47 protein-coding genes and 1 tRNA gene (2 of these 48 only partly in view) are annotated in these 57,671 nt (G+C 71.3%); 25 read left to right on the top strand and 23 right to left on the bottom strand.

The features are described 5' to 3' along the window. Positions 1–685, top strand: partial view of a DUF2079 domain-containing protein gene (locus ABZ953_RS21730; protein WP_361726334.1) — the final stretch only. Its footprint begins 809 nt before the window's first position; 685 of the gene's 1,494 nt are visible here — the last part of the coding sequence; its start codon lies off the left edge, out of view; the stop codon is at positions 683–685. Positions 686–839: 154 nt separating this feature from the next. Here the strand turns inward: ABZ953_RS21730 and ABZ953_RS21725 are convergent, their stop codons facing one another. Beyond that, the gene (locus tag ABZ953_RS21725; RefSeq protein ID WP_361726331.1) at positions 840–3,422 is read right to left on the bottom strand and encodes an FtsX-like permease family protein; all 2,583 of its coding nucleotides are present in this window, start codon (positions 3,420–3,422) and stop codon (positions 840–842) included. Further along, entirely contained in the window at positions 3,419–4,237 is an 819-nt protein-coding gene (locus ABZ953_RS21720) for an ABC transporter ATP-binding protein (RefSeq protein ID WP_361726328.1), read from the bottom strand. The genes ABZ953_RS21725 and ABZ953_RS21720 overlap by 4 nt, the downstream gene beginning before the upstream one ends. 428 nt (positions 4,238–4,665) lie before the next feature. On the opposite strand from ABZ953_RS21720, the gene ABZ953_RS21715 reads away from it, so the two are divergent. The 5 genes from ABZ953_RS21715 to ABZ953_RS21695 all read left to right on the top strand — a co-directional run bounded on the left by ABZ953_RS21715 (position 4,666) and on the right by ABZ953_RS21695 (position 10,929). Next, positions 4,666–6,189: an MFS transporter gene (locus tag ABZ953_RS21715; RefSeq protein WP_361726325.1), complete on the top strand. Its 1,524-nt coding sequence runs from the start codon at positions 4,666–4,668 to the stop codon at positions 6,187–6,189. Between the two features lie 113 nt (positions 6,190–6,302). Further along, positions 6,303–6,854, top strand: coding sequence for a DUF485 domain-containing protein (locus ABZ953_RS21710; protein ID WP_361726322.1), 552 nt, complete (start codon positions 6,303–6,305; stop codon positions 6,852–6,854). Positions 6,855–6,871: 17 nt separating this feature from the next. After that, a complete protein-coding gene (locus ABZ953_RS21705; RefSeq protein WP_361726512.1) occupies positions 6,872–8,452 on the top strand; it encodes a cation acetate symporter in 1,581 nt (526 codons plus the stop codon). A gap of 133 nt (positions 8,453–8,585) precedes the next feature. Next, a complete protein-coding gene (locus tag ABZ953_RS21700; protein WP_361726319.1) occupies positions 8,586–10,532 on the top strand; it encodes a pre-toxin TG domain-containing protein in 1,947 nt (648 codons plus the stop codon). 46 nt (positions 10,533–10,578) lie between these two features. Then, entirely contained in the window at positions 10,579–10,929 is a 351-nt protein-coding gene (locus ABZ953_RS21695; RefSeq protein WP_361726316.1) for a hypothetical protein, read from the top strand. 28 nt (positions 10,930–10,957) lie between these two features. On the opposite strand, the gene ABZ953_RS21690 is transcribed toward ABZ953_RS21695, so the two are convergent. From ABZ953_RS21690 to ABZ953_RS21680, 3 genes are all read right to left on the bottom strand, one after another. Continuing rightward, positions 10,958–11,860, bottom strand: a complete 903-nt coding sequence (locus tag ABZ953_RS21690; protein ID WP_361726313.1) for a cellulose-binding protein — start codon at positions 11,858–11,860, stop codon at positions 10,958–10,960. A gap of 295 nt (positions 11,861–12,155) precedes the next feature. Then, the gene (locus ABZ953_RS21685) at positions 12,156–14,990 is read right to left on the bottom strand and encodes an SUKH-4 family immunity protein (RefSeq protein WP_361726510.1); all 2,835 of its coding nucleotides are present in this window, start codon (positions 14,988–14,990) and stop codon (positions 12,156–12,158) included. Positions 14,991–14,997: 7 nt separating this feature from the next. Further along, entirely contained in the window at positions 14,998–15,984 is a 987-nt protein-coding gene (locus ABZ953_RS21680) for an SMI1/KNR4 family protein (protein ID WP_361726310.1), read from the bottom strand. 481 nt (positions 15,985–16,465) lie between these two features. Here ABZ953_RS21680 and ABZ953_RS21675 point away from each other — a divergent pair, with 481 nt between their 5' ends. Continuing rightward, positions 16,466–17,014, top strand: coding sequence for a YwqJ-related putative deaminase (locus tag ABZ953_RS21675; RefSeq protein ID WP_361726508.1), 549 nt, complete (start codon positions 16,466–16,468; stop codon positions 17,012–17,014). A gap of 122 nt (positions 17,015–17,136) precedes the next feature. Beyond that, complete coding sequence (locus ABZ953_RS21670; RefSeq protein ID WP_361726307.1) at positions 17,137–17,667, top strand: SUKH-3 domain-containing protein; 531 nt, start codon at positions 17,137–17,139, stop codon at positions 17,665–17,667. Positions 17,668–17,697: 30 nt separating this feature from the next. Here the strand turns inward: ABZ953_RS21670 and ABZ953_RS21665 are convergent, their stop codons facing one another. Continuing rightward, a complete protein-coding gene (locus tag ABZ953_RS21665) occupies positions 17,698–19,023 on the bottom strand; it encodes a sensor histidine kinase (RefSeq protein ID WP_361726304.1) in 1,326 nt (441 codons plus the stop codon). A 167-nt stretch (positions 19,024–19,190) separates the two neighbouring features. Here ABZ953_RS21665 and ABZ953_RS21660 point away from each other — a divergent pair, with 167 nt between their 5' ends. The 6 genes from ABZ953_RS21660 (at position 19,191) to pth (ending at position 24,369) form a co-directional block, all read left to right on the top strand. Continuing rightward, positions 19,191–20,066, top strand: a complete 876-nt coding sequence (locus ABZ953_RS21660; RefSeq protein WP_361726301.1) for a hypothetical protein — start codon at positions 19,191–19,193, stop codon at positions 20,064–20,066. A 26-nt stretch (positions 20,067–20,092) separates the two neighbouring features. Continuing rightward, a tRNA-Gln gene (locus ABZ953_RS21655) sits at positions 20,093–20,164 on the top strand. Between the two features lie 176 nt (positions 20,165–20,340). Continuing rightward, the gene (gene glmU, locus ABZ953_RS21650; protein WP_361726506.1) at positions 20,341–21,780 is read left to right on the top strand and encodes a bifunctional UDP-N-acetylglucosamine diphosphorylase/glucosamine-1-phosphate N-acetyltransferase GlmU; all 1,440 of its coding nucleotides are present in this window, start codon (positions 20,341–20,343) and stop codon (positions 21,778–21,780) included. 113 nt (positions 21,781–21,893) lie between these two features. Then, the gene (locus tag ABZ953_RS21645) at positions 21,894–22,868 is read left to right on the top strand and encodes a ribose-phosphate diphosphokinase (RefSeq protein ID WP_358776299.1); all 975 of its coding nucleotides are present in this window, start codon (positions 21,894–21,896) and stop codon (positions 22,866–22,868) included. A 208-nt stretch (positions 22,869–23,076) separates the two neighbouring features. Then, complete coding sequence (locus tag ABZ953_RS21640; RefSeq protein ID WP_361726298.1) at positions 23,077–23,670, top strand: 50S ribosomal protein L25/general stress protein Ctc; 594 nt, start codon at positions 23,077–23,079, stop codon at positions 23,668–23,670. 96 nt (positions 23,671–23,766) lie between these two features. Beyond that, positions 23,767–24,369 (top strand): aminoacyl-tRNA hydrolase, encoded by a 603-nt coding sequence (pth, locus tag ABZ953_RS21635; RefSeq protein ID WP_361726295.1) that lies wholly within the window; start codon positions 23,767–23,769, stop codon positions 24,367–24,369. 282 nt (positions 24,370–24,651) lie between these two features. On the opposite strand, the gene ppc is transcribed toward pth, so the two are convergent. Further along, positions 24,652–27,396, bottom strand: a complete 2,745-nt coding sequence (ppc, locus tag ABZ953_RS21630) for a phosphoenolpyruvate carboxylase (protein ID WP_361726292.1) — start codon at positions 27,394–27,396, stop codon at positions 24,652–24,654. Positions 27,397–27,685: 289 nt separating this feature from the next. Here ppc and ABZ953_RS21625 point away from each other — a divergent pair, with 289 nt between their 5' ends. Then, positions 27,686–28,723: a fatty acid desaturase gene (locus ABZ953_RS21625; RefSeq protein ID WP_361726289.1), complete on the top strand. Its 1,038-nt coding sequence runs from the start codon at positions 27,686–27,688 to the stop codon at positions 28,721–28,723. Next, a complete protein-coding gene (locus ABZ953_RS21620; protein ID WP_361726286.1) occupies positions 28,720–29,406 on the top strand; it encodes a TetR/AcrR family transcriptional regulator in 687 nt (228 codons plus the stop codon). Before ABZ953_RS21625 ends, ABZ953_RS21620 begins: the two co-directional genes overlap by 4 nt. 16 nt (positions 29,407–29,422) lie before the next feature. Here the strand turns inward: ABZ953_RS21620 and ABZ953_RS21615 are convergent, their stop codons facing one another. Then, positions 29,423–30,244: a trans-aconitate 2-methyltransferase gene (locus ABZ953_RS21615; RefSeq protein ID WP_361726283.1), complete on the bottom strand. Its 822-nt coding sequence runs from the start codon at positions 30,242–30,244 to the stop codon at positions 29,423–29,425. A 110-nt stretch (positions 30,245–30,354) separates the two neighbouring features. Between ABZ953_RS21615 and tamR the strand changes: the two genes are divergently transcribed. Next, entirely contained in the window at positions 30,355–30,852 is a 498-nt protein-coding gene (gene tamR, locus ABZ953_RS21610) for a MarR family transcriptional regulator TamR (protein WP_062781554.1), read from the top strand. Here the strand turns inward: tamR and ABZ953_RS21605 are convergent. Then, on the bottom strand, positions 30,811–31,587 hold the full coding sequence (locus ABZ953_RS21605) for a response regulator transcription factor (protein ID WP_361726279.1): 777 nt from the start codon (positions 31,585–31,587) through the stop codon (positions 30,811–30,813). The genes tamR and ABZ953_RS21605 overlap by 42 nt on opposite strands. A gap of 264 nt (positions 31,588–31,851) precedes the next feature. Between ABZ953_RS21605 and ABZ953_RS21600 the strand changes: the two genes are divergently transcribed. Continuing rightward, on the top strand, positions 31,852–32,307 hold the full coding sequence (locus ABZ953_RS21600) for a GNAT family N-acetyltransferase (RefSeq protein WP_361726276.1): 456 nt from the start codon (positions 31,852–31,854) through the stop codon (positions 32,305–32,307). A gap of 22 nt (positions 32,308–32,329) precedes the next feature. Here ABZ953_RS21600 and galK read toward each other — a convergent pair whose 3' ends face one another. The 3 genes from galK to galT are packed head-to-tail and all read right to left on the bottom strand — an operon-like array spanning position 32,330 to position 35,560. Then, positions 32,330–33,484 carry a galactokinase gene (gene galK, locus ABZ953_RS21595; RefSeq protein ID WP_361726273.1) on the bottom strand — a complete coding sequence of 385 codons (1,155 nt, stop codon included), beginning with the start codon at positions 33,482–33,484 and terminating at the stop codon, positions 32,330–32,332. Between the two features lie 10 nt (positions 33,485–33,494). Continuing rightward, a complete protein-coding gene (gene galE / locus ABZ953_RS21590) occupies positions 33,495–34,499 on the bottom strand; it encodes a UDP-glucose 4-epimerase GalE (protein WP_361726270.1) in 1,005 nt (334 codons plus the stop codon). Then, positions 34,496–35,560, bottom strand: coding sequence for a galactose-1-phosphate uridylyltransferase (gene galT / locus ABZ953_RS21585; RefSeq protein ID WP_361726267.1), 1,065 nt, complete (start codon positions 35,558–35,560; stop codon positions 34,496–34,498). Before galT ends, galE begins: the two co-directional genes overlap by 4 nt. Positions 35,561–35,776: 216 nt before the next feature. Here galT and ABZ953_RS21580 point away from each other — a divergent pair, with 216 nt between their 5' ends. After that, on the top strand, positions 35,777–37,462 hold the full coding sequence (locus ABZ953_RS21580) for a sodium:solute symporter family protein (protein ID WP_361726264.1): 1,686 nt from the start codon (positions 35,777–35,779) through the stop codon (positions 37,460–37,462). Between the two features lie 23 nt (positions 37,463–37,485). Beyond that, a complete protein-coding gene (locus ABZ953_RS21575; protein ID WP_361726261.1) occupies positions 37,486–37,767 on the top strand; it encodes a hypothetical protein in 282 nt (93 codons plus the stop codon). Between the two features lie 45 nt (positions 37,768–37,812). On the opposite strand, the gene ABZ953_RS21570 is transcribed toward ABZ953_RS21575, so the two are convergent. The 10 genes from ABZ953_RS21570 to rsmI all read right to left on the bottom strand — a co-directional run bounded on the left by ABZ953_RS21570 (position 37,813) and on the right by rsmI (position 50,554). Beyond that, complete coding sequence (locus ABZ953_RS21570) at positions 37,813–38,553, bottom strand: LuxR C-terminal-related transcriptional regulator (protein ID WP_361726258.1); 741 nt, start codon at positions 38,551–38,553, stop codon at positions 37,813–37,815. Positions 38,554–38,783: 230 nt separating this feature from the next. Beyond that, positions 38,784–40,709 (bottom strand): PQQ-binding-like beta-propeller repeat protein, encoded by a 1,926-nt coding sequence (locus tag ABZ953_RS21565; RefSeq protein ID WP_361726256.1) that lies wholly within the window; start codon positions 40,707–40,709, stop codon positions 38,784–38,786. Positions 40,710–40,782: 73 nt separating this feature from the next. Further along, positions 40,783–42,555, bottom strand: a complete 1,773-nt coding sequence (locus ABZ953_RS21560; protein WP_361726253.1) for a PQQ-binding-like beta-propeller repeat protein — start codon at positions 42,553–42,555, stop codon at positions 40,783–40,785. Between the two features lie 156 nt (positions 42,556–42,711). Beyond that, positions 42,712–44,568, bottom strand: coding sequence for an ABC-F family ATP-binding cassette domain-containing protein (locus ABZ953_RS21555; protein ID WP_361726250.1), 1,857 nt, complete (start codon positions 44,566–44,568; stop codon positions 42,712–42,714). Between the two features lie 119 nt (positions 44,569–44,687). Then, entirely contained in the window at positions 44,688–45,575 is an 888-nt protein-coding gene (locus ABZ953_RS21550) for a 4-(cytidine 5'-diphospho)-2-C-methyl-D-erythritol kinase (protein ID WP_361726247.1), read from the bottom strand. Next, entirely contained in the window at positions 45,572–46,438 is an 867-nt protein-coding gene (gene rsmA / locus ABZ953_RS21545) for a 16S rRNA (adenine(1518)-N(6)/adenine(1519)-N(6))-dimethyltransferase RsmA (RefSeq protein ID WP_361726244.1), read from the bottom strand. The genes ABZ953_RS21550 and rsmA overlap by 4 nt, the downstream gene beginning before the upstream one ends. Positions 46,439–46,473: 35 nt before the next feature. Beyond that, positions 46,474–48,000, bottom strand: a complete 1,527-nt coding sequence (locus ABZ953_RS21540) for a ubiquitin-like domain-containing protein (RefSeq protein WP_361726241.1) — start codon at positions 47,998–48,000, stop codon at positions 46,474–46,476. A 133-nt stretch (positions 48,001–48,133) separates the two neighbouring features. Then, on the bottom strand, positions 48,134–49,009 hold the full coding sequence (locus ABZ953_RS21535; protein ID WP_361726238.1) for a TatD family hydrolase: 876 nt from the start codon (positions 49,007–49,009) through the stop codon (positions 48,134–48,136). 36 nt (positions 49,010–49,045) lie between these two features. Then, positions 49,046–49,492, bottom strand: a complete 447-nt coding sequence (locus ABZ953_RS21530) for a hypothetical protein (protein ID WP_361726235.1) — start codon at positions 49,490–49,492, stop codon at positions 49,046–49,048. 198 nt (positions 49,493–49,690) lie between these two features. Next, positions 49,691–50,554 (bottom strand): 16S rRNA (cytidine(1402)-2'-O)-methyltransferase, encoded by an 864-nt coding sequence (gene rsmI / locus ABZ953_RS21525; RefSeq protein ID WP_361726232.1) that lies wholly within the window; start codon positions 50,552–50,554, stop codon positions 49,691–49,693. 95 nt (positions 50,555–50,649) lie between these two features. On the opposite strand from rsmI, the gene ABZ953_RS21520 reads away from it, so the two are divergent. The 5 genes from ABZ953_RS21520 to ABZ953_RS21500 all read left to right on the top strand — a co-directional run bounded on the left by ABZ953_RS21520 (position 50,650) and on the right by ABZ953_RS21500 (position 57,498). Continuing rightward, complete coding sequence (locus tag ABZ953_RS21520) at positions 50,650–52,389, top strand: phospholipid carrier-dependent glycosyltransferase (RefSeq protein ID WP_361726229.1); 1,740 nt, start codon at positions 50,650–50,652, stop codon at positions 52,387–52,389. A 121-nt stretch (positions 52,390–52,510) separates the two neighbouring features. Then, entirely contained in the window at positions 52,511–54,142 is a 1,632-nt protein-coding gene (locus tag ABZ953_RS21515) for a penicillin-binding transpeptidase domain-containing protein (protein WP_361726226.1), read from the top strand. 121 nt (positions 54,143–54,263) lie between these two features. After that, positions 54,264–56,012, top strand: coding sequence for a penicillin-binding transpeptidase domain-containing protein (locus ABZ953_RS21510; RefSeq protein WP_361726223.1), 1,749 nt, complete (start codon positions 54,264–54,266; stop codon positions 56,010–56,012). 131 nt (positions 56,013–56,143) lie between these two features. Next, on the top strand, positions 56,144–56,650 hold the full coding sequence (locus ABZ953_RS21505; RefSeq protein WP_361726220.1) for a YbaK/EbsC family protein: 507 nt from the start codon (positions 56,144–56,146) through the stop codon (positions 56,648–56,650). After that, positions 56,647–57,498: a DMT family transporter gene (locus tag ABZ953_RS21500; protein WP_361726217.1), complete on the top strand. Its 852-nt coding sequence runs from the start codon at positions 56,647–56,649 to the stop codon at positions 57,496–57,498. The genes ABZ953_RS21505 and ABZ953_RS21500 overlap by 4 nt, the downstream gene beginning before the upstream one ends. A gap of 83 nt (positions 57,499–57,581) precedes the next feature. Here ABZ953_RS21500 and ABZ953_RS21495 read toward each other — a convergent pair whose 3' ends face one another. Then, positions 57,582–57,671 carry the 3' end of an ATP-binding protein gene (locus tag ABZ953_RS21495; protein ID WP_361726213.1) on the bottom strand. It continues 327 nt past the right edge of the window, so only the last 90 of its 417 coding nucleotides appear in the window; its start codon lies beyond the right edge, outside the window — the gene reads right to left on this strand; its stop codon occupies positions 57,582–57,584.

Genomic DNA, 57,671 nt, shown 5'->3' with positions numbered 1-57,671 from the left:
CAACTCGGTCGGCGGGTACGACTACTGGAACAAGGTCGGGGACGCGGGCGGCGCCGCCGGGGTGTTCGACGGCTTCGGCATCAAGCTGCGCACGCTGCTCTGGCTGCTCCTGCCCACCACGGGACTGCTCGCCCTGCGCTCGCCGCTGCTCCTGATCGCGCTCCCCACCCTCGGCTGGCGCTTCGTCTCCGCCGACGACCACTACTGGGGCACGGACTGGCACTACAGCGCCGTCCTGATGCCGGTCATCCTGCTCGCCCTGGCCGATGCCGCCGCCTCCGCGCGCCGCAGCGGCAGGCCGTGGCTGCGCCGGTACGCGGAGCGGCTCCCGGCCCTCGCCGCCGTCGCCGCGCTCGCCCTCACCACGTCCCTGCCGCTCGCGGCCCTCACCGAGTCGGCGACGTACGAGAAGAGCAAGCAGGTCACCGCCGTGGAGCGGATGCTGGAGCGCGTCCCTGACGGCGCCACGGTGGAGGCGAACATCGGGCCGCTCAGCAGGCTGACCTCCCGGGCCCGGGTCTTCTGGACGGGCTCGGCCCGCCCGGTCGTCCCCGCGTACGTCGCCCTCGATGTCCGGGACGGCTGGACGAAGGACCCGGTCGGGTACGCGAACAACCTGCATCCGGGCGCCCGTTACGTCCTTGAGGACGTCGCCTACGGGTACGTGCTGCTGCGCAGGGACTGAGAGCCTGCCTTCGACGGTGTGGGGCCCGGACAGCAATCGGCCCCGGCGAGCGCTGCTCCGCGCGCTCCCCGGGGCCGGTTCCCCCGCTCCCCCGTGGCGGTGGCTCTTCGGTGGTGACGGCTATTCGGTCGTGACGGCCACTCGGTCGTGACGGCTATTCGGTGGCGATGGCGTTGAGGACGTTCATCCGGCCGGCCCGGAAGGCCGGGACCAGCGCCGCGAACAGGCCCACGAACGCCGACCCGACGAAGACCGCGATGATCGTCGGCCACGGGATCTCCAGGACCTTCAGGCCCTCCAGGGCGAGGAGCTTCTGGGCGGTCGCTCCCCAGCCCATCCCGAGGCCGAGGCCGAGCAGCGCGCCGAAGAGGGCGATGACCACCGACTCCATGCGGATCATGCGGCGCAGCTGGCGGCGCGAGAGGCCGATGGCCCGCATCAGTCCGATCTCCCGGGTGCGCTCCACCACCGAGAGGGCCAGGGTGTTCACCACTCCGAGGACCGCGACGATGATGGCGAGCCCGAGCAGGCCGTAGACCATGTTCAGGAGCTGTCCGACCTGGTCCTTCAGCGTCTGCTTGAAGTCGGTCTGGTCCATCACCTTGTACTGCGGGTACTTCTCCAGGGAGTGCTTCAGGGACGCGTACGCGGCGTCCTCCTGGCCCTTGGCGGCCGTCGCGAACATCATGTCGTTCTGCGGGAGCCGGTCGGCGGGCACGTACTTCTGCAGGGTCGTGATGTTCGTGTACATCGCGCCGTTGTCGAGGGTGCCGTCGTCCTTGGTGACGGCGGCCAGCCTCAGCCGGGCCGTCCTGCCGTGCTCGAAGGCGACCTTCAGCTCGTCGCCGACCTTGAGGCCGTGCTTCTTCGCGAACTTGTCGCCGACCGACATGGCGTTCTTCCCGTACGCGGCGGACAGTTCACCGGCGACCGTCTCGCGGCGCAGGTCCTTGGCGTAGGTCGGGTCGGCGGCGCTCAGGCCGATGCCGTCCACCTTCTTGCCGCCGGGCGTGGTCAGGTCCGCGTCGATCTGCTTCAGGCGGGTGACGTGGCCGATGTGCTGGGCGCGTCCCAGGGACTTCTCGGCCTTGGCGGTGATCGAGATGCCGGGCTGGGTGGGCTGGACGATGAAGTCCGCGCCGACCGACTTGTCGAGCTCGTCGGTGGCCGACGCGATCATCGAGGAGCCGACGACGGAGAGGCAGGCGACCAGGGCGAGGCCGATCATCAGGGCCGCGCCGGTGGCGCCGGTGCGGCGCGGGTTGCGCAGGGCGTTGCGCTCGGCCATCCGGCCGACCGGGCCGAACGCCCGCAGCAGCACCGCGCTGATGACGCGGACGACGCCGGAGGCGAGCACCGGGCCGATGACGACAAAGCCGATGAGGGTGAGGACGACGCCGCCGCCCAGGAAGAGGGAGCCCTGCGAGGCCTTGTCGGCCTGCGAAGCGGCGTAGAGGGCGGCGCCGCCCGCGCCGGTGAGGACCAGGCCGAGGACGGCGCGCAGCGCGCTCGCCCGGCCGTCGGCCGGGGTGCCCGCGTCGCGCAGTGCGGCCATCGGCGAGACCTTGCCCGCCCGTCGTGCGGGGAGGTAGGCGGCGAGGACGGTGACGACGATGCCGAGGACCATGCCGACCACGGGCGTCGTCCAGCTGACGGTGAGGTCGCCGGTGGAGAGCTCCATGCCCATGCCGGACATCAGCTTCATCAGGCCCACGGCGAGGCCGATGCCCGCGCCGACGCCGAGGATCGAGCCGAACACGCCGAGCAGCAGGGCTTCGACGAGCACGGAGCGGTTGACCTGCTTGCGGCTGGAGCCGATGGCGCGCATCAGGCCGATCTCGCGGGTGCGCTGGGCGACCAGCATCGAGAAGGTGTTGATGATGAGGAAGATGCCGACGAGGAAGGCGATCCCGGCGAAGCCGAGCATCGCGTACTTCATGATGTCGAGGAAGCTGCCGACGGAGTCGCGGTTGTCGTCCGTGGTCTCCTTCTGCGTCTTGACGTCGTACGCGGCCTTGCCCAGGGCCGTCGTGACGTCGGCCTTCAGCCGGGTGTCGCTGACGCCCGCGTCGGCGGTGAGGTTGACGTGCGTGAACCGGCCCGTGGTGCCGAGCAGTTCGCGCTGCGCGGTCGCGGTGTCGAAGTAGAAGATCGCGGCGCCGGGGTTGGTCACCTTGAAGGTGGCGATGCCGGAGATCTTCGCGGTGTGGTCGCCGCTGGCGGCGATGGTGCGGAGCTCGTCACCGATCCCCAGGTGGTGCTTGTCCGCGGTGTCGGCGTCGACCATCACGTCGGTGGGGCCGCGCGGGGCGTGGCCGGAGGTGATGTCCATCGAACGCAGGTCGTTGTGCGTCCAGTTGCCCGCGATCGTCGGGCCGCCGCTGGTGGGGCCCACGTTCTTGTTCCTGGCGTTGACGACGGTGACGCTCTGGCTGCTGACGGAGCCCTCGGCCGTCTTGACGCCCTTGGTCTTCCTCGCCTGCTCCACGACGGAGGCGGGCAGCGACTCGGGCTTGCCGCTGCGCGGCGTGTCGCCCGCGTCCTCGGCGGACTTGGGGCTGACCGTCACATCGGCGGAGGTGGCGGCGAAGAGCTTGTCGAAGGTGGTGCTCATGGTGTCGGAGAAGACGAGCGTGCCGCAGACAAACGCCACCGACAGGACGACGGCCACCGCGGAGAGCGCCATGCGCCCCTTGTGCGCGAAGAAGTTGCGCATCGAGGTCTTGAGGACGGTCATGACGTACGGCCCCGGGCGTCGAAGGAGGGGGCCTGGGGGCGTCCCCCGGAAAAGCGCAGCATGCGGTCGAGGACCTGGTCGGCGGTCGGGTGGTGCATCTCGTCGACGATCCGGCCGTCGGCGAGGTACAGGACGCGGTCCGCGTACGAGGCGGCGACCGGGTCGTGCGTGACCATCACGATGGTCTGACCGAGCTCGGTCACCGAGCGGCGCAGGAAGCCCAACACCTCGGCGCCCGCCCGGGAGTCGAGGTTTCCGGTCGGCTCGTCGCCGAAGATGATCTCGGGGCGGGAGGCGAGCGCGCGGGCCACGGCGACGCGCTGCTGCTGGCCGCCGGAGAGCTCGGTCGGGCGGTGCTTGAGGCGCCCGGCCAGGCCCACGGTCTCCACGACCTGGTCGAGCCAGGCCCGGTCGGGCTTGCGGCCCGCTATGTCCATCGGGAGCGTGATGTTCTCGATGGCGTTCAGGGTCGGCAGCAGGTTGAACGCCTGGAAGATGAAGCCGATCCGGTCCCGGCGCAGCTTCGTGAGCTTCTTGTCCTTGAGGCCGGTGATCTCGGTCTCGTCCAGGTGGATCTGCCCGCCGCTGACGGTGTCGAGGCCCGCGAGGCAGTGCATCAGGGTGGACTTGCCGGAGCCGGAGGGCCCCATGATCGCGGTGAACTGGCCGCGGGCGATGTCCACGTCGATGTGGTCGAGCGCGACGACGCGGGTCTCCCCGGAGCCGTACGCCTTCACGACCTGGCGCGCTCGCGCCGCCACGGCCGTGCGCCCTCCAGTGCCCCCGTGCCTGGGTGTTGCCACAGCCGTTGTCACGGTAATTCTCCTATGTCGGTCATCCGGCGAGCCGAGTCGGTACGCGGCGCGCTCTCGCGCTTCAGTCTGGTGTGCTGCCGGGCCCCGGCGCGCTGGTGCTCAGCGCAGTCTTTTCGGGGGGAAAACCCCACCATCGCCGGTGTGGTTCTCCGCTCCGCCGGTGTGGTTCTCCGCTCCGGCGGGGCGGGTCGTCCGAGCCGGCCCCGTGCCCGGCTCGTAAAGCAAATCTAAGGACCGTCGCGGCCCGCCTCATCCTCCGGCGGGACGAACGGTCCCCAGTCCGTTGTACGGAGATACCCCTAGGGGATCTCCACCCGCCGGTGGAGCCCGGCTCAGGGTCGCCTCCACCCCTCCGTCCACCCTGCCCTTGGGCTCGCCCGGGTGAGAAGGTGACCCGCAGCAACCAGTTGCAGGGGGAAGGAAGTTCCGTGGGCACCCAGGACGCGATACGCGGCAGGGGCGCGGTCGTCGCCGCGCTCATGCTCGCCATGGCGCTGGCCGCCGTCGACGCCACGATCGTGTCGACCGCGGTCCCGCAGATCGTGGGCGCGCTCGGCGGCTTCTCGATCTTCTCCTGGCTCTTCTCCGGCTACCTCCTCGCGGCCACCGTCACCCTGCCCCTCTACGGCAAGCTCTCCGACACCTTCGGCCGCAAGCCCGTCCTCATCGCGGGCTGCGTCCTGTTCCTGCTCGGCTCCACGCTCTGCGCGCTCGCCTGGAACATGGAGTCGCTCATCGCCTTCCGCGTCGTCCAGGGCCTTGGCGGCGGCGCCGTCCAGGGCACCGTGCAGACCCTCGCCGCCGACCTGTACCCCCTCAAGGAACGCCCCAAGATCCAGGCCAAGTTGTCCACGGTGTGGGCCACGTCGTCCGTCGCGGGCCCCGCGCTCGGCGGCTTCATCGCCTCGTACGCGGACTGGCGCTGGATCTTCCTGATCAATCTGCCCATCGGGGCGGTGGCGCTCTGGCTCATCGTGCGCCACCTGCACGAACCCGCGCGGGAGACCGTGCCGCGCGGCCCGGTCGACTGGCCGGGCGCGCTCGCCGTCTTCGCCTGCGGCGGCACGCTCCTGACCGCCCTCGTCCAGGGCGGCGTCGCCTGGGACTGGCTGTCGGCGCCCTCCCTCGGCCTGTTCGCCGCCGGGCTCGCGCTGATCGCCCTCGTGGTCCTCGTCGAACGCCGGGCCGCCGAACCGATCATCCCCGGCTGGGTCTGGCGCAGGCCCACCATCGCCGCGGTCAACCTCGCCCTCGGCGCGCTCGGCCTTCTGATGGTCGCGCCCACCGTCTTCCTTCCCACGTACGCCCAGTCCGTCCTCGGACTCGCCCCGGTCGCCGCCGGGTTCGTGCTCTCCGTGATGACGCTGAGCTGGCCGGTCTCCGCGGCGCTCAGCCAGCACGTGTACCGAAGGATCGGCTTCCGCAACACCGCCGTCACCGGCATCTCCGCCGCCGCGCTCCTCCTCTTCGCCTTCCCGCTGCTGCCCTACCCCGGCACCGCCTGGCAGCCCGCCCTGCTCATGCTGCTGCTCGGCGCGGCCCTCGGCCTCTTCCAACTGCCGCTGATCGTCGGCGTCCAGTCCACCGTCGGCTGGGCCGAGCGCGGCACGGCCACCGCCTCCGTCCTGTTCTGCCGCCAGATCGGCCAGACGCTGGGCGCCGCCCTGTTCGGCGCGGTGGCCAACGGCGTGCTGAGCGCGCGGCTCGGCGGGTCGGGATCCCTCGACTCGGTGGCGCGCGTCCTGGACGATCCCGGGTCGGTGGCCGACCCGGAGCGGCTGCGGCGGGCCGTGGACTCGGCGGTCGACTCCGTGTACCTGGGGGCGGGGTGCGCCGCGCTGGTGGCCCTGGGCGTGCTGCTCCTCCTGGCACCGCGGCGCTTCCCGGTGCTCACGGAGCAGCAACTCGGCTCTCAGCAGGATCAGTTGTCACCCACGCAACCGTCCGACTGAGCGGTTTGCCGAAAACTCCACACGTCGGCGCTACTTGCGAGTAACGTCTCGGCTCCTCTCGCTCCCTGCGGTCCGCACGACGACGGACCGGAAGCCGCGCAAGGAGAACCGGGATGACCCACCCTCCGTACGACCCACCTGCCCCGCCGCCATCACACGAGCCGCATGAGCCGTACGAGTCGCATGAGCTGTACGAGTCGCATGAGCCGTACGAGCTGTTCGAGTCGCATGAGCCGTACGTGCCGTACAGCCCGCATGAGCCGTGCGAGCCGCGCCTCACCTACCCCTGGCAGCCACCGCCCCCGCCCCCACCTGCCCCCGCGCCCCGCCTCCCCCGCCACCCGGCGCCCGGCCGCCACAGCGACCTGCGCAAGCTGCGCGGCGCCTACCGCCGCCAGCGCCGGGTCGCCACCCTCACCGCGCTCGGCTACTTCACGCTCTTCCTCGTCCTGTCCGCCCTCGCGCCGTCCTTCATGACCGGCACGTTCTCCGGCGGCCTCTCCACCGGCCTGCTGCTCGGCCTCTGCCAGCTGCCCGTCACCTGCCTCGCCCTCGTCCTGTACGAGTGCACGGCCCGCCGCCGCCTCGACCCGCTGTCCGAACGGCTGCGCCGCCAGTACGGGCCCGCCGCCGACCGGGCCGATACGGAAGGGGGCCGGCCGTGAGCGAGGAGGCGCAGACCATGTCCGTGGTGGCCTTCACCGCCGTGGCCACGCTCACGCTGCTGCTCTGCGTGATGACGGGGCCCGACCGGGAGGACCTCGACGAGTTCTACACCGGCTTCGGCGCCCTCTCGCCGATGCGCAACGGCCTCGCCATCGCGGGCGACTACATCTCGGCGGCCACCGTCCTCGGCACCGGCGGCGTGATCGCCCTCCTCGGATACGACGGCGTGGTCCTCGCCCTGAGCACGGCGCTCTCCCTGACGCTCCTGATGTTCCTGCTGGCCGAACCCCTGCGCAACGCGGGCCGGTTCACCATGGGCGACGTCATGGCGCGCCGCATGCCGGGCCGCGCCGTCCGGATCGCCGCGTGCACGGCCACCATCGCCGCCCTGCTCCCGCTGATGCTGGTCCAACTGGCGGGCGCGGGCGACCTCCTCGCCTTCATCCTCGGCTTCACCGACGACGGCCTGAAGACCGGCTGCATCGTCGCGCTCGGCGCCCTGATGATCAGCTACGCGGCGATCGGCGGCATGAAGGGCACCGCGCTCATCCAGATCCTGAAGATCGTGATGCTGCTCGGCTCCGGCGCGGTGATCGCCGTACTGATCCTGCGCCGCTTCGACTGGGACCCGGGCGCGCTCCTGGCGGCCGCGCGGGACGGCAGCGGGGCGGGACCGGCCTTCCTCCGCTCCGGACTGCAGTTCGCTGACAGCCCCATGCCCCGGCTCGACATGATCAGTTCGGAGCTGACGGTGGTCCTCGGCGGCGCGGCGCTCCCCCACGTCACCATGCGGATGTACACCGCGCGCGACGCCCGCGAGATACGCCGCTCGATGTCCTGGGCCGTCTCCTCGGTGTCCCTCTTCGTCCTGGTCATCACCGTCGTGGGGTTCGGCGCGACCGCGCTGGTGGGCCGGGCCGCGATCACGGAGGACGACCCGCAGGGCAACACCGCCTATCTGCTCGGCTCCCGCGCGGCGTTCGGCGCCCGCACCTCGACCGCCGAGACGCTGCTCTTCACGACGGTCACCACGGCCCTGTTCCTGACCCTGCTCGCCTCGGTGGCGGGCATGATCCTCGCCTGCGCCAACTCCCTGGCCCACGACGTCTTCGCGCACGGCCGCCGTACGCCGTCGCCCCGGTGCGAGATGACGCTGGCCCGCGTCTCCGCACTGGCCATAGGAGTTCCGGCGATCCTCCTCGCGGTCCTGGTCAAGGACCACAACCTCCAGCCCCTCGCCACCCTCTCGTTCTGCCTTGGCGCATCGGCCCTGGCCCCCGCCCTGGTCTACAGCCTCTTCTGGCGCCGCTACACGCGGACGGGCCTGCTCTGCACGCTGCTCGGCGGCACGCTCGGCTCCGCGGTCCTGATGACGGGCACGAACCTGGTCTCCGGCAGCCCCGGCGCCGCCTTCCCCCACCACGACTTCACCTGGTTCCCCTTCACCACCACGGGCCTCGCCTCGATCCCGCTCGGTTTCCTCCTCGGCTGGCTCGGCACGCGCCTTTCGGACCGTGGCGAGGCGCAGGAGCAACGCAGGCAGTACGAGACGGTGGAGGGCTGGATCCTGGCGGGGGCCGCGCGCCGGGGGAAGTAAGCATTTGATGATGGAAAGTCAGACATCCCACAATGTCGCAGGATGTCGCGGTGTTACCGTACTTGTCGGTAACTCTGACGGGTACTCGTCAGAAATGACTCGGGGGTCGCATCGTCATGGGCGTCGTGCCCCCATGACCAAGGAACACATGCACCACAGAACCACCACCAGACTCCTCACGACGGCGACCGCGCTGTCGCTCTCGTTCACGGCCGCCGTCGCGGCGGGCGCCCCGGCGCTCGCCGCCGAGAAGCAGCCGCCGAGCCTCATCGAGATCGCCGGGCGGATCTCCCACTACGCGCACTGCGACGACCTGGGACTCGTCGAGAAGGCGGACTGCCTGCGGGAGTTCACCCGCAAGGCGCTCATCGCCGGTGCGGGCACCGTCCTGTTCCTCTACGGAACGCAATCGGCGATGAAGGACCACGGCGCCCGCTTCAAGACGCTCGACACGGAGCTGGCCGCGCTGGGGAAGCTGAAGCTCGCCGAGCTCAAGGACCCCTCGTCGACGGCCGACCCGAAGGAGCAGGAGAAGATCCTGACCCAGGCGGTCAAGACCGCCGAGGCCGCCAAGCCGCACCTGGTCAAGCTCGCCTCGAACGTCGCCGATGCCGACAAGATGATGGGCACGACGAGCGACTCGCTCTACGCCCTCAGCATCCTCACCGTCGTCGTCGGCGACTACGGCTACCCGCCGTCCAGGGACGTCAAGCCCGTCAAGGACACCACCGACTGGGGCAAGGAGCTCAAGGAGCTCAACGCGGCGTTCGACCAGATGAACAAGGGCTTCGCCCAGATGGACCGCGGCCTCAAGACGATGAACGAGGGCGTCGACGAGGTCAACAAGGGCCTGGCCAAGGCGAACAAGGGCATCGCCAAGGCCAACCAGGGCATGAAGGAGATGAACAGCGGCATCGCCAAGGCCAACAAGGGCATGGCGGCCGCGAACAAGAACGTCCCGGGGATCAAGAAGGGCGCCCAGCGGCTCAGCGAACTCCCCGACATCGGCTTCGACTTCTCCCACGTCGGCGACTCCTGGGGGTCGGGCTCCTCCGGCCTGGACGAGGCCGCCCAGCAGCGCCGGATGTCCCTCTTCCTCGACCTGATGCCGGGCATCGGCGACGGCAAGGGCATCGTGGAAGCCCTGACCGGCAAGGACCTGGCCACCGGCGAGAAGCTCAGCGGGACGGAGCGGGCGGCCGGTTCCCTCGCCGTCCTGCGCTGGCTCAAGACCGGCGCCAAGGTCGGCGCCAAGGCCCTGACCGCGGACGACGTGCGCAAGGCCCGCAAGGGCGGCACAGCCGCCGCCACCTGCGCGGGCAACAGCTTCGTGCCCGGCACGCCCGTGCTCATGGCCGACGGTTCCGCCGTCCCCATCGAGCAGGTGCACGAGGGCGACCAGGTCCTGGCCACCGACCCGGGCACCGGCACGACCCAGGGGCAGCAGGTCACCGACCTCATCGTCGGCGACGGCGAGAAGAACCTCGTCAAGGTCGGCGTGGACGTCGACGGCGACAGCGGCGACCGCACCGCCTCGGTCACCGCGACCGACCTGCACCCGTTCTGGACCGGCGACCTCGACCAGTGGACCAACGCGGCCGACCTGACGCCCGGGATGACGCTGCGGACCGACTCGGGCGCACCCGCCCGTATCGACGCGGTCACCTCATGGACCGCACCGGCCCAGGAGGTCCGCAACCTCACCGTGGCCGGGACGCACACGTACTACGTGCTGGCGGGCGACACCCCGGTCCTGGTGCACAACGCGGCCCCGTGCAAGCTCATCACGTCGGCCGTCGGCAAGGACTCGCAGCTGTCCAAGGCCGCGCAGCAGGCGGGCAAGAACCAGGCGGTCCAGCGCGACCTCGACGGCCTCTTCGAGCAGCTGTCCCGTGGAAACATGAACCCGGGGCTCGGCAGCAAGGCGCTGGCGGGCACCGACATCACGTACGCCCGCGGCCGGAACGGCGGACGCCTCTTCTTCCGGAACGTGGACGGCGGCATCGAGATCGTCGGCAAGGCCGACAAGGGCAACGAGCCCAAGGTGATCGCGAGGCTGAAGCAGCTCTATGGAAAGTGACCAGCTCTGTGGAAAGTGACCAGCTCAATGGAGAGTGACCAGCTCTATGGAAAGTGACCTCCACCACGTCGTCACGGACGACCGGTTCACCGCCCTCTTCATGCTGGGAGCGGACGACCGCGCCGAGGACGTCGAGAACGTCGACGCCGAACTCCGGCTGCCCGACGGCACGAGGTGGAGCGCCACCTTCATGACGCTCCGCGAGATCGCCGCCGTCATGGACCGCTGGCAGCAGACGGGCGAATGCGCGGGCGGCGCCTTCTTCCAGTGCGCGGACCTCGTCGTCGTCCCGGTCGGCGGCGTCGACGCGATGACCGCCGCCTTCCGCGGAATCCTCGACGACGGCGGCCCCGAGGGCGTCCTGCCGGAACTATCCGGACCATCCGAACTGGACTGACCCGGCCGGGGTGTCGGCGGTGGAGCCGTCAAGGCGTCTCCTCCGCCGGCGCCCGGCCCGTCAGCGTGGCCAGGCTGCTGCGTACGTGGTCCATGTGCGCCCGCACCTCGTCCCACTGCTCGCCGTGCTCACGCAGCACCCGCTCCGTCTCGCGCGCCACCCGCTCCTCGTGCACCCCGGCCTCCGCGACCAGCTCCGCGCCCCGTGCCTCCGCGTCCTCCTGCCGGTGCCGCGCGGACTCCTCCGCCTCGGCGAAGGCCCGCTTGGCCTCGGAGAGCCTGGCCTCGGCGGCGGCCACCCGCTCCGCGTCCCGCGCGTCCGACTCGGCCTCGCGCTCGGCCGCCTCACGCTCGGCGGCCTCCCACCGCTCGCCCTGCTCCTTCTCCTGGTCGGCGAGCATGTCCTCGCACCGCTGGCGCATCTCGCGCAGCGCGGCCAGCGCCTCGCCGCGCCACGCCTTGACGTCGCGCCGGGCGGAGACACGGGCCTCGTCGGCCGTCGCCCGGTCCGCGAGGAGACGCTGCCGCGCCCGCTCCTCCGCGTCCGCGCCGACCTCGTCGGCGTACGCACGCGCGGCCTCCCGCACCGCCCGCACCCCGGCCTCGGTCTCCTCGGTCAGCCGCTGCACGTCCGCCTGTGCGGCCTCCCGCACGGTGGCGGACTCGGCCTCGGCGAGCGCCAGGATCTGCCGGGCCCGCTCGCTGAGCGTCTCGTACGTCTGGGGGGCGAGCCGCGACACGACGTCCCGCAGCCGCTCGGCCTCCGCCTCCATGTCCTTGGCCAGGACGGTGAGCCGGGCGGCACGTTCCCACGCCCCGTCCCGCTCTTCGGACAGACCGGCCGCGTACGCCTCGACCTGTGCGGGACGGTAGCCGCGCCCCCGCCCGGTGAAGAAGCCGTGCGGCGACGGCGGTGCACCGCTGCTGCTCATCCTTGGATCCCCTCTCCGACGTACCACGCGCGTACTGCACGATTGGCGCACATCTTGATGGATCAAGCGGAAGCGCTCATAACGCGACACTCCGCCCACTCCACCCGGTCAAGGATGCGTCAATTGGCGGCGGAAGTCGGAATCGGGGCGACATTCGCCCCGTCCCACGCCCCGTATGGGCCAGCGCGCAGGAGGCACCCGACCCGTATCCCCGGGTCGGGCGCCTCGTTCCACACCTACGGTCGCGTACTGCGGTTGTCGCATACTGCGGTTACGGTCGCGTGCTGCGGTCGGGCTACAGGAGCCCGTCCCACATCTGCTCCAGAAGCACCGACCACCAGCTCTCCGGCGACGCGAGCGCCGCCGGGTCGAGCGCGGCCAGCTGGTTCTGGAAGTCCACCGTCCAGCGGCCCGCCTGCTCCTGGTTGAGCCCGAAGCGCAGCCGCCACATCCGGCCGAGCAGCGCCATGCAGCGCGCGAACTCCGGCAGCCCCGTGTTCACGAACTGCGGCGGCACGGGCGCACCACCGGGGCCCGCCTCCACCGGCACGGCCACGATGTTCGCCGTGCCGTACTGGACACAGAGCGCGCGGCCGAAGTCGCTGCCCATCACCAGGTACGAGCCCGCGTCGGAGGCGGGCTGCACACCCCGCTCCTGGGCGAGCTCCGCCAGCGTCGGCACCGGACGCCCCGGCTGGGCCTGCGCCCAGAAGAACGGCCCGAAATCGACGGGCAGACCCGCCACCACGAGGGTGTGCGCCACGATGTCCGGCACGCCCTGGCGCGACACCGCCCGCTGGTCGAACCGGAAGAGACCGGGACCGAAGGCGGCGGCGAGCTCCTGCGCGACGCCCTCCGGGGGGATCGGCGGGGCGGGCGGCATCTGCTGCAGCGGCGCACGCACCGGCGCGGGCCGGGCAGGACCGTCCGCGACCTGGTGCAACTCACCCTGGTGCGCGATGAGCTGCTGCATGCCCTGCTGGCGCGACGCGTGGTCCCTGCCGTACGGGGCGATGGACGTGATCCGCGCCTGCGGCCAGGTCTCGCGGATCATGCGGGCGCAGTACGCGCCCGGCAGCTCGCAGGACTCCAGCTCCGTATGGAGTTCGAGCACCTGCTGCGGCGGCACGTTCATGCCGCGCAGCTCGTGCAGGATCTGCCACTCCGGGTGCGGGGTGCCGGGTGCCGAGCGGCGGATGAGCTGCTGCTCGGAGCCGTCGGCCGCGCGGAAGCGGAGCACCGCCTGGTAGCCGGGGCCGACGGTGGGCTGACCGGTCGGCTGCTGCGGATAGCCGTACGGCTGACCGCCGGGCATGCCGGGGCCGGGCATGCCGGGGCCGGGCTGTCCCGGTGCGGGCGGCGGCGGCATGCCGGGCGCGCCAGGACCACCGCCAGGACCGCCGACGGGACCGCCGACCGGAGGCCCGGCCAGCATCGTCGCGGCGTGGTGGACGCCGCCGCCGGGGGGCGGCGGGGTGCCGGGGGGCTGCGGAGCGCCGGGGGCACCGGGCGCACCAGAGGCACCGGGGGCACCGGGCGGGCCGGGCGGCTGGGGCGCGGCAGGTGGACCCGGCGGCTTCAGGCCACCGGTACCGCCCAGACTCGGGTCGGCCAGCATCGTCGCCGCGTGGTGCACACCGCCGGGAGGCGTACCTGGGGCACCGGGGGCGCCGGGCGGGCCAGGAGGCTGCGGCGCACCAGGCACACCGGGCGGGCCGGGCGGCTGGGGCGCGGCGGGCGCACCCGGCGGCTTCAGACCACCGGCACCGCCCAGACTCGGGTCGGCCAGCATCGTCGCCGCGTGGTGCACACCACCCGGAGGCGTACCGGGGGCCGGGGGCGGCTGGGGTCCGGGCGGCTGCGGTCCTTCAGGGCCGAGCGAGGAGACGAGCTGCGTGGGGACGTATCCACCGGCGGGGGTGCCGGGAGCACCGGGCCCGGACGGCGGCGGCGTCGCCCCGGCGGGAGCCCCGGGCGCACCGGGCGCACCGGGCGGGCCCGGCGGCGGGGGCGTACCGGCCCCGGTGCCGCGGGGGCCGTGGGGTCCGTAGGGCGGTCCTTCCGCCTTGCTGGTGGCCGCGTCTGCGATGTCACCGGCTCCGGATCCGGATCCGGCTCCGGCTCCGGGGGCGGCGGCCGCGGGAGCCTGCGGGTACCCGTACGCGTCGGAGGACGCGGCGGGCTGCGGAGACGGAGGCGTGGGCGTCGGCGTCGGCGTCGGCGTGGGCGAAACCGCGGGCGGCAGCGGCGCGTTCGGCGGCGGACCCGCGGGCGCGGCGGGAGCCGCGGGCGCGCCCGGCGCCGGGGTGTCCAGGGCCGGGGCGATCGACGTCCGCGGCAACTGGCTGCCCCCGTGCATCAGCGCCGTCTTGGCCTCGGGCGAGGCACCCGGCGGCGGGGTGTCGCCGTCGTCAAGACCGGTCAGCGGCGGCGCGAACACCGTGGCGGGCAGCGGCACCGAATGGTCGTCGCCCGCATCGGCGTTGGTGTCCGTACCGGCCCACGGAGTCGCCCCCGCGGGCTCGCTCGGCGAGGCCTCGGGCAGGCTGTCCGCGCCGTCGGACATGCCGTCGTCGGCGGACGCGGCGGCAGGCCACGGCGTACCGCCACCTGGCGCGACAGGCGCCGCGGGGGCCTCCGGGGGCTTTGGAGCCTCGGGGGGCTTTGGAGCCTCGGGCGTCTCCGCGGCTGGAGAAACAGACGCGGCACCGGACGAAGAAGCCGCAGCCGCCCCCTCCGACCGCCGGTCCGGAATGCCCAGCTTGTCCGCCGCTTCCTGGAGCCACTCCGGAGGAGTCAGCAGGAACGACGTCTGATTCAGGTCAACCCGCTCCGGGGGCGCCGGAGGCGTGTCTTCCGGCACCGCGTCCGGCAGGCCGTACTCCTCCTCGTACCGGCGGATCACCTCACCCACGGGCAGCCCCGGCCAGAGCGTGGCCTCGCCGCTGTCCCGCGCGATGACCAGCCGCTGCGCGCCGCCGTCGGAGACCGGACCGTTCTCCCTGTCCTCGGCCCAGACGACGAAGCCCAAGTCGAACTCCCGGACCCGCACCTCCTGGTGCTGATAGCCCGGCACGTCGCCGTTGATCCACTCCTCGGCGCGATCCTGCGCCTGCGCGAAAGTCACCATCGCCACGTCACTCCCCACCCGAGGACACGGGGACGGCCTGCGCGAAGCCGCCGTCCACCATCAGGTTCGCCACGGTCTCCAGCTCCGGCGGATTGCCCGCCAGGCGGCACAGGAACTCATCGAAGTCGTCACCGCACGGCAGCAGCAGCCGCTGCACGCGCTCCGCCGGCGGCCACGCGTCCTGGTCGCGCACGTCGTCGTACGCGCAGAACCACACCGAACCGATCCGGTCACCCTTGACCTTCACGGCCAGCAGACCGCCCTGGACGAAACCGACGCCCAGATAGTCCTTGGTGAGGTGGTCGCGCAGACACTTGTTGACGTACACCAGGTCGTTGACCGCGGCCTCGTCCCGCACCGTGAAGAACGGCTGGTCCACGAGGAGCCCCAACTCGGCGTCGAGCGCGGCACCGACCGGCGCGCAGCCGCCCGCGGCCTTCAGGAAGGAACGGTAGGCACCCGGCAGGCGGTAGCCCAGGTCCTCCTCCACGCCCTGCACCTGCTGCTCCGTCACCGCGACCGCCGCCTTCGGCAGACCGAAGTGCGCGGGCCGCGTCTCCTGCAGCGGACGCGTGCCCCGCTTGTCCTGGTCCACCACCGTCGTCGCGATCCCGCCGTGATGGCGCAGCAACGCCTTCACCTCGACCGGGACCAGCTCAAGACGGCGGCTGCCGCGCACGTGGTGCCACGTCCAGCCGTGCGGGGTCGCCACCGCGGGAATCGTGTCCCACAGGTCGTGACCCGCCGCCGCGAGCACCGCGTTCGCCGACACGTAGTCCGTCAGGCGCAGTTCGTCGACGCCGAACCCCTCCGGCGGCTCGGCGATCTCGGCGGCGGCGCGCGCGTAGGCCGAGAAGTCCGGATAGCCGTGTCCGTCCACCCGCACCCCTCTGGGGTGGCGCGCGGCGCGGACCGGGTCCGGGAAGTGCACGACCTGCCCCGCGTAAGCCGCGTTCGGCGGCGCGGACTGCTGCCCCAGCCGACCTGTCGTCATGGCGGTTGCCCCCTGCGGCGCTGTGGAAGGTTCTGATTCTTTCGTGTGAACCGAGCCGCGGAACCGGCCCGCGTTCGTGCGTCCGGTTCCACATCTCGTTCCGCGATGCCGACACAGCCTATGCGTAAGGACGACACCGGTCACCGGGCCTCCGGTTCCATGACCACCAGCCACCGGACGGTCACCGTGCGGCGAAACCCGACGGAAAGCCAGGCGTGTCGCAGTGCCCCAGCTTCCGCACCACCCGCCCCATTTGGCAGGCTGTCCCCGCGACGCGGGGGCGTGGCACACGCGGTGACGGCCGCGAGCAGGGGGAGGGAAGAGCGCAATGCAGACGGCACAGAGCGGCATGCCCGGCCACACGCTGTCCACGACGGCGGCCACCATGGGCGACGACGGCACCGCCCGTACGCACGACCACGGCACCGCCCATACGCACGATCACGGCACCGCCCGTCCACACGACCACGGTCCGGCCACCATCCCGACCGCCGGGGATCCGCGCGCGAGCGGCGACCCACGCACGGGCGACCCGCGCTCAGGGGACCCACGCTCCGGTGACCCACGCGTCGGCTGGAGCGCCACCGCCGCCCACGCGCCCATCCTCCGCCAGCGCCGCGACGGCATCCTGCCGACCGTCGCCGCGGCCCTCTCCGTACGCGGCCAGACCACGCTCACCTGTACCGCGGGGCGCGGCGAGGAACCCCCCGCGCTCCACCCGCTCGTCCAGGACTTCCTCGACGCCCTCACCAGCGGCCAGCGCGAACGCTTCACCGGCCGCTGCGCCGAGGTCATCCTCATCTCCCGCCACCTCACGGCGGCCGACAGGGGCCGCTCCAAGCGCGCCGCCCGCAAACCCATGACCAACGGCGAGGCCCGCAAGGCCCTCAAGCACGCCAAACTCACCACTCGCCGCATCCGCGAGGACGGCGACCCCCTGCACGGCGGCTTCGCCCAGCCCTGCCGGTCCTGCACCGCCCTCACGGCCCACTTCGGCGTACGGATCGTCGACCCGGCGACCGACGCCTGAGAGCCCGTGCTCATCACCCGGCCACCCGCCGGACCGGCGCCCCACCGTCCATCCCGCCGTCCAACCCACCCTCCATCCGACCGTCCCCACGACCGCCCGAACGACCGAACGAGGGCCACCCGATGCACCCCGAACACCCCGCCCCCACCGCCGCACCGGCCACCGGCGGCAGCACCCGCTTCCCCGTCCCCGTCGACGCCGCCCTGCGCGCCGCGGGCTGGCGCCCCGGCCACTGGGACATAAAGCAGGCAGAGATCTGGGCCGACGCCCTGCGCCGCCACACCTCCCCCGCCGGGCACCGGCACACCGTCTTCCCCGCGGCCGTCGAAGCGTGGGCCGAGTTCGGCGGCCTGCACATCACCCCGCAGGGGCCCGGCCGCCAGATAGCGCCCGCCACACTGCACCTCGACCCCATGTACGGCCTGCACCTCGCCCGCACCCTCAGCGACCTGGGCCGCGCGCTCGGCACCGAGGTCTGCCCCATCGGCGAGGAGCCCGACAACCAGGCCCTGCTCGCCATCGACACCGAGGGCCGCGTCTACAGCCTCGACCACAGCGGCGACTGGTTCCTCGGCGCCCACATCGACCAGGCCCTCGCCACCCTCGTCACGGGCGCCCAGCCGACCCGCCTCTCGGCGAGCACGGCAACGTAACTCCTACGAGGACCTGCTACCTGCTACCTGCTACCCCATCGCGACGGCCGCCGCCGGAAGCACCGCCGACACCCGGAAACCCCCGCCGTCCGTCGGCCCCGACACGAAGACCCCGCCGAGGGCCATGACCCGCTCCTTCATCCCCACGAGGCCGTTGCCGCCGCTGGGCAGGCGCGCGTCCGCCGTACCGCCGCCCGCTTCCGGCGGCGGCTCGTTCTCCACCTGCATGGCGATCTCCGCCCCGCGGTACGCGAGCCGCACATACGTCTTCGCGCCCGCCGCGTGCTTGTGCACGTTCGTCAGCGCCTCCTGCACCACGCGGTAGGCGGTCTGCTCCACCTCCGCCGAACAGTCACGCGGCTCCCCCTGCACCGACAGGTCCACCGCCATGCCCGCCGTACGGGACTGCCCCACCAACTCGTCGAGCTCCGCCAGGCACGGACCGTCCTCGTCCACCGCACGCGACGCCGCGGCGGCCGCCGCGAACCCCACGGCGGCCAGCGGCAACGGTTCGGCGGGCTTCTCCTTCTTCGCCCCGTCGCCCGCCCGCAGCACCCCGAGCATCTCCCGCAGCTCGGTGAGCGCCTGGCGGCCCATGTCCCCCACCAGCGCGGCGTTCCTGACCGCCTTCTCCGGGTCCTTCCGCGCCACCGCCTGCAGCGCCGCCGCGTGCACCACCATCAGGCTCACCCGGTGCGCCACCACGTCGTGCATCTCGCGGGCGATCCGCGTGCGCTCCTCGTTCCGCGCCCACTCCGCCCGCTCCTCGGCGCGCTCGGCAAGCAGCTGAAGCTCTCGCTCCAGGCTGTCCGCACGCTCCCGCATCCCCTCCACGAGGCGGCGCCGCGCCCCCACGTACAACCCGAGGAGCACGGGCGGCGCGGTCACGCCGACCGCGGCGGTGACCGCGAAGAACGGGATGAACTCGCTGCCGATCGACGGGCTGCCCTCCGCCACGTCCTGGTTGGCCCGCACCAGCGCGACGATCAGCGTGCCCGCCATCGACATCCCGGCAAGCGCCCCGGTGATGCGGCGCGGCAGCTCGGAGGCGGCCAGGGAGTACAGGCCCACGACCGTGAGCAGCACGCCCATCTGCGCGGGTGTGATCGCGATCGATATCAGGACGACGGCGACCGGCCAGCGCCGCCGGATCAGCAGTGCGGCGCCCGCGAACACGCCGAAGCCGACGCCCACCGGGGTGGGCAGCCCGGAGTCGCGCGCGAAGGCCACGCCCTCCGCCCCGCACTCCGCCGCGGACAGCGCGGCGAGCCCCACATCCAGCACGGCACCGCGCCACCGTTCCCACCACCACGGCCCGGTCATGGCCGTGGTGCGGTCGTCCCCCGTCGTGGTCATGCCTTCCAGCGTACGGGCGCACCGCCCCGCTTTTCCGGCGAGTTTCCGGCTCGGCGACCGCCCCCACGCCCTGTTCGACCGGAAGCGAAACCCGCCGGTATCCCTCGAACTGTTGAACCACGTGGAATTCCGCCCCGGAACCCCGTATTCCGGACGAGGGTCGCCCCATGACGGAGATCACGCCCGAGCGGGGCGTCGTGGGCAAGTACGGGGACTTCGAAGGGCTGCGGGAGAGGGCGGTCGCTCTACGACGGGAGGGGCTGAGCCTGCGGCAGATCGCCGATGAACTCGGCGTGCGCAACAAGGAGACCCTGAGCCGGCTGGTCCAGGGTGAGCCTCCGGCCGTATGGACCCGACGCCCCCGGGCCAAGGACGACCTACGGGACCGGGCTCGCGAGTTGCGCAGCAAGGGCCGGACGTACAACGAGATCCAGGCCGAGCTGGGCTGCTCGAAGAGCTCCATCTCCCTGTGGGTGCGAGATCTGCCGTCGCCTGCACCACGCCGCACCCCTGCGGAACAGCGGATACGGATGAACGCCGGGCTCGCGCGACTCCGGGCCGCTCAGGACCGCGAACGTCAGGCGACCAAGCGATCGGCGGCCGTCGCGGTCGGCAAGCTCTCCGATCGCGAGCTGTTCCTGGTCGGAGTCGGTCTCTACTGGTCCGAAGGCACCAAGGACAAGCCCTACCGCCGCACTGAGGTGCTTCAGTTCATCAACAGCGACGCGACCATGATCCAGCTCTACCTGCGCTGGCTGGCGCTGCTCGGGGTCGGGGCCGACCGACTGACCTTGCGCGTCAGCATCCATGAGTCCGCGGATGTGGCAGCCGCAGAGCGCCACTGGGCCCAAGTGGTGGGTGTCGACGCGTCCGCCTTCAGCAAGCCGACCCTCAAGAAACACAACCCCCGCACCACGCGCAAGAACACGGCGGACACGTACCACGGGTGCCTCGTGATCTACGTGAAGCAAAGCGCCGATCTCTACCGTCGCGTCGAAGGCGCTTGGTACGGCATAGTGTTGGGTGCTGATTCGGCGACCTGACTGAATGTCCGGTTTAGCCGATTCATTCCCCCGTGGTGTAATTGGCAGCACTGTGGCTTTTGGTGCCATCTGTCCGGGTTCAAGTCCTGGCGGGGGAGCAAGTCGTTCCGGGTCCTGACCTCCAAGGTCGGGACCCGCCCTCATTTCCGCTCTTCTACGCCCCGGTATCCTGCGGATGTCCACCCCAACAGGCACCCCCAGCCATCCGAAGCCGAAGGGCACCCCCGTGAGCGCAACCCTTCCCCAAGCAGTCGGCTCCGCTCCTGCAGGGGAGATTCCTCTGGCAGCCGTCGTCGTCCTCGCAGCGGGTGAGGGCACCCGTATGAAGTCGGACATCCCCAAGGTTCTGCACGAGATCTGTGGACGTTCCCTCATCGGGCACGTGCTCCACGCCGCCTCCGCGCTCTCGCCCGAGCAGCTCGTGACCGTCGTCGGTTTCCAGAGCGAGCAGGTGCGCGAGCACCTCACCGCCATCGCCCCGCAGGTCCGCACCGCCTACCAGGCCGAGCAGAACGGCACGGGCCACGCCGTGCGCATCGGCCTGGAAGAGCTCGGCGGCCCCATCGACGGCACGGTGGTCGTCGTCTGCGGCGACACCCCGCTGCTGACCGGCGCCACGCTGCGGCAGCTCGCCGCCACCCACGAGGGCGACGGGAACGCCGTGACCGTGCTGACCGCCGAAGTGCCGGACGCGACCGGCTACGGCCGCATCGTGCGCGACGGCGCCGGCGGCTCCGTCACCGCGATCGTCGAGCACAAGGACGCCACCGAGTCGCAGCGCGCGATCCGCGAGATCAACTCGGGAGTCTTCGCCTTCGACGGCCGGCTCCTCGCGGAGGCCCTCGGCAAGGTGCGCACGGACAACAGCCAGGGCGAGGAGTACCTCACCGACGTCCTGGGGATCCTGCGCGAGGCCGGGCACCGCGTCGGCGCCGCCGTGGCCGGGGACCACGAGGAGATCGCGGGCATCAACAACCGCGTCCAACTGGCGCAGGCCCGGCGGACGTTCAACGACCGCCTGCTCACCGAGGCGATGCTGGCCGGGGTCACCGTCATCGACCCCGCCTCCACCTGGATCGACGCGACCGTCACGTTCGAGCGGGACGCGACCGTCCAGCCGGGCACGCAGCTGCAGGGCGCCACGCACCTGGCCAAGGGCGCCGACGTCGGCCCCAACACCCGCCTGAAGGACACCACGGTGGGCGCGGGGGCCCGGGTCGACAACACCGTCGCCGACAGCGCGGAGATCGGGGAGCGGGCGATCGTCGGCCCGTACACGTATCTGCGCCCCGGCACCCGGCTCGGAGTGAAGTCCAAGGCGGGCGCGTACGTGGAGATGAAGAACGCGTCGCTCGGCGAGGGCTCCAAGGTCCCGCACCTGTCGTACGTGGGCGACGCGACGATCGGCGAGCACTCCAACATCGGTGCCGCGAGCGTCTTCGTGAACTACGACGGCGAGGCGAAGCACCACACGACGGTGGGCTCCCACTGCCGCACGGGTTCGGACAACATGTTTGTGGCTCCTGTCACGGTCGGGGACGGCGCGTACACCGCCGCCGGGTCCGTGATCACGAAGGATGTGCCGGCCGGTTCACTGGCCGTCGCCCGGGGCCAGCAGCGGAATATCGAGGGCTGGGTGGCCCGAAAGCGTCCGGGGAGCGCGGCCGCGAAGGCGGCGGAGGCGGCGTCCCGGGAGCCGGGCAGCGAAAGCTGACCGGAAACAGGTGCGCCTGACACGGCGTACCGTGATAGTGCACATTCGGCCGACTCGACGCACCGGGACGCGTGAGTACGGCAGCGGGAAGAACTCTCTGAGGAGACAGTGCTGTGACCGGGATCAAGACGACCGGCGAGAAGAAGTTGATGCTCTTCTCCGGCCGCGCCCACCCCGAGTTGGCCGAGGAGGTCGCACACAAGCTGGGTGTCGGCATCGTGCCGACGAAGGCCTTCGATTTCGCCAACGGTGAGATCTACGTCCGCTACCAGGAGTCGGCGCGTGGCGCCGACTGCTTCCTGATCCAGAGCCACACCGCTCCGATCAACAAGTGGATCATGGAGCAGCTCATCATGATCGACGCGTTGAAGCGCGCGTCGGCCCGCTCCATCACCGTCATCGTGCCGTTCTACGGTTACGCGCGGCAGGACAAGAAGCACCGCGGGCGTGAACCGATCTCGGCGCGTCTGATCGCGGACCTGATGGCGACCGCGGGTGCCGACCGCATCCTCACCGTCGATCTGCACACGGACCAGATCCAGGGCTTCTTCGACGGCCCGGTCGACCACCTCTTCGCGCTGCCGATCCTCGCGGACTACGTGGGCGCGAAGGTCGACCGCTCGAAGCTGACCGTCGTGTCGCCGGACGCCGGCCGCGTCCGCGTCGCCGACCGCTGGTGCGACCGCCTCGGCGCCCCGCTGGCGATCGTCCACAAGCGCCGCGACAAGGACGTCGCCAACCAGGTCACCGTGCACGAGGTGGTCGGTGAGGTGAAGGGCCGCGTCTGCGTCCTGGTCGACGACATGATCGACACGGGTGGCACGATCTGCGCCGCCGCCGACGCGCTGTTCGCGCACGGTGCCGAGGACGTCATCGTGACGGCCACGCACGGTGTGCTCTCGGGTCCGGCCGCGGACCGCCTGAAGAACTCGAAGGTCAGCGAGTTCGTGTTCACGGACACGCTGCCGACGCCGGGCGAGCTGGAGCTCGACAAGATCACGGTGCTCTCGATCGCGCCGACGATCGCGAACGCGGTGCGTGAGGTCTTCGAGGACGGCTCGGTGACGAGCCTCTTCGAAGAGCAGTGACCGGACACTGACCTGACACGGTCCGGACGCACGATCTGAAGATCGATTTCTGGAGCGGCCTCCCCGCCGGGTAGACTCAGCGAGTTGCTCGGCGAGGGAGGCCGCACTTTTTTCTGTGCGGCGGTCCGTTATCGACGCGCTCTTCGTAGCAGGCCAGTCGTGTATGGCCGGGTAACCCCATCCGACACCTGTTGTACGAGGAGTGCACATGCCTGAGGTCAAGCTTTCCGCCGAGACCCGCACCGAGTTCGGCAAGGGCGCCGCCCGCCGCATCCGCCGCGAGGACAAGGTCCCCGGCGTTCTCTACGGCCACGGTGCCGAGCCGGTCCACGTGACGCTGCCGGGCCACGACCTGCTGATGGCGCTGCGCACGCCGAACGTCCTGATCTCCCTGGACGTCGACGGCAAGACCCAGCTGGCCATCCCGAAGGCCGTCCAGCGTGACGCCCTCCGCATCGGCATCCTGAAGCACGTCGACCTGCTCCTCGTCCGCAGCGGCGAGAAGGTCACGGTCGAGATCCCGGTCCACACCGAGGGCGAGCTGGCCCCGGGCAGCAACCTGCTCGAGCACGTGCTCAACACCCTGCCGGTCGAGGCCGAGGCCACGCACATCCCGACCGAGGTCACCGTCTCCATCGCGGGCCTGGACGCCGGCGCGTCCATCCTCGCCAAGGACATCCCGCTGCCCACCGGCTCCACGCTGGCCATCGACGAGGACGCGGTCGTCATCCAGGTCCTGGCCGCGCAGGCCGAGGAGGCCCCGGCCGAGGGTGCCGCCGACGACGCGGCCGCCGAGGCCTGAGCCTCACCGCACCACACGCGTACCGCGACAGCCGTCGCTCCCTGACGGGGGCGGCGGCTGCCGCGTGCGCACCGGACATGGGCGTATGAAGGAGACATGCACGTGACGACGGACGCCAGCGCTCCCTGGCTGATCGCGGGCCTCGGCAACCCGGGCCCCGACTACGCCATGAACCGGCACAACGTGGGGTTCATGGTGGCCGACCTGCTTGCCCACCGCATGGGCAGCACGTTCAAGCGGGCCGGGAAGGCGCAGGCCCAGGTGGTCGAGGGCCGTATCGGTCCCCCCGGGCCCGCGAGCCGTCGGGTGATCCTCGTGAAGCCCATGTCGTACATGAACGTGTCGGGCGGCCCGGTGACGGCACTGCGGGACTTCTACAAGGTCCCGACCGAGCACATCGTGGCGGTCCACGACGAGCTGGACATCGACTACGGCACGCTGCGCCTGAAGCTGGGCGGCGGCGACAACGGCCACAACGGCCTGAAGTCGATGACGAAGGCGATGGGCCCGGACTACCACCGCGTCCGCTTCGGCATCGGCCGCCCGCCGGGCCGGATGCAGGTCGCGGACTTCGTCCTGAAGGACTTCTCCTCGACGGAACGCAAGGAACTCGACTACTTCGTCGACCGAGCGGCCGACGCGGTGGAAGCCTTGCTCACAGAGGGCCTGGACCGAGCCCAGACGACGTACAACTCCTGAGAACGCAAGAGCTCCCATCGGGGCCGCGGGGAACGGCGCAATCCTTTAGGGGCGCGGGGAACTGCGCAATCTTTCAGGGCCGCGGGGAACGGCGCATCTTCAGGGGCGCGGGGAACTGCGCAATCTTTTCAGGGGCGCGGGGAACGGCGCAATCCTTTAGGGGCGCGGGGAACGGCGCGACCAGCCACGACGCACCCGCACCCGAACCCGCACCCACGCCCGACAGGGCCCCGCATCACCGAAGCGATACGGGACCCTGCCGTGCCTACGGCAGAAGAAACCTCAGCCCGTATTACGAAGCCCCGCCGCAACCCCGTTAACGGTAAGCAGCAACGCCCGCCCCAGCAACGGATCCGCCTCCGCCCCCGCCGCCGCCTCATCCCGCTGCCGCTTGAGCAGCGCGACCTGAAGGTAGGAGATCGGGTCCAGATAGGCGTCGCGGATCGCGAAGGTCTGCTGCAGCGCCGGGTGCGAGCCCAGCAGCTCGTCCCCGCCGGTGATGCGCAGCACCTCGCGGACGGTCAGCTCGTGCTCTTCCTCGATCGTGGCGAAGACGTGCTTGAGCTCGTCCGGCACGAGGGTGTCCACGTAGTGGCGGGCGATCCGCAGATCCGTCTTCGCGAGGGTCATCTCGACGTTCGAGATGAAGTTCCGGAAGAAGTGCCAGTGCTCGTGCATCTCGTCGAGCACGGTGTCAAGGCCCGCCTCGCGCAGCGCCTTGAGGCCGGAGCCGACGCCGAACCAGCCGGGCACGATCTGCCGGGACTGGGTCCAGCCGAAGACCCACGGGATGGCGCGCAGGCCGTCGAGCGAGACGCCGGAGCCGGGGCGGCGGGAGGGCCGCGAGCCCAGGTGCAGGTCGGCGAGCTGGTCCACCGGCGTCGAGGCGAGGAAGTACGTCGGCAGGTCCGGGTCCTCGACGAGCTTGCGGTACGAGGAGTGCGCGGCGTCCGAGACGACGTCCATCGCGGCGTCCCAGCGGGCGAGGGCCTCGTCGGACTGGCGGGGAGCCGTGTGCAGGGCGGAGGCCTGCAGGGTGGCCGCGACCGTCAGCTCCAGGTTCTCCCTGGCCAGTGACGGCACGAGGTACTTGTCGGAGATGACCTCGCCCTGCTCGGTCACCTTGATCTCGCCCTCCAGGGTGCCCCAGGGCTGGGCGAGGATCGCGTCGTGCGAGGGGCCGCCGCCGCGGCCGACGGTGCCGCCGCGGCCGTGGAAGAGCCGGAGCCGGACCCCGTAGCGGTGCGCGACGTCGCGCAGCCTGCGCTGCGCCCGGTGGATCTCCCACTGCGAGGTGGTGATGCCGCCGAACTTGGAGGAGTCCGAGTAGCCGAGCATGACTTCCTGGACGTCTCCGCGCAGGGCCACCAGGCGCCGGTACGACGGGTCGGCGAGCATCTCGTCGAGGATGACGTCGGCGGCGCGCAGCTCGTCGGTGGTTTCCAGGAGCGGCACGATGCCGATCTTGGCCCAGCCGGCGTGCAGGTCGATGAGGCCGGCCTCGCGGGCGAGGACGGCGGCGGCGAAGACGTCGTCGGCGCCCTGGCACATCGAGATGATGTACGACTCGATGACCTCGGGCCCGAAGACTTCGAGGGCCTTCTTGACGGTGAGGAAGACGCCGAGGGTCTTCTCGCCCGCGGCGTCCACGGGCGCCGGGGAGGGGCCGAGCGGGCGCCGCGAGCGCAGCTCCTTGGCGAGGAGCTTCTGGCGGTACTCGCGGGGCATGTCCGCGTACCGCCAGGACTCCTCGCCGAGGCGGTCGAAGAGCTGGCCGAGCGCGTGGTGGTGGGCGTCGGCGTGCTCGCGTACGTCCATGGTGGCCAGCTGGAGGCCGAAGGCGGCGAGCGTGCGGATGGTGCGGTTCATCCGGCCGTCGGCGAAGAGGGCGCCCTTGTGCTCGCGCAGCGAGGTCTGGATGAGCGTGAGGTCGTGCAGGAGCTCGGCGGTGCCGAGGTAGTCGCGGCCTTCCTCGTGCGCGATGCCCTTGGCCAGGCGCTGCTTGGTGTTCTCCAGCTTCTGCCGGATGCAGGTGGCCTTGAGGCGGTAGGGCTCCTCGGCGTTGAGGCGCTTGTAGCGGGGGCTGATCTCGGGCAGCCGCTCCAGGTCGCACTGGAGGGAGGCGCGCAGTTCCTCGGTGGCTCCGGTGTAGCGGATGGAGTTGGAGAGGAAGCCGCGCAGCTCGTCGATCATGTCGACGGCGTCGTTGATGCCGTGCTCGTGCTGGAGGATGAGGACGTCCCAGGTGACCTGCGGGGTCACGTTGGGGTTGCCGTCGCGGTCGCCGCCGATCCAGGTGCCGAAGCTGAGGGGGCGGGTGCCTTCGGGCAGCTCGACGCCGACGCGTTCCAGTTCGGCGGTGAGGTCTTCCAGTACGTCCCCGACGGCGCCCGCGTGCAGCTCGTCGAGGTAGTAGATGGCGTTGCGGGCCTCGTCGGCGGGTTCGGGGCGCACCACGCGGAGCTCGTCGGTCTGCCAGACGAGGTCGATGTTCTCGGCCAGTCGGGTGTCGTGGCGGCGCCGGTCGGACTCGATGACCGGGGTCTCCAGGAGCTCGGCGACGCGGCGGAGCTTGTTGAGCACGGAGCGGCGGGCGGCCTCGGTGGGGTGCGCGGTGAAGACGGGGCGCACGTTGAGGTGCTGCACGGTCTGGCGCAGGTGCTCGGGGTCGGCGTCCTTGAGGCGGTCCGCGGTGCGGGCGAGCAGTCCGCCCTCCGCCGCGCGCCGGGCGCGCAGCTCGCGGCCGCGGTGGACCTGCTCGGTGACGTTCGCGAGATGGAAGTACGTGGAGAAGGCGCGGACCAGCTTGGCCGCGGTCTCCAGTTCCGTGCCGCCGAGGAGCTTGGCGGCGGCCTCGCCGTCCTCGCGCGTCAGACTGCGGACCTTTTCGACCAGTTCGAGGAGTTCGGGCCCCTCCTGGCGTACGAGGGTCTCGCCGAGCAGGTCGCCGAGGCGGCGGATGTCGGCGCGCAGCTCGGTGCTGGCGTTGCTGTTGGCCTGCTGGCCCTGGTCGTCGGCACTGCTCACAGGTGCGGCTCCTTGCAGTGTTGAAGCACGTCAAGTCTGGGAGGGGTCCCCGGTGGGGATATGGGTAACCGGGGGGAGATACAGAGCGGACCGCGCTGTCCGACCGTGTCCAAGGATAGGCATCACCTCGGGCGCGGAGCTCTCGGCCTCTTGCCGCGGAGCTCCGCACTGCCATACTTACGTCGCCGTAGGTTACGGAACCGTAGGAAACGCGGCCTGGCAGCCGCTGCAGGAACCGTGCCCGTGCACTGATCCCACCTCAACCCTCGACCCCACAGGGGACGTGCCCATGACGACAAGCTCCGATGCGTACTCCGACACCGATGTGATCGACGACGCTTCGCGGACGACCGGTGACCCCGGCGCCCCGCTGCCCCCCGCGACACTGGGCGGCGAGCAGAAGCGCTCACTCGAACAGCTCACCCTTCTCCTCTTCATCGTCGTTCCCTTCATCGCCGTGCTGGGGGCCGTGCCCCTGGCCTGGGGGTGGGGGGTGAGTTGGTTGGATCTCGGCCTGCTCGTCTTCATGTACTTCCTGGGGTGCCACGGCATCACCATCGGCTTCCACCGCTACTTCACGCACGGCTCCTTCAAGGCGAAGCGGCCGCTGCGGATCGCGCTCGCGGTGGCGGGGTCGATGGCGGTCGAGGGGCCGGTGGTCCGCTGGGTGGCCGACCACCGCAAGCACCACAAGTTCTCCGACGCGGAGGGCGACCCGCACTCCCCGTGGCGGTTCGGCGAGACGGTCCCGGCCCTGATGAAGGGGTTGTGGTGGGCACACATCGGATGGATGTTCGATGAGGAGCGCACGTCACAGGAGAAGTACGCACCGGACCTGATCAAGGACCCGGCGCTCGTCACGATCTCGCGGCACTTCTTGCTCTGGACGATCGTGTCGCTGGGTATCCCGCCGCTGGTGGGCGGCCTGGTGACGATGTCGTGGTGGGGCGCGTTCACGGCCTTCTTCTGGGGTTCGCTGGTCCGCGTCGCGCTGCTGCACCACGTCACGTGGTCGATCAACTCGATCTGTCACGCGGTGGGCAAACGTCCCTTCAAGTCCCGTGACCGCTCGGGCAACGTGTGGTGGCTCGCGGTGCTGTCCTGCGGCGAGTCCTGGCACAACCTCCACCACGCCGACCCGACGTCGGCGCGGCACGGCGTGATGAAGGGCCAGATCGACTCCTCCGCGCGGATCATCCGCTGGTGCGAGCAGCTGGGCTGGGCGTCCGACGTGCGATGGCCCTCACAGTCGCGCATCGACGCGCGCCGCAAGCCCGAGGGTGCGGCCGACGCCCCCCGCGAGGCACACGTGTCAGACGCGGCATGATTGACGACGTGGCGACCGACTCCAGCAATTCCAGCCCCTCCAGCAAAGAGAAGCAGCCCCGGCGGGCCCGGCGGACCCGGATGACGGGTGCCGAGCGCCGGGAGCAGCTGCTGGACATCGGCCGCACGCTCTTCGCCGCCAAGGGCTTCGAGGGCACGTCGGTGGAGGAGATCGCGGCGAAGGCCGGGGTCTCCAAGCCGGTCGTGTACGAGCACTTCGGCGGCAAGGAGGGGCTGTACGCGGTGGTCGTGGACCGCGAGATGCGGGCGCTCCTCGACATGGTGACGGGGGCGCTGACAGCGGGCCATCCGCGCGAGCTCCTCGAACAGGCCGCCTTCGCCCTGCTCGACTACATCGACACGTACACGGACGGCTTCCGCATCCTGGTCCGCGATTCGCCGGTAGCCCAGTCCACCGGCACCTTCGCGTCCCTGATCTCCGACATCGCGACGCAGGTCGAGGACATCCTGGGCCAGGAGTTCAAGGGGCGCGGCTTCGACCAGAAGCTGGCGCCGCTGTACGCGCAGGCCCTTGTCGGCATGGTCGCGCTGACGGGCCAGTGGTGGCTGGACGTCCGCAAGCCGAAGAAGGCGGAGGTGGCGGCCCACCTGGTCAACTTGGCCTGGCACGGCCTGGACGGCCTGGAACCGAAGCCGCGCCTGATAGGCCACCGCAAGAACTGAGGCCCTGACCCTCGCCTCACACCTTGCGGGCGACCGCGAACACCCTGCGGAACGGGAAGACCGTGCCGTGGGCCGTGCCCGGATAGGCCTCCCGGAGCAGTGCCCGGTACTCGGCGAGGAACGCCTCCGTGGCCTCGGGGTCGTCCGCCAGAGCCGTCAGTACCGGGCGCAGCCCCGTGCCCTTCACCCAGTCGAGGACCGGGTCCTCGCCCGGCAGGAGGTGCTGGTAGGTCGTCTCCCAGGCGTCGACCTCGCAGCCGAGCTCCGCGAGCCGTGCCAGGTACTCCCCCGGCGTCAGGACCGCGTCCGCGTGGCGCAGGCGGTCGCCGAGCCGCTCCCGCCACCGCTCGGCCCCGGCGAGCTCCCGCATCAGTACGTGGCTGGGGGCGTCGAAGTTGCCGGGCACCTGGAAGGCGAACGTACCGCCGGGAGTGAGGGCGTCGGTCCAGGCGGGGAACGAGTCGGGGTGGTCCGGCACCCACTGGAGGGTCGCGTTGGACAGGATCAGGTCGTACGTCGCGGGGGCCGGGGTCCAGTCCGTGGCGTCGGCCGGGGCGAAGTCGAGGCGGCCGCCGCCCGCCGTGGGGCCTGCCAGCTGGGCCGCCCTCGCCAGCATCTCCGGGGAGCTGTCGAAGCCGGTGATGTGCGCGGTGGGCCAGCGTTCGGCGAGGAGCCGGGTGGCGTTGCCGGGGCCGCAGCCGAGGTCGGCGATGCGGGGCGGGCGGTCGGCGGCGGGGAGTCCGGGCACCCGGGCGAGCAGGTCGACGAAGGGGCGCGAGCGGTGGTCCGCGTGGCGGAGGTACTGGTGGGGGTCCCAGGTGGCGGCTGCTGCGGGCATGGAGGGCCTCCTCGAAATGGCGTGCCGTACACGTTCCCGGAGCCATCTTCACCACCATATATCTTGACGTCAAGAGACTTCATGTCGACAGACCCCCTACACTGATCGTCATGGAGGACGAGGTCGATCGGCTGGTCGCAGCGTGGCGCCGGGAGCGCCCTGACCTCGACGTGGAACCACTCGAGGTGCTCAGCCGCGTGAGCAGGCTCGCGCGGCACCTGGACCGCGCCCGCAGACTCGCCTTCTCCGAGCACAGCCTGGAGCCCTGGGAGTTCGACGTCCTGACGTCGCTGCGGCGTGCGGGCGCGCCCTATCAGCTCTCGCCCGGCCAGCTCCTGACCCAGACGCTCGTGACGTCCGGCACGATGACGAACCGCATCGACCGCCTGGCGAAGAAGGGCCTCGTCGAGCGGCTGCCCGATCCGAGCGACCGGCGCGGCGTCCTCGTACGCCTCACCGCCGAGGGCCGGGACCGCGCGGACCAGGCCCTCGCCGGGCTGCTCGAACAGGAGCGGGCGATCCTCGCGGAGCTCTCCCGTGCCCAGCGCGGTGAACTGGCCGCGCTGCTACGCCAGTTGACCGCCCCGTTCGACAACATCCCCGGCTAGGTCGGCCGGTCCCACGCCCGCGCGCCGGGCCAGCGCCACCGCGGCGAGCGTGGAGTGCACGCCCAGCTTCCCCAGCACGTTCTGCATGTGGGTGCGCACCGTGTGCGGGGAGAGGAAGAGGCGCTCGGCGACGGCCTTGCGGCCCAGGCCCGCGACCATGCAACGCAGCACCTCGCGCTCGCGCGGGGTCAGCGACTCCACCAGGCGCTCGGACTCGGTGCGGTGCTTGCGGGCGGCGGTCAGCTCGCGCAGCACGCCGGTGAGCAGGGCGGGCGGCAGATGCGTCTCGTCGCGCAGGACGCCCCGTATGACCGTGAGCAGCCGGGACAGCGAGCAGTCCTTGGCGACCCAGCCCGAGGCGCCCGCCTGGAGGGCGAGGGCCGCGCGGCGCGGGTCGTCCTTCTCGGCGAGCACCACGGTGCGCACGGCGGGCTGGCCCGAGCGGACGCCCGCCACCAGGGAGATGCCGTCGACGAGACCGTCGGCGTTGCCCTCCTGGACGGGTACGGCCGGGCGGAAGCCCTGCAGGGCGCTCGCCGTGCTGCCGAGGTCGGCGTCGACGAGCAGCACGTCGTACCTGCGCCCTTCGGTGACCGCCCGCTCCAGACAGCGCAGCGCGGCGGGACCGCTGCCGGCCGCGGACACGTCGACGTCGGGCTCGGCCGCGAGTGCGGCGGCCAGCGACTCGGCGAAGATGCGATGGTCGTCGACGACCAGGACTCGAATGCGAACCACAGAAACCCCCTTCCCCACGCTCCTGCCAAGGAGCAGGGGATACCCCATCATCGGAGAACGGTTGGTGCGGGTACAGCGCCCGGAGCGGGAGACGACGCGGTCGCGCGGCCGCCGCCGCACTGTGAACGCCACCCCCACGCCGGGTGCCGTACCCGACTGTCTCGCCCCCTGATCAGTACCGGCCCCCACCGGCACTGCCCTTCAGAGTAGGGCCGGACGGCGGGAGCGGAAGGCGATTTGCAGAACTGATTGGCCAGCGCGTTTATGGTGAGCCGTATGTTTCGTATGGAGACGGGAGTCGACAAGGAGCGGCTCGCTCTGCTTCATTCGCGGCTGAGCGAGGCGAACACGGCGGCATCACCGGAGCTCCGCGCCCTGCGCGGCACCCGCGAGGACCAGGAAGTCCCGCTGGCCCTGTGGGCGTTGGACGAGGGGGGCGGCCTCGCGGCGGGCCTCGCCGCGTACACCTGGGCCCGCTGGCTGCACGTCGACCACCTCTGGGTCGACGGCCGGTACCGCGGCGCGGGTCTCGGCTCCCGTCTCCTCGCCGAGGCGGAGCGCATGGCCCGCGAGGACCGCGGCTGCCTCAACTCCCGCGTGGAGACCTGGGACTTCCAGGCCCCGGGCTTCTACCGCAATCAGGGGTACGAGCTGGTGAGCGTGATCCCCGACTACCCCGAGGGCGTCAAGGAGTTCACGCTCACCAAGCGGCTGGGCTGAGCGCCCGGCCGCCGAGCGGGATTCACGCCTCCCTGCGCGCCCCCGCCGACGCCACCGCGGTGAACACCCGCGGCGCCGTGCGGCCGGCCGCGTCGAAGGCGTCCAGGACCGACTTCGTCACCGTGTCCGCGTCCGCCGCCTCCACCAGGACGAGGGCCGAGCCGCCGAAGCCGCCGCCGGTCATCCGTGCGCCGAGGGCGCCCGCCGCGTTCGCGGAGGTCACCACCAGGTCCAGTTCGGGGCAGGAGATGCGCAGGTCGTCGCGGAGCGAGGCGTGGCCCTCGGTCAGGACGGGGCCGATCCCGCGGACGTCACCGGCGCCCAGGAGGCCGATGACCCGCTCGACGCGGTGGTCGTCCGACACGACGTGCCGTACGTACCGGCGGGTCCTGTCGTCCGGCAGCTTCGCGAGCGCGGCCGGGAGCCGGTCGTAGGCCACGTCCCGCAGGTGCGAGACGCCCAGGACGCGCGCGCCCTCCTCGCATCCTGCCCGCCGCTCCGCGTACGCCCCGTCGCCCAGCTCGTGCTTGACCCGGGTGTCGACGACGAGCAGCCGCAGGCCGTGGGCGGCGAGGTCGAAGGGGACCTGCCGTATCGCCAGGTCACGGCAGTCCAGGTGCAGGGCGTGGCCGTCCGTGGCGCACGCGGAGGCCATCTGGTCCATCACGCCGCACGGCACGCCGACGAAGGCGTTCTCGGCACGCTGGGCGAGGACGGCCAACTCGGGCCTGGTGAGGCCGAGTTGATACAGGTCGTTCATGGCGAGCGCCGTGACGACCTCAAGGGCGGCGGACGAGGACAGGCCCGCGCCGGTCGGCACGGTCGAGGCGAGGTGGACGTCGGCGCCGCCGGAGACCGCGTGGCCCGCGTCCCGCAGCGCCCACACCACGCCCGCCGGATAGGCGGCCCAGCCGCCCTGCCCGTAACGGGAGAGGGGTCGCAGTTCGTCGACGCGCAGTTCGGCGACGGGGGCGTCGATGTCCGCGGAGTGCAGCCGCAGGACGCCGTCGGTGCGGCGCGCCACCGCCGCCACGGCGGTGTGCGGCAGCGCGAGCGGCAGTACGAAGCCCTCGTTGAAGTCCGTGTACTCGCCGATGAGGTTGACCCGGCCCGGGGCCGACCAGACTCCGTCCGCCGCGTACCCGTACAGCTCGGCGAACTTCCCCGCTACGTCCATCAGTTACCCCTTAGCCCCTGTTGAGCCGGTCAAGGACAGGCTCTTGACGCTGTGCGAACGCCCACGCGTCGGCGACGATGTCCGCGAGGTCCGCGCGGGACGGCTGCCAGCCGAGCTTCTCGCGCGCGGTGGCGGCGGACGCGACGAGGACCGCCGGGTCGCCGCCGCGGCGCGGGGCCATGACCTCGGGGATCGGGTGCCCGGTGACCTTGCGGACGGTCTCGATGACCTCGCGCACGGAGAAGCCGTTGCCGTTGCCGAGGTTGCAGATGAGGTGTTCGCCGGAGGTGGCGGCCTCGACGGCGAGGAGGTGGGCCTCGGCGAGGTCGGCGACGTGGATGTAGTCGCGGACGCAGGTGCCGTCGGGGGTCGGGTAGTCGTCGCCGAAGACGTTGATCGCCTCGCGGCGGCCCTGGGCGACCTGGAGGACGAGCGGGATGAGGTGCGACTCGGGGTCGTGGCGCTCGCCGCAGTCGCCGTACGCGCCCGCCACGTTGAAGTAGCGCAGCGAGACGGCGGCCAGGCCGTGCGCGGCGGCCTCCCCGGTGATCATGTGGTCGACGGCGAGCTTGGAGGCGCCGTACGGGGAGGTGGGGGCGGTCGGGTCGGACTCCGTGATGGGGGTGTTCACGGGCTCGCCGTACGTCGCGGCGGTGGAGGAGAAGACCAGCTTGCGCACGTCGGCGTCGCGCATCGCGGCGAGCAGCGCCATGGTGCCGCCGACGTTGTTGTCCCAGTACTTCTCGGGCTTCACGACGGACTCGCCGACCTGCGAGAAGGCGGCGAAGTGCAGGACGGCGTCGCAGGAGGAGTCCAGCCACTTGGCGCCACTCTTCTGATCGAACACAGTCCGGATGTCGCCCTCGACGAACGCGGCACCGGCGGGGACGCCTTCGCGGAAGCCGGTCGAGAGGTTGTCGAGGACGGTCACCTCGTGCCCGGCCTCGAGCAGATGCTGGGCCACCACACTTCCGACGTAGCCCGCGCCACCGGTGACCAGGTACTTACCGCTCATGAACTCGCTACCTCTCGCAGTCGCTCGGCCGCGGCTTCCGGCGGCACGTCGTTGATGAACACGCTCATGCCGGATTCGGAACCCGCGAGGAACTTCAGCTTGCCCGAAGTGCGGCGAATCGTGAAAAGTTCGAGATGCAGGGCGAAGTCGTCACGGTTGATCCCGGCATGTCCCGCCGACGTCCCGAACGGCGCCTGGTGCCAGGCGGCGATGTAGGGGGTGGGGGCCTCCCCCGCGCCGAAGATGCGGTCGAAGCGCCGCAGGAGTTCCAGATAGAGCTGTGGGAACTCGGTGCGCGCCGCCTCGTCGAGCGCGAGCAGATCGGGCACCCGGCGCTTGGGGTAGAGGTGCACCTCGTAGGGCCAGTGCGCGGCGTACGGCACGAAGGCGACCCAGTGCTCGCCCTCCAGGACGACCCGCTCGCCCGCGCTCTCCTCGGCGACGATGTCGTCGAAGAGGTTCCGGCCCGTCGACTCCTTGAACGCGGCGAGCGAGCGGAGCATCAGGTCCGTGCGCGGGGTGACGAAGGGGTACGCGTAGATCTGCCCGTGCGGGTGGCCGAGGGTCACGCCGATCTCCGCGCCGCGGTTCTCGAAACAGAACACCTGCTCCACCGAGTCCAGCTGGGAGAGCTCGGCGGTGCGGTCGGTCCAGGCCTCCAGGACGAGCCCGGCCTGCTCGGGCGTGAGGTCCGCGAAGGACGCGTCGTGGTCGGAGGTGAAGCAGACGACCTCGCAGCGGCCCGCGTCGCCCGCGAGCGAGGGGAAGCGGTTCTCGAAGACCACGACGTCGTACGAGGAGTCGGGGATCTCGCTGAGCCGCCCCTCGGCGGGGACGGAGGGGCAGAGCGGGCACTCGTCGGCCGGCGGGTGGTAGGTGCGGCCCTGGCGGTGCGAGGCGATGGCCACGGAGTCGCCCAGGAGGCGGTCACGGCGGATCTCCGACGTGGTCGAGACGGGCCCGAGCGGGCGCCGGTCGACGGCGTCGCGCACGACGTCGTCGCGCTCGTCGTAGTAGATGAGCTCACGACCGTCGGCGAGACGGGTCGAGGTCTTCTTCACGTCCGGGGCTCCTCACCACCCACCCAACAGAACCGAACATAACAAACCACAAGCCAACAGCTCCGTCAATGCCCGCGCGCGCGCCTCGCCGGAGCGCCGCGGTCCCGCAGTCCGCTCGATCACAATCAAACAAAGAACACCAACAGAACTGTTCAGTTATTGAAGCAAGGGGCGTAGGTTCCGGTCTGATCCGTTCGCGCAACGAAGCGAGTTCACATGCAGTCCCCGACACAAACCCTGGCCGAGGGGCTTCGGCTGCCCACCAACGGCCTCGACTACGCGATCCTGGCGATCTACTTCGCCGTGGTCCTCGGCATCGGCTTCGCCGCCCGGCGCTCCGTGAAGACCAGCCTCGACTTCTTCCTGTCGGGCCGCTCCCTGCCCGCCTGGGTCACCGGTCTCGCCTTCGTCGCCGCGAACCTGGGTGCCACCGAGATCCTCGGCATGGCGGCCACCGGCGCGCAGTACGGCGTCGCGGTCGTCCACTGGTACTGGATCGGTGCCATCCCTGCCATGGTCTTCCTGGGCCTGGTCATGATGCCCTTCTACTACCGCAGCAAGGTCCGCTCCGTCCCCGAGTTCCTGCTCCAGCGCTTCGACAAGTCGGCGCACCTGCTCAGCTCGGCGCTCTTCGCGTTCGCGGCGATCCTCATCGCGGGCGTGAACCTCTACGCCCTGTCGATCGTCGTCGAGGCGCTGCTCGGCTGGCCGCAGTGGGTGGCGATCGTCGTCGCGGGCGCGTTCGTGCTCGCGTACATCACCATCGGCGGCCTCTCCTCGGCGATCTACAACGAGGTCCTGCAGTTCTTCGTGATCCTCGCCGCGCTGATCCCCATCTGCGTCATCGGCCTGAAGAAGGTCGGCGGCTGGGACGGCCTGTCCGGCTCGATCGAGAAGCAGCACGGCGACAACTTCATGACCGCCTGGGGCGGTACGGGCATCGGTGACGCCAACCCGCTCGGCGCCAACTGGCTGACGATCATCCTCGGCCTGGGCTTCGTGCTCTCCTTCGGCTACTGGACGACGAACTTCGCCGAGGTGCAGCGCGCGCTCTCCGCGAAGAACCTGAGCGCCGCCCAGCGCACCCCGCTGATCGCCGCCTTCCCGAAGATCTTCATCGTCTTCGCGGTGATGATCCCGGGCCTGGTCGCCGCCGTCCTCGTGCCCAAGATCGGCACGCCCGGATCCGACCTGACGTACAACGACGCGATTCCCTACCTGATGCAGGAGTTGCTGCCCAACGGCGTCCTCGGCATCGCGGTCACCGGCCTCCTCGCCGCGTTCATGGCGGGCATGGCGGCGAACGTCTCGTCCTTCAACACCGTGTTCACGTACGACATCTGGGCGAAGTACGTGAAGAAGGACGAGGAGGATGGCTACTACCTGAAGTTCGGCCGCCTCATCACCGCGCTCGGTGTGCTCGCCTCGATCGGGACGGCCTTCATCGCCTCGTCGTTCTCGAACATCATGAGCTACCTGCAGACGCTGTTCTCCTTCTTCAACGTCCCGATGTTCGTCGTCTTCATCATCGGCATGTTCTGGAAGCGGGCCTCGATGAAGTCCGGCGTCTGGGGCCTGCTCGCGGGCACCACCGCCGCGATGGTCAACTACTTCTGGATCTACAAACAGGGCATCATCGACATCCCGTCCGACCAGGGCGCCAACTTCGTCTCCGCGATGGTCGGTTTCGCCGCCGGAGCCGTCGTGATGGTCGTCGTCACCCTGTTCACCGCGCCCAAGCCGGAGGCCGAACTGGCCGGTCTGGTCTACGGGACGGTCTCGCCGGAGCTGGCGGACGACGGCGTCGAGGAGGGTGACGACGCGTGGTACCGCAAGCCGGCGCTGCTCGGCTGGGGCGCCGTCGTACTCGCCGCGGCCTGCTACGTGCCGTACTCGTTCTAGCCCCGATCGGAGAACCGAAGACCATGTCTGATCTGCGAAAAGAAGTCTCCGACCTGGAGCGCAAGTCGGCGACAGCCGCCCGTCTCTTCGACATCCGGCGCATCATCGGCGGCCTGTTCGTCGTCTACGGAGTCATCGTGACGATCGCCGGGATCACCGCGTCCGACGCCGACCTGAAGAAGGCCGAGGACATCAACATCAACCTGTGGACGGGCCTCGCGATGCTCGCCCTCGGGCTCTTCTTCCTGGTGTGGCTGTGGCTGCGCCCGATGGTGACGCCCGCCGGGGAGCCGGAGGACGAGTAACCCCTCGCCCGACCCCTTGCCCGCCCCGGACGCCCGGGGCCCGGGTCACCGCGGTGGCTCGGGCCCCGTCGCCGTCTCCGTGCCTTCGGGGCCGTTGCCGTTGTTCGCGTAGAGCGACGTGGGGCGCTCGGCGCGCTCCAGGAGGCCCGTGCGCGCGGCGAGCGCGGCGGCCTCCAGGCGCGAGCCGACGCCCAGCTTCATCAGGACCCGCTGCACGTGCGTACGCGCGGTGCTGGGAGCTATCCCCATACCGGCGGCGATCAGCCGGGTGTCCTCGCCGTCCGCGACCCGCACCAGGACCTCGACCTCGCGGGGCGTCAGCATCTGCAGGAGGCGCTGGCCCTCGTCGTCGGGCTGCGCGGCCGGGTTGAGCAGCTCGCTGAAGGCGCCCTGCAGCAGTTGCGGCGCGACGGCGGCCTCCCCCGCGCGCGCCTTCATGATGGCGCGCTCCACTCCCTCGATGCGCTCGTCGTGGCGTACGTACCCGGACGCGCCGGAGGCGAAGGCCGCGGCGATCCCGCGCGGGCTCGGCACCGGCCCGAGCACCACCACCGCCACCTGCGGGCGGTCCCGCTTGATCTTCACGACCGGGTCGAACATGCCCGGTTCGGCGGGCGTCGCCGTGCCCAGGAGGCAGACCTCCGGGGCCCTGCTGATGACCAGTTCCGCCGCCCCTGCGGCGGGCGCGGCGGCGGCGAGCACCCGGTGCCCGCGCAGCTTCAGCGCCGAGGCGAGGGCCTCGGCGAGCAGTCGATGATCGTCGACCACCATGAGCCGCACACCCATAGCAACCCCCCAATTCCCCGACTGATCCCCAGATCGGCCCCCCGGCCCACCATCCCCCGGAAGCTACACGCTTGTTCGACGTTACGCGCCCCTACCGGGCAGAAGCGGCTCGGAATGCCTAAATCCCGGCTGTCGGGGGGCGTTGGGAAGTACTGAGTGGTACGCGAACGGCGACGGCCGCCCCCGGTGGTGCGAGGGGGGCGGCCGCCGCCGTGCGTGCTGCCGGGTGGCTACTTCGCGACGAAGCCGAGCGCCACGTACTCCTTCTCGTCCTTCGAGTAGGGCCTGCTCAGGAGCTTCTTGCCGAGGAACAGATGGCCGTTGCCGTAAAGGAGTTCGTTGGACTTCGGGACCATGCCGCTGATCGCCGAGGTGACCGACTCGGTGCCCGGGGTCTCCAGGAGCTTGGTCTCCTTCATCGTCTTGCCGTCGAGCGACACGATCTGGGCGCCCTGCTTGTAGCTGTGCGCCTTGTACGCGATGACGTTGCCGCCGTCCATGCGGACCGGGAAGATCTCGCCGTCGTCGCCCGCGGTCGCGCGGTCGCTGGTCGGCTTGCCGGTGGCCAGCGAGAAGGAGACGATCTCGTTGCTCCGGTTGTAGCTCTCACCACTGCCGTCGTGCTGCTTGGTCGGGACGTAGAGCCGGTCGTTGCCGACCGCGATCGCCGTGCAGCTGTGGACCAGGTTGACGCCGCAGTCGTGCTCGTACTTCCCCTCCTCCAGGGAGATCTTCGCGCGCAGCTTGCCGTTGCTGCCGAGCGAGAAGACGTCGGTCGCGCCGGAGGAGGTGATCTCGGTGGTGTCCTGGCCGAAGACGACCGGATTCGTCGAGATGATCTTGGCGTTGTCGACGCCGGGGGCGATCGGGTACGTCCACTTCTCGTCGCCGGTCTTCGGGTCGAGCAGCTGGACCTTCAGCGTCTGGTCACCGTACGTACCGCACTTGCGGACCGCGACGAGCTGGTCGCCGCCGCCGTAGCCGACGTCCTCGCACTTGCCGACCTTCGGCTTCCACAGCTGGTCGCCCTTGACGTCCCAGGCCGCGCCGCCGCTGGAGGTGCCCGCACCCGCGGCGATCGTGGTGCCGGAGATGGTGACTTCCTTGAACGTCGCCTTCACGCCGTTGGTGTCGACGCTCTTGGTCCAGAGCTTCTTACCGGACTTGAGGTCGATCGCGGAGACGTTGGAGCACGGCTCGTAGTCCCCCTTCTTGCTCCGCTCGGCCTCTTCGGTGACGACCGCGGCGATGCCGTCGTCGGTGACCTCGGGCGACATCGCGCAGGCCATGCCGGAGAGCGGGATGGACCACTTCTCCTTGCCGGTCTCCGGGTCGTAGCCGTTCACTTCGTTGACGCCCGACTTGGCGTAGACGTCATCGGTCAGGACCGAGCCCGTGGCGTTCCAGATCTGATCCTTGGGGATCTCCGGCTGGGGCAGCTGCATGAGGACCTTGCCCGTGGGGTCGGCCGGGGCCTTCTCCTTGGCCGGGCCCTGGCCGGGCAGGCTGTCGCCGCCCTTGCCCTCGCCGCCCTTGCCGCCGCCCTTGCCCTTCTCGCCGGAGCCCTGCGCGGTGGTCTTGGGGTCGTCGTCCTTCGTCGAGGCGTAGTAGACGCCGCCGCCGACGATCAGCGCGATGGCCACGACCGCGGCGCCGATGATCATCATCTGGTTGCTGATCTTCTTGCCGCCACCGGAGCCGCCGTCCGGACTGTTCCCGGGCTGCGGCTGCATCGGCATGGTGGGGGGCTGCTGATAGCCCTGCTGGTACTGCTGCTGGTACTGCTGCTGATAGCCCTGCTGGTACTGCGGCTGGGCGGGTTGCGCGGGCTGCGCGGGCTGGGTCGGGTACCCGTAGCTCTGCGGAGGCTGGGGTGCCTGCGGAGGCGGGGGTGCCTGCGGGTAGCCGTAGTTCGGCTGGCCCGCCGGGGGCGCCGGAGGGGCCGCGGGCGGCGCGGGCGGCGGCGTCTGCGGGGGCGGCGGGGTCTGCGGGGCCGGGGCCTGCGGGGCCGGGGCCTGCGGGTAGCCGTACGAGGGGTCGGGGGCCTTGCCGAAGCCTCCGGGCGGAGGGTCCTGCGGGGCGCCGAAGCCGCCCTGCGGGGGCTGGTTCGGGGGCTGGCTCGGCGGCTGGTTCGGTGGCTGGGGCGGCTGGGTCATGACGTCGTCTATTCCTTGGGGACGGGAGCGGTCGAGAGCGTTCAAGAAGGTGCTGACGGAGCGGCGGAGCAGCTCACTTGCCGTAGGCGAGCATGAGCTTCGACTGGCCGGAACTGCTCAGGATGCTGGTGGTGGAGAGGTACAGGCGCCCGTCCACGTACTCGACGTCCTTCGACAAGAAGCCGCTCTCGATCTTCGACGTGCCCTTCGGGTGCCGCAGAAGGGTCTTGGGCTTGTGCGAGCCGGACGTGGCGATGGAGACGACGCGGCCGCCGGAGTCGTAGGACGAGGTGACGTACGCGGTCAGCTCGCCGTTCTCGACCTTCAGCGGAAGCATCGTTTCGTCGATCGGCGACTTGGTGCGCCAGGCCTCCTTGCCGGTGGCCAGACTCGTCGCGACGACCTCGTTCGCGCCGCTCTTCTCATCGGTCGGCAGGTAGAGGTAGTTGTCGTCGACCGTGGCGCCCAGGCACCCGCCCAGCGCCCGGCTGCCGTACGAACTGTCGCACTCCGGCGCGAAGTTGTCGTCGGAGACGACCTCGGAGCGCGTCTTGTCGCTGCTCTCCTTCAGGACCGTGATGTTCCACTTCTTCTTGTCCTCATTGCTGAGGTACACCACCGTGGGACTCACGGAGTAGACCGCGTCGATGCGCCAGCCCTTGGGGAACTTCTTGGTCCACAGGGCCCGGCCGGTCTCCGGGTCGAGCTGCTGCAGTTCTTCGTGCTCGGTGGGGGTGCGCGCCCCGCAGGACAGGGCCATGATCAGCTGCTTGCCCCCGGCGAAGCCGTTGGGGAAGCAGGTGCCCTCGTCCTTCTTGTCCGCGACGTAGAGCTTCTTGCCGTCGCGCATCCGCAGCGCCGTGCCGGACTGGTCGCGGCCGACCATCAGCACGTCACCGACGAGGACCATTTCGCTCCGCGACGCGAAGTCGAAGAGGCCCTCCTTCTTGACCGTCTTGTGCCAGCCCTTGTCGCCCGTCTTGAGGTCGACGGCCTGGAGCTGGGTGCAGTCGGCGTCGCTCTTGGCGCTGTCCTTGTAGGCCACGACGATCCTGCCGTCGTCGGTGGCCTCCGGGGTCGCGGAGCAGATCTTCTGCGGGAACGTGATGGCGCTCCACGCGGTCTTGCCGGTCTTCACGTTGTACGCGAGGAGCTGCTTGTACGCGGCCTTGACCACGATGTCGCCGTCGATCCACATGCCGGGGGCGTCGCCGCCGGAACCGGGGACCTTCGGCGCCTCCTTGTACCAGAGGACCTTCGCCTCGCCCGCCTGGCGACCGGCGTTGAGGTCTTCCTTGCCCTCGTGGCCGTCGCCGCTGCCGTTGCCGGGGTTGACCGGGGCGGTTGCGGAGGGCTTGGGGTCCTCCGTCTCCTTCGCCTCGGGCTTCTTGTCGTCGTCACCACCGCCGACGACGGCCCAGGTGACACCGCCCGCGACGAGCAGCGCGGCCACGGCCGCGGCGACGATCACCACGAGCTTGTTGCGCTTGTTCCCGCCGTTCCCGCCGTTCCCGTCACCGGGTGCGCCCGGTCCCGCGGGGAACTGCGGCTGCGTCGGCGGCTGCTGCGGATACCCGTACTGCGGCTGGGTCCCGTACGGGCCCGCCTGACCGGGCTGGGTCGGCTGCCCGTACGGGCCCGGCTGCTGGGGCTGCCCGTAGGGGCCCGGCTGGGTGGGCTGCCCGTAGGGGCCCGGCTGCCCGTAAGGGCCGGGCGGGCCGGGCTGGGCCGGGTAGCCGTAACCGGGCTGGGGCTGCGGTGGCTGCGGTGGCTGGTTCGGTGGCTGGTTCGGTGGCTGTGGAGCTCCGAAGCCGCCGGGCGGCGGCTGGTTGGGCGGCTGAGTCATCAGCGCTTCCCCCTTCACTGACTTTCGGCACGCCAAATGGTGCTGAGGCCAGCCTTTCTATCACCCTGACGCCCTACCACACGGGTCCGGCCCTGTCGCTGTCCCCAAGGGCAGACATAGCCGTAATCCGGCCGTTATGCGTCCTCCACGGGAGCTCTACGCATCCTCCGCGAGCTCAAGCCAGCGCATCTCCAACTCGTCGCGCTCGCCGATCAGTTCACGGAGCTCGGCGTCCAGTTTGGCCACCTTCCCGAAGTCCGTGGCGTTATCGGCGATTTGGGCGTGGAGCTTGGTCTCCCGCTCGGAGACCTTGCTCAACTGCCGCTCGACCTTCTGGAGCTCCTTCTTGGCGGCACGGCTGTCCTTGGCCGAACCCGAACCCGAACCCGAACCAGACCCCCCGGCGGCCGGGGCGGCCACCGCACCGGCACCCTGCCCGGACGTGCTCGCGGCCGGGGTCGCGGCGGCGCCGGTCTCCGCCATCCGCTGCCTGCGCTCCAGGTACTCGTCGATGCCGCGCGGCAGCATCCGCATGGTGAGGTCGCCGAGCAGCGCGAACACCTTGTCCGTCGTCCGCTCCACGAAGAACCGGTCGTGGGAGATCACGACCATGGAGCCGGGCCAGCTGTCGAGGACGTCCTCGAGCTGGGTCAGCGTCTCGATGTCGAGGTCGTTGGTGGGCTCGTCGAGGAAGAGGACGTTGGGCTCGTCCATCAGGAGCCGCAGCAGCTGCAGCCTGCGCCGCTCACCGCCGGAGAGATCACCGACCGGCGTCCACTGCTTCTCCTTGTTGAACCCGAACGTCTCGCAGAGCTGGCCAGCGGTCATCTCCCGGCCCTTGCCCAGGTCGACCCGCTCGCGCACCTGCTGCACGGCCTCGAGCACCCGCAGCGTCGGCTTCAGTTCGGCGACCTCCTGCGAGAGGTAGGCCAGCTTGACCGTCTTGCCGACGACGACCTTGCCCGCCGCGGGCTGCACCTCACCCTGGCTGCGCGCGGCCTCGGCCATGGCGCGCAGGAGCGAGGTCTTGCCCGCGCCGTTCACGCCGACCAGACCGATGCGGTCGCCGGGGCCGAGGTGCCAGGTCAGATGCTGCAGGAGCAGCTTGGGCCCGGCCTGTACGGACACGTCCTCCAGGTCGAACACCGTCTTGCCGAGCCGCGTCGTCGCGAACTTCATCAGCTCGCTGGTGTCGCGCGGCGGCGGCACGTCCGCGATCAGCTCGTTGGCGGCCTCGATGCGGAACTTCGGCTTGCTGGTGCGGGCCGGGGCGCCGCGCCGCAGCCAGGCGAGCTCCTTGCGCATCAGGTTCTTGCGCTTGGTCTCCTCGGTGGCCGCGATGCGCTCGCGCTCGGCGCGGGCGAAGACGTAGTCGGAGTAGCCGCCCTCGTACTCGAAGACGGAACCGCTCTGGACGTCCCACATGCGCGTGCACACCTGGTCGAGGAACCAGCGGTCGTGCGTCACGCAGACGAGCGCCGAGCGCCGGTTGCGCAGGTGCCCGGCGAGCCAGGCGATGCCCTCGACGTCCAGATGGTTGGTCGGCTCGTCGAGCACGATCAGGTCGGGTTCGCCGATGAGGAGCTTCGCGAGCGCGATACGGCGCCGCTCGCCGCCGGAGAGCGGACCGATGACGGTGTCGACGCCCTGCGGGAACCCGGGCATGTCCAGGCCGCCGAAGAGTCCGGTAAGGACGTCACGGATCTTGGCGTTGCCCGCCCACTCGTGGTCGGCGAGGTCGCCGATGACCTCGTGCCGGACGGTCGCCGTCGGGTCGAGCGAGTCGTGCTGCGTCAGCACGCCGAGCTGCAGCCCGCCGTTGTGCGTGACCCGGCCGGTGTCGGCCTCCTCCAGCTTGGCGAGCATCCGGATGAGGGTGGTCTTGCCGTCGCCGTTGCGCCCCACGACGCCGATCCGGTCCCCCTCGGACACGCCGAGCGAGACGCCGTCGAGCAGGGCACGGGTCCCGTACACCTTGCTGACTGCCTCGACATTGACCAGGTTGACGGCCATTAACGCTCCAGGGAAGGGGATCGATCGATCCCCCAGCCTAGTCGCCCGCGCGAGCGGACCTTCGGCCGCTCCGGGCGTACTTGATCAGTCACGCTGCGTGGCTACAACACCTACAGCGCCTACAGCACCGTGGCGCCCGCGGCGGGGGCCTGCGCCACCCGTGCCGCGCGGCAGGTGCCGGACGCCGTCAGGGCCTCGGCGATCCGTCGCGCGGAGCCCGCGTCCCCCGCGAGGAACGCCGTCGTCGGCCCCGAGCCGGAGACCAGCGCGGCGAGCGCACCGGCCGCGGTGCCCGTCGCGAGGGTGTCGCGCAGCGAGGGGAAGAGCGAGAGGGCGGCGGGCTGCAGATCGTTGCCGACGGCGGCGGCGAGGGCCTCGGCGTCGCCGCCGCGCAGGGCGGCGAGCAGCGCGGGGGACGCCGTGGGGGCGGGCGCGTGGGGCGTGAGGCGGTCGAACTCGCGATAGACGGCGGGCGTGGAGAGCCCGCCGTCGGCGACGGCGAACACCCAGTGGAAGGTGCCCCCGACGTCGAGGAGCTCCAGCTTCTCGCCCCGCCCGGTCCCGAGCGCGGCGCCGCCCACCAGGCTGAACGGCACGTCGCTGCCCAACTCGGCGCAGATGTCGAGCAGTTCACCCTGCGAGGCGCCGGTCCCCCACAGCGCGTCGCACGCCACGAGCGCGCCCGCGCCGTCGGCGCTGCCACCGGCCATGCCTCCCGCGACGGGGATGTCCTTGGCGATGTGGATGTGCACGTCGGGCGCGATGCCGTACCGCGCGCCGAGCAGCTCGGCGGCCCGCGCGGCCAGGTTCGTACGGTCCAGGGGCACTTGGTCGGAGCCGGGCCCCTCGCAGGTCACCCGCAGCTCGTCGGCGGCCGTGACGGTGACCTCGTCGTAGAGCCCGACGGCGAGGAAGACGTTGGCGAGGTCGTGGAAGCCGTCGGCGCGCGCGGCGCCCACCGCCAGCCGCACGTTGACCTTCGCGGGGACCCGTACCGTCACGCTCACGCGCCGGTCTCCTTGTGCTCGGCGATCCGCGCGAACTCCTCCACGGTCAGCGCCTCGCCGCGCGCCTGCGGCGAGACCCCGGCGGCGACCAGCGCGGCCTCCGCGGCGGCGGCCGACCCCGCCCACCCGGAGAGGGCGGCCCGCAGCGTCTTCCTGCGCTGCGCGAAGGCGGCGTCGACGACGGCGAACACCTCCCGCTTGGACGCGCTGGTCTTGACCGGCTCGGCGCGCCGCACCAGGGACACGAGGCCCGAGTCGACGTTCGGAGCGGGCCAGAAGACGGTGCGCCCGATGGATCCCGCGCGCTTCACGTCGGCGTACCAGTTGGCCTTCACCGACGGCACTCCGTAGACCCGCGACCCCGGCCCGGCGGCGAGCCGGTCGGCGACCTCGGCCTGCACCATCACGAGCGTGCGCTCGATGGTGGGGAAGGTGTCGAGCATGTGCAGCAGGACGGGCACGGCCACGTTGTACGGGAGGTTCGCGACCAGCGCGGTGGGCGCGGGGCCCGGCAGCTCCCTGACGAGCATGGCGTCGCTGTGCACGAGCCCGAAGGAGGTGGCCTTGTGCGGGAGGCGGGCCGCCACCGTCGCGGGCAGTGCCCCGGCGAGGGCGTCGTCGATCTCGACGGCGGTGACGTGGGCCGCGGTCTCGAGCAGGGCCAGGGTCAGGGACCCGAGCCCCGGGCCGACCTCGACGACCACGTCGTCCGGGCGGACCTCCGCGGTGCGGACGATGCGCCGCACCGTGTTGGCGTCGATGACGAAGTTCTGGCCGCGCTGCTTAGTCGGACGTACGCCGAGGGCAGCGGCCAGTTCGCGGATTTCGGCGGGGCCGAGGAGGGCGCCGTGCTCTGTGCTCACCGCACCAGGTTACGGGCCCTCACGACGACAGCCGTCTACAGCCGTCGCCCGCAGTGCGGCCAGGGGCTTGCGCCCCGCTGCACGTACAGCTTCTTCGCGCGGAACGTCTGTTCCGCGGCCGCCGCGTCCTGCGGCCGTCCCGAGCCGCCGAGCGCCTGCCACGTCCGCGTATCGAACTGGTACAGCCCGCCGTACGTACCGGAGGGGTCGACCGCGCCGGGCCGGCCGCCCGACTCGCAGTGGGCGAGCGAGCCCCAGTCGAGCTGGTCCGCCCCGGCCACCGACGACGGCATCTGCTTCGTGCCGACCTTCACGATCCGCTTCTGCGGCTCCCGCACCACCTCGGTCCGCACCCGGCGCGGCTTCTGCTTCACGCCGTTGACGGTCCGCACCGTGTACGTGACGCGTCTGACGCCCGCGTGGCCCGCCTGCGCCACGACCTCCGTGCCCCGGAAGAGCGACGCGTCCTCCTTCCTCTCCACCTCGAAGGGGATCGGCTCCTCCTGGACCTCCTTGGTCCCGGTGACCCGCATGACGGTGACGGTCTGCCCGTCGCGCGGGAAGCTCTCGGACGCGACCGACGTGGTGTCCTGCCCGCGCAGCCGCACCCCGGACTCGGCGACGGCCTCGCCCACGGTCGCCGCGTTCGTACGGATGGTCCGCTCCCGCCCGTCCGCCATGATCGTGACGGTGCGCTCCGTGAGGACGTCGAGCGCGAGTCCGTCCCGGTCGATGCGCCGGCTGCGCGAGGCCGACAGGGACGCCCCTTCCGCGCGCACCCCGAGCTGCCGCAGCGCGCCGTCGACGGTGCGCGCCGTGGTCCACACCTTGCGCCGCTCCCCGTCGAGGGTGAGGTGGACGGGCCGGCCGTAGCGGACGGCGATCTCGTCGCCGCTGGCGAGGGCGGTCCCGGACGCGGGCGCCACGATGTCGTGCGTGCCGACGGCGACGCCTTCGTCGGCGAGGAGTTCGCCGACGTCGTCCGCGAAGGTGTGCAGGGTGCGCGGGTGGCCGTCGACGATGAGCTCGACGGCCTTGTCGTTGGCGACGAACGCGGACGTGCCGCCCGCGAGGAAGGCGACGACGAGGGCCTGCGGCAGCAGCCGCCGCATCGCGTCGGGGCGCTCGGAGCGCGCGGGACCGCCTGCCGCGCGGCCGGACGTGCGGCCGGACGTGCGGCCTGTGCTCTTGCGGCGCGCGGCCCGCCCGCCGCCGTCGGCGGACTGCTGCCGCGGCAGCAGTCCCTCGTCGGGCGCGGCGGGAATGGCGTCGAGGAGGGTGACCTCATACTCGCCAGCGCCGTATCGGGGCTCGCCGTATCGCGGCTCGCCGTACCCGGCATCGGCGTACGCGCTCCCGACGAAAGCCGCACCCCCGAAGGCCGCGCCCCCATAGGCGGCACCACCGTACGGCGCCTCGCTCCACGCCTCGTGCGGCACTTCGTGCGGCGCTTCGTACGACGCTTCGTACGGCGTCTCGTAGGACAGCTCGTACTGCTGCGGCGGCTGTGGCGGTTGTGGTTCGTAACGCGGTTCGTACGTCTCGTACGGCGAATTGCTCACGACGACGCTCCAGAGGTCCGTACCGGGCGGACAGAACCTAGCGGAGCTCTCGTCACTCTCCAAAGCAGCGCGACTACGCTGTGTCGCCGCGTTGACCTGAGCTGTCCCCCGCGGGGGCAGGCGCCGTTATCGGTCAGTAAGCAAAGGCGCGCGCCGTGTTCGCGGAGACGGCCGTGGCCATGGCGTCCTCGTCGATACCGCGAATTCCGGCCATCGCGCGCAACGTGACCGGAATGAGATACGGGGCGTTAGGCCGTCCGCGGTACGGGGCGGGCGTGAGGAACGGCGCGTCCGTCTCGACGAGCACGAGATCGAGCGGTGCGACGGCCAGCGCGTCGCGCAGATCCTGCGCGTTCTTGAAGGTGACGTTGCCGGCGAAGGACATGAAGTAGCCGTGCTCGGCGCAGATTTGCGCCATCGCCGCGTCGCCGGAGTAGCAGTGGAAGACGGTGCGCTCGGGGGCGCCCTCTTCCTTCAGGACGCGCAGCACATCGTCGTGGGCCTCGCGATCGTGGATGACGAGCGTCTTGCCGTGCCGCTTGGCGATCTCGATGTGGGCGCGGAAGGACCGCTCCTGCGCGGCCATGCCCTCCGGCCCGGTGCGGAAGTAGTCGAGGCCGGTCTCACCGACGCCGAGCACGTGCGGCAGCGCGGCGAGCCGGTCGATCTCGGCGAGCGCCTCGTCCAGGGCGGTGTCGCCGCCCGCCGCGCGGGCGCCCTGCCGGGACCAGCCGTCGGGGTCGCCGAGGACGATGCGGGGCGCCTCGTTGGGGTGGAGGGCGACGGTCGCGTGCACGCTGTCGTGCGCGGCGGCGGTCTCGGCCGCCCACCGGGACCCGCGCACGTCGCACCCCACCTGCACCACCGTCGTGACGCCCACGGCGGCGGCCTTGGCGAGGCCCTCCTCCACCGTGCCCGACTGCATGTCGAGGTGGGTGTGCGAATCGGCGACCGCGACCCGGAGCGGTTCGGGAAGGGGCGGCGGGACGTCGGCGTTCTTCGAAGGCATGCCCTCGATCCTACGAAGCCCGCCGCGGGGGCGGCGCTAGTGCCCCTTGCGGTGCTGGAAGGGGTGCAGCAGGTCGGACAGGTGCCAGTGGTGATCGGTCCCGTGCCCGGCCACCGTGGCACCACCGGCGGCGACGACGTCGGCGTCGGCCTGCGGCGGGTCCACCGGCCCCGCGGGCTTGCCCACCCGGGTGCCGTCGTGCTGCCGCCTCATCATGTCGAGCACCGAGGACACCTGCCCCGCCCGCATGATCCGCACGACGTGGCCACCGCAGTTCACACAGGTGGGCCGGGTCAGCGGCGACGGCACATGGCTGCCGTCCGCCAGATACATCACGAATTCATGACCCGTGGCGTCCACGTGGTGCTCTATCTCGTACGCCTGCTCCCAGCCGTGCCCGCACCGCATGCAGGCGAAGGCGTACGACTCGTGAACGACGTTTGTCGCCGTCGTGGGGTGGCCGGTGTCTGCGATCTCACTCATGCCAGCTGCTCCTCTTGCCCGAGGGACAAGCACTGCCGGAGTCCCGGGAAGGCCCGGGACCGGAAGCGTGGGGACGGGTGCGTCCCTTCAACCAGTGGACGCTTTTCCCGGAGCAAGCGCATCAGACCTGTCGAGCATTGGAGCCGTTTTGGCCTTTCCATAGGAAAGAGGCCTGGTGCGGGGCCCGCGCTTTGCCATTCACGATAGTCCTTTGCCTCCCGATGGGCTGCCCCGATCCGCATTCTTTGCCGCCACGACGGCATCGAAGACGTCCCTCTTGGGAAGGCCCGCTTCGGCGGCGACCGCGGCGATGGCCTCCTTGCGCCGCTCGCCCGCCTCCTCGCGGACCCGCACCCGGCGCACCAGCTCCTCGGGGCTGAGCTCCCCGGCGCTCTTCTCGGGGGCGCCCTCGACGACGACGGTGATCTCCCCGCGCACGCCGTCGGCCGCCCATTCGGCGAGCTCCTTCAGCGCACCGCGCTTGACCTCTTCGTACGTCTTGGTGAGCTCGCGGCAGACCGCGGCCCTGCGCTCCTCGCCGAACGCCTCGGCCATCGCGGCGAGCGTGTCGTCGATGCGGTGCGGGGCCTCGAAGTAGACGAGGGTGCGGCGGTCCTCCGCGACCTCCTTCAGGCGCGAGAGGCGCTCGCCCGCCTTGCGCGGCAGGAAACCCTCGAAGCAGAAGCGGTCCACCGGCAGGCCCGAGAGCGCGAGCGCGGTGAGCACGGCGGAGGGACCCGGCACGGCCGTCACCCGCACGTCCCGCTCCACGGCGGCGGCGACGAGGCGGTAGCCGGGGTCGGAGACGGACGGCATCCCCGCGTCCGTCACGAGCAGCACTCGCGCGCCGCCCACCAGGGCCTCGACCAGCTCGGGCGTGCGCGCGCTCTCGTTGCCCTCGAAGTACGAGACGACCCGCCCGCCCACCTGGACGCCGAGCGCCTGGGTGAGCCTGCGCAGGCGCCGCGTGTCCTCGGCGGCGACGACGTCGGCCGACGCCAGTTCGGCGGCGAGCCGCGGCGGCGCGTCGGTGACATCGCCGATGGGCGTGCCTGCCAACACAAGGGTTCCGGGGGAATTTGCGCTTCCTGTCACTGTTCCATCCTCGCAGGGCCCACGGACGGGACTCGCACAGTCTGGTTCCCTACGATGGCGCGGTGACCAGTACCGCGTCTTCCCCGGACACCCGCGAGGGCCAGGCAGCCGAGGAGCAGCAGCCCTCGTGGCAGCGGCGGCTGCGCCGATTCGGGCATGCGGAGCGGCCCAGAGAGGACGTCGCGACGCGCCTCGTCCCCGCGTACGCGGAGCCGAGCCCCCGCCTGTGGATGACGCTCGGCCTGTCGAAGCCCTTCGCGGAGCAGGTGGTGCGCTGGTCCGGCTGGGCGGGCCCGCTGCTGATCACGCTCGTCGCCGGGATCACCCGCTTTCTGAACCTCGGCAATCCCAAGGCCGTGATATTCGACGAGACGTATTACGCGAAGGACGCCTGGGCGCTCATCCACCGCGGCTTCGAGGTCAACTGGCCGGACAAGGTCAACGACGACGTCCTGCGGCAGGGCAGCGACATCGCGATCCCGCACGACGCGGCGTACGTGGTGCACCCGCCGGTCGGCAAGTACGTGATCGGCGTCGGCGAATGGCTGTTCGGCTTCGACCCGTTCGGCTGGCGGTTCATGACGGCTGTGCTCGGCACGCTGTCGGTGCTCATGCTGTGCCGGATCGGGCGGCGGCTGTTCCGCTCGACGTTCCTGGGGTGTCTGGCGGGCGCGCTGCTCGCGGTGGACGGCCTGCACTTCGTGATGAGCCGCACGGCGCTGCTCGACCAGGTCCTGATGTTCTTCGTCCTGGCCGCGTTCGGGTGTTTCCTGATCGACCGGGACAAGGCGCGGGCGCGGCTCCTTGCGGCGCTGCCGACCGACGAGGACGGCCGGGCGCGGCCCGACCTGCGGGTCGCGCAGACGGCGCGGCTCGGGTGGCGGCCCTGGCGGTGGGCGGCCGGGCTCTGCCTGGGGCTCGCCTTCGGCACCAAGTGGAACGGCCTGTACGTGATGGTCTTCCTCTGTCTGATGACGGTCCTGTGGGACGTGGGCGCGCGCCGGGTGGCCGGGGCGGTGCGGCCCTACCGCGCGGTCCTGAAGCGGGACGTGCTGCCGGCGTTCGTATCGACGGTGCCGGTGGCCCTCGCCACGTACGTCGTGTCCTGGCTCGGCTGGATCCTCTCGCCCGCGGACGGCTCCGGCGGCTATTACCGCGACTGGGCGGCGACGAGCGGCAAGGGCGGCGGCTGGACCTGGCTGCCGGACTGGGTGCGCAGCCTGTGGCACTACGAGCACGCGGTGTACGAGTTCCACGTGGGCCTGTCCTCGCCGCACACCTACCAGTCGAACCCGTGGAGCTGGCTCGTCGACGGCCGCCCCGTCTCGTACTTCTACGAGTCGCCGCTGCCCGGCAAGGACGGCTGCCCCGCGGACACCACCGACAAGTGCGCCCGCGAGGTCCTCGCGCTCGGCACCCCGGTGCTGTGGTGGGTGGCGGCCCTCGCGCTGCTCTACGTGCTGTGGCGGTGGGCGTTCCGGCGCGACTGGCGGGCGGGCGCGATCCTCTGCGGCGTCCTGGCGGGCTATCTGCCCTGGTTCTTCTACCAGGAGCGGACGATCTTCTACTTCTACGCGGTCGTGTTCGTACCGTTCCTCTGTCTCGCGGTGGCGATGCTGATCGGCGCGCTGCTCGGGCCGCCGGGTTCGAGCGAACGGCGGCGCATGGCGGGCGCCGCGGGATCGGGCGTCGTCGTCCTGCTGATCCTCTGGAATTTCATCTATTTCTGGCCCATCTACACCGGTACCGCGATTCCCATCGATTCCTGGCGGTCACGGATGTGGCTGGATACATGGGTGTAACGCACACCATGGACACCGTCGGATAACGACAGCCCCTGTCTCCACCCCCGCCCCCTTAGGGTTCTGGGCGAACGACCCTCCCGGGCATACCCGGGAGGGCTCCTGGGGAGGGGAGCGCTTCATGCGCAGCGGAGTAAAGGTCGCGCTGGTCGGCGGGGTCTTCGCCGTGGTGGTGGGGGGCGCCGGGTACGGCGCGTACAACGTGGTGAACGGCGTGAACGGGGGCAACCGTTCGCCGGGCCCCGGCGGCGGCGAGGTGAAGACGGGCCCGCTCGCGAGCGGCGAGGTGCGGGACGCCGCACGGGAGTTCCTCACGGCATGGGCTTCCGGCGACATCGACGGAGCGGCCTCGTACACGAACAACAGCGAGCAGGCGGCCAGGGCGCTGACCGCCTACCGCGAGGACGCCCACCTGACCAAGGTGAAGCTCACCCCGAAGCCGGCGTCCGGCACCCGGGTGCCGTTCTCCGTGTCCACGACGGTGTCGTACGAGGGGAAGAGCAAGCCCTTCCGTTACGACTCCCAGCTCACCGTCGTCCGCGGCGAGACCACCGGCCGCCCGCTCGTCGACTGGCGGGCCGCGGTCGTCCACCCCTCCCTGGAGAAGGGGGACACGCTCGTGACCGATGAGGCCTCGGCGCCGCCCATCCAGGCGGTCGACCGGGCGGGCGTCGTCCTGCGCGCGAAGGACTACCCCTCGCTCGGCCCCGTCCTCGAGGAGCTGCGCGGCAAGTACGGCGACAGCACGGGCGGCGAGCCCGGCGTGGAGCTGTACGTCCAGCACGAGGACGAGAACGCGGGCACCCGCACGCTGGTCACCCTCGCGAAGGGCAAGCCCGGCAAGCTGCGCACCACGCTCAGCGCGGGCGTGCAGAAGGCGGCGGAGGAGGCGGTCCTGCGCAACGCCGAGTCCTCGGTGGTGGCGCTGAAGCCGAGCACCGGCGACGTCCTCGCCGTCGCCAACAACCGCAAGGACGCGTTCAACGCGGCGTTCTCCGGCCGGGTGGCCCCCGGTTCGACGATGAAGATCCTCACGTCGGCGATGCTCATCGACAAGGGGATCACCAAGGCGGGCGGCGCCGCGCCCTGCCCGGCCACCGCGACCTGGCAGAGCCAGACCTTCCACAACCTGACGGGCATGGCGCCGAACGAGTCCGCGACGTTCTCGGAGGACTTCGCGCGCTCCTGCAACACGGCGTTCGTGAAGCTCATCGACGAGGACGGCCTCACGGACGCCTCGCTCACCGAGGAGGCGCGGGACAACTTCGGCCTGGGCGGCGACAACTGGAAGGTCGGCATCCCCTCCTTCGACGGCTCCGTGCCGGAGTCCGCGGGCTCCGACCGCGCGGCGAACGCCATAGGCCAGGGCAAGGTCCAGATGAACCCGCTGAACATGGCCTCCATCACGGCGACGGCGATGACCGGCTCCTTCCGGCAGCCGGTGATCGTGCCGCGCTCCCTCGACGACCGTGACCTGGCCACCGCGCAGGGCCTGCGCCCCGCCACGGTCCAGCAGTTGCGGCAGATGATGAACCGCACGGCGGTCAGCGGCACCGGGGCGCGCGCCATGGCGGGCCTGGGCAGCGACGTCGGCGCGAAGACCGGCTCGGCGGAGGTCGACGGCCAGGAGAAGTCGGACAGCTGGTTCACCGGCTACCGGGGCGATGTCGCGGCGGCCGCGATGACGCAGCGGGGCGGGCACGGCGGCGACGCGGCGGGACCCATCGTGGCGGCGGTGCTGGGGGCAGGGTAGAGGGTCGGCCGGTGCGCCGCCCGGACGGGCGGCGAAATTGGTCAAGGGCTTCTCCGCGCGCCTCTAAGGTGGCCTTCCGGTGAGGAGCCGGGGGTTCTTGGGGAACTGCTGCGGAGGGTTTGTGGGCAAGCGAAGGCGCGCCGCCGAACGCAAGAGCGTCGGCGGCAGAAACATGAAGGTCCGTCCGGGAGTGCTCGGCGGGGCTGCGGCCGCGGTCGTGTGCGGGGTGGGGGCCGCCGCGTTCGCCTTCTCCGGAGGCTCCGGTTCCGATGGGGGCGGCTCGTCCGTCGACGAGAAGCAGGTGGCGACGGGCCCGCCGACGGCGGCCGAAGTGCGCACCACCGCGCGGGCGTTCCTCGCCGCGTGGGCCGAGGGCGACGCGGCGCGGGCGGCCGCGCTCACGGACGACCGCGCGGCAGCGGCCAAGGCCCTGACGTCCTACCGCAAGGACGGCCACCTCACGAAACCCCGTCTGACGCCCGGCAAGCGGTCGGGCGCCGACGTGCCCTTCAAGGCGGCGGCCACGGTCTCGTACGAGGGAAAGAACAAGCCCTTGTCGTACGCCTCCGAGCTCACCGTCGTCCGCAGGAAGAGCGACGGCAAGGTGCTCGTCGGCTGGCGGCCCTCCGTGCTGCACCCGGAGCTGAAGCGGGGCGACCGGCTGGTCACCGGCGAGGCGGGCGACCCGCCGATCAAGGCGGTGGACCGGGGCGGCGCCGAACTGACGCGGGAGAAGTACCCCTCGCTCGGCACGGTCCTCGACGGGCTGCGCGAGAAGTACGGCAAGAAGGCGGGCGGCAAGGCGGGCGTCGAGCTGCGCGTGGTGCGGGCGGGGTCCGACGCGGCGAAGAAGGACGCGTCGGAGAAGGACACGTCGGGGTCGGCATCGACGAAGAAGAAAAACGACGCCGACTCGGTGCCCGACAAGACGCTCCTGACGCTGGCCCCCGGCACGCCGGGGACGCTGAAGACGACGTTCAGCGGTTCGCTGCAGTCGGCCGCCGAGAAGGCGACGGCCAAGCGGAAGCGGGCCTCCGTCGTCGTGGTCAAGCCCAGCACCGGCGAGATCCTCGCCGCCGCCAACTCCACCCCCGGCGGCTTCAACACGGCCTTCCAGGGCTCCATCGCGCCCGGCTCCACGATGAAGGTCATCAGCTCGTCGCTGCTTCTGGAGAAGAAGCTCGCGGGCGTGGACAAGAAGCACCCGTGCCCCAAGTACGAGACGTACGGCGGCTGGAAGTTCCAGAACGACGACAAGTTCGAGATCAAGGGCGGCACGTTCCGGGCGAGTTTCGCCCGGTCCTGCAACACGGCCTTCATCAGCCAGGCCAAGAAGCTCCAGGACGACTCCCTGACCAAGCAGGCGCAGGAGGTCTTCGGGCTCGGCCGCGACGACTGGTCGATCGGCGTGCCCACCTTCGACGGGGCGGTCCCGGTGCAGAGCGACGCCCAGATGGCGGCCTCGCTCATCGGGCAGGGCGCGGTCCGGATGAACCCGCTGAACATGGCGTCGGTGGCGGCCACGGTGAAGTCGGGCAAGTTCAAGCAGCCCTACCTCGTCTCGCCCGACCTCGACGACCGCAAGCTGGCGACCGCGTCCCGCACGATGTCGGGCTCGACGGCTTCGGCGCTGCGGGAGCTCATGCACTACACGGCGGTCGCAGGAACGGCCGTCGAGCCGATGTCGGGTCTCGGCTCCGACATGGGCGCGAAGACCGGCTCGGCGGAGGTCGACGGCCAGAAGAAGCCCAACGGCTGGTTCACCGCGTACCGGGGCGATCTGGCCTCGGCGGCGGTCGTCCAGGAGGGCGGGCACGGCGGGGACTCGGCGGGGCCTGTGGTGCGGGCGATGCTGCTGGCCGGGGGCTGAGTCCGCGGTTCGACGGTGCGGGCCGCGGCGTCCGGTCCCGCCGCTCGGTTCGGTCCGCCGCTCGGTACGGCTTGTCCGCTCTGCGGATACGTGCTCGCGTGCCCCGTACATGGACCGCTAGCGTGCCGGGCATGAGCGCTACCTCACCCGTACCGTCCGACGCCCACCCCCGATTCGCCGAGGCCCTCAAGCAACTGGGTCTCGGCGATCTGCTTCCCCGGGTCCGCCGCTTCCCCGACCACACCCGCACCGCGGCGGAGGCGGCCGCGGCCGTCGGCTGCGAGCTCAGCGAGATCTGCAAGTCCTTGATCTTCGCGGCGGACGGCGTGCCGATCCTGGTCCTCATGGACGGCTCGTCCCGCGTCGACCTGGACCTCGTACGCGGCGAACTGGGCGCGGAGAAGGTCACCCGCGCCAAGGCGGACATCGTCCGCGAGACCACCGGCTACTCGATCGGCGGCGTCCCGCCCTTCGGCCACGCCACGAAGACCCGCGTACTCGCCGACCGCTCCCTCCTCCGCCACGACGTGGTGTGGGCGGCGGCCGGCACGCCCTACGCGGTCTTCCCGATCGCCCCCGATGCCCTGGTCGCCCACGCGGGCGCCACGCTGGTGGACGTGCGCGAGACCTCCGAGTGACCCCGCTGGTCGCGGCAGCCGTCCTGCTCGCCGCCGTCACGCACGCCAGCTGGAACGCGATAGCCCACCACATCACGGACAAGCTGGTCGGCTTCACCCTGATATCCGGCGGCGGCACGCTGATCGGCCTGCTCCTGGCCCCCTTCGTCCCCCTCCCGCACGCCGAGGCCTGGCCCTACCTCCTCTTCTCCGCGGCCCTCCACGTCGGCTACTACGCGCTGCTCATGCGGTCGTTCAAGCTCGGCGACTTCGGCCAGGCCTACCCCATCGCACGCGGCACCGCACCGCTGGTGGTCACCGTCCTCGCGGCGGTCTTCGCGGGCGAGGTCCCCGACGCCTGGCAGGCGGCAGGCGTCGCCGTCTCCTGCGCGGGCCTGACCTGGCTCGCCCTGTGGGGCATCCGAGGTTCGGGCCGCCGCCCCGACTGGGCGGCGATCGGCGCGGCCCTCGCGACGGGCGTCTCCATCGCGGCATACACGGTGGTGGACGGCCTCGGCGTCCGCGCCTCCGGCTCCTCGATGGCCTACATCGCCTGGCTGATGATCCTGGAGGGCATCGCGGTCCCGCTGTACGCGGCGTACCGCTGGCGCGGCGAACTGCTCCCGCGCCTGCGCCCGTTCGCCGCGGTGGGCCTGCTCGGCGCGGCCCTCTCGGTCACCGCGTACGGCCTGGTCCTATGGGCCCAGACGAAGGCGGACCTGGCCCCGATCTCCGCACTCCGGGAGTCCTCGATCATCGTAGGAGCGGCAATCGGCGCGGTCTTCTTCAAGGAACGCTTCGGGGCGCCGCGGTTGCTGGCGGCGGGGTTGATGGTGGCGGGGATCGGGTTGATGCTGCATGCGGGGTAGCCCTCCCGGGCGGGGGAGCTGAGGGGGCGGCACGTTCCGGTGGCCGCCCCCTCCCACTGCCTGGGCTCCGCTTACACCTCCGCTCACGGGTCCGGCGTCGAGACCTCTGCCCACACCGCCTTCCCGGGCCCGGTCCGCTCGGTGACGCCCCACCGGTCGGCGAGGGCGAGGGC

The sequence above is a fragment of the Streptomyces sp. NPDC046465 genome, assembly GCF_040646035.1.
In the GTDB taxonomy this organism is placed as follows: Bacteria; Actinomycetota; Actinomycetes; order Streptomycetales; family Streptomycetaceae; genus Streptomyces.
Note: the sequence above shows the minus strand (reverse complement) of the source record. Positions and strands in the feature narration are given on the sequence as shown.

Coding starts and splice junctions, on each gene's coding strand:
- ABZ953_RS21725 (WP_361726331.1), bottom strand. CDS start 3,422: ATGACCGTCCTCAAGACCTCGATGCGCAACTTCTTCGCGCACAAGGGG.
- ABZ953_RS21710 (WP_361726322.1), top strand. CDS start 6,303: ATGACCCACCCTCCGTACGACCCACCTGCCCCGCCGCCATCACACGAG.
- ABZ953_RS21705 (WP_361726512.1), top strand. CDS start 6,872: ATGTCCGTGGTGGCCTTCACCGCCGTGGCCACGCTCACGCTGCTGCTC.
- ABZ953_RS21700 (WP_361726319.1), top strand. CDS start 8,586: ATGACCAAGGAACACATGCACCACAGAACCACCACCAGACTCCTCACG.
- ABZ953_RS21695 (WP_361726316.1), top strand. CDS start 10,579: ATGGAAAGTGACCTCCACCACGTCGTCACGGACGACCGGTTCACCGCC.
- ABZ953_RS21690 (WP_361726313.1), bottom strand. CDS start 11,860: ATGAGCAGCAGCGGTGCACCGCCGTCGCCGCACGGCTTCTTCACCGGG.
- ABZ953_RS21685 (WP_361726510.1), bottom strand. CDS start 14,990: ATGGTGACTTTCGCGCAGGCGCAGGATCGCGCCGAGGAGTGGATCAAC.
- ABZ953_RS21680 (WP_361726310.1), bottom strand. CDS start 15,984: ATGACGACAGGTCGGCTGGGGCAGCAGTCCGCGCCGCCGAACGCGGCT.
- ABZ953_RS21670 (WP_361726307.1), top strand. CDS start 17,137: ATGCACCCCGAACACCCCGCCCCCACCGCCGCACCGGCCACCGGCGGC.
- ABZ953_RS21665 (WP_361726304.1), bottom strand. CDS start 19,023: ATGACCACGACGGGGGACGACCGCACCACGGCCATGACCGGGCCGTGG.
- ABZ953_RS21660 (WP_361726301.1), top strand. CDS start 19,191: ATGACGGAGATCACGCCCGAGCGGGGCGTCGTGGGCAAGTACGGGGAC.
- ABZ953_RS21640 (WP_361726298.1), top strand. CDS start 23,077: ATGCCTGAGGTCAAGCTTTCCGCCGAGACCCGCACCGAGTTCGGCAAG.
- pth (WP_361726295.1), top strand. CDS start 23,767: ATGCACGTGACGACGGACGCCAGCGCTCCCTGGCTGATCGCGGGCCTC.
- ABZ953_RS21625 (WP_361726289.1), top strand. CDS start 27,686: ATGACGACAAGCTCCGATGCGTACTCCGACACCGATGTGATCGACGAC.
- ABZ953_RS21620 (WP_361726286.1), top strand. CDS start 28,720: ATGATTGACGACGTGGCGACCGACTCCAGCAATTCCAGCCCCTCCAGC.
- ABZ953_RS21615 (WP_361726283.1), bottom strand. CDS start 30,244: ATGCCCGCAGCAGCCGCCACCTGGGACCCCCACCAGTACCTCCGCCAC.
- tamR (WP_062781554.1), top strand. CDS start 30,355: ATGGAGGACGAGGTCGATCGGCTGGTCGCAGCGTGGCGCCGGGAGCGC.
- ABZ953_RS21600 (WP_361726276.1), top strand. CDS start 31,852: ATGGTGAGCCGTATGTTTCGTATGGAGACGGGAGTCGACAAGGAGCGG.
- galK (WP_361726273.1), bottom strand. CDS start 33,484: ATGGACGTAGCGGGGAAGTTCGCCGAGCTGTACGGGTACGCGGCGGAC.
- galE (WP_361726270.1), bottom strand. CDS start 34,499: ATGAGCGGTAAGTACCTGGTCACCGGTGGCGCGGGCTACGTCGGAAGT.
- ABZ953_RS21580 (WP_361726264.1), top strand. CDS start 35,777: ATGCAGTCCCCGACACAAACCCTGGCCGAGGGGCTTCGGCTGCCCACC.
- ABZ953_RS21575 (WP_361726261.1), top strand. CDS start 37,486: ATGTCTGATCTGCGAAAAGAAGTCTCCGACCTGGAGCGCAAGTCGGCG.
- ABZ953_RS21570 (WP_361726258.1), bottom strand. CDS start 38,553: ATGGGTGTGCGGCTCATGGTGGTCGACGATCATCGACTGCTCGCCGAG.
- ABZ953_RS21565 (WP_361726256.1), bottom strand. CDS start 40,709: ATGACCCAGCCGCCCCAGCCACCGAACCAGCCGCCGAGCCAGCCCCCG.
- ABZ953_RS21560 (WP_361726253.1), bottom strand. CDS start 42,555: ATGACTCAGCCGCCCAACCAGCCGCCGCCCGGCGGCTTCGGAGCTCCA.
- ABZ953_RS21555 (WP_361726250.1), bottom strand. CDS start 44,568: ATGGCCGTCAACCTGGTCAATGTCGAGGCAGTCAGCAAGGTGTACGGG.
- ABZ953_RS21535 (WP_361726238.1), bottom strand. CDS start 49,009: ATGCCTTCGAAGAACGCCGACGTCCCGCCGCCCCTTCCCGAACCGCTC.
- ABZ953_RS21530 (WP_361726235.1), bottom strand. CDS start 49,492: ATGAGTGAGATCGCAGACACCGGCCACCCCACGACGGCGACAAACGTC.
- ABZ953_RS21515 (WP_361726226.1), top strand. CDS start 52,511: ATGCGCAGCGGAGTAAAGGTCGCGCTGGTCGGCGGGGTCTTCGCCGTG.
- ABZ953_RS21505 (WP_361726220.1), top strand. CDS start 56,144: ATGAGCGCTACCTCACCCGTACCGTCCGACGCCCACCCCCGATTCGCC.